This window comes from Roseateles agri (genome assembly GCF_034043675.1).
In the GTDB taxonomy this organism is placed as follows: Bacteria; Pseudomonadota; Gammaproteobacteria; order Burkholderiales; family Burkholderiaceae_C; genus KK5.
Window position 1 is genome coordinate 330,690 of sequence record NZ_JAXCLA010000003.1, and the last position, 55,091, is coordinate 385,780.

At 64.6% G+C, this 55,091-nt stretch carries 55 protein-coding genes and 1 tRNA gene (2 of these 56 cut by a window edge); 29 read left to right on the forward strand and 27 right to left on the reverse strand.

Annotation, left to right across the window (positions count from 1 at the left end; genetic code table 11):
• Positions 1-650, forward strand: the 3' portion of a protein-coding gene (locus tag SNE35_RS09670) for a hypothetical protein (protein ID WP_320422690.1). 256 nt of this gene lie to the left of the window's left edge; only the last 650 of its 906 coding nucleotides appear in the window; the start codon falls outside the window, past its left edge; its stop codon occupies positions 648-650.
• Positions 651-686: 36 nt separating this feature from the next.
• Here SNE35_RS09670 and SNE35_RS09675 read toward each other — a convergent pair whose 3' ends face one another.
• On the reverse strand, positions 687-1,727 hold the full coding sequence (locus SNE35_RS09675; protein WP_320422691.1) for a replication initiation protein: 1,041 nt from the start codon (positions 1,725-1,727) through the stop codon (positions 687-689).
• 151 nt (positions 1,728-1,878) lie between these two features.
• Here SNE35_RS09675 and SNE35_RS09680 point away from each other — a divergent pair, with 151 nt between their 5' ends.
• The 3 genes from SNE35_RS09680 to SNE35_RS32080 all read left to right on the forward strand — a co-directional run bounded on the left by SNE35_RS09680 (position 1,879) and on the right by SNE35_RS32080 (position 8,132).
• Positions 1,879-2,394 (forward strand): hypothetical protein, encoded by a 516-nt coding sequence (locus SNE35_RS09680; protein ID WP_320422692.1) that lies wholly within the window; start codon positions 1,879-1,881, stop codon positions 2,392-2,394.
• A 156-nt stretch (positions 2,395-2,550) separates the two neighbouring features.
• A complete protein-coding gene (locus tag SNE35_RS09685; RefSeq protein WP_320422693.1) occupies positions 2,551-3,645 on the forward strand; it encodes a potassium channel family protein in 1,095 nt (364 codons plus the stop codon).
• A 143-nt stretch (positions 3,646-3,788) separates the two neighbouring features.
• Positions 3,789-8,132: an NACHT domain-containing protein gene (locus tag SNE35_RS32080; RefSeq protein WP_431312729.1), complete on the forward strand. Its 4,344-nt coding sequence runs from the start codon at positions 3,789-3,791 to the stop codon at positions 8,130-8,132.
• 33 nt (positions 8,133-8,165) lie between these two features.
• On the opposite strand, the gene SNE35_RS09695 is transcribed toward SNE35_RS32080, so the two are convergent.
• The 6 genes from SNE35_RS09695 to SNE35_RS09720 all read right to left on the reverse strand — a co-directional run bounded on the left by SNE35_RS09695 (position 8,166) and on the right by SNE35_RS09720 (position 15,448).
• Positions 8,166-8,528, reverse strand: a complete 363-nt coding sequence (locus SNE35_RS09695) for an H-NS histone family protein (protein ID WP_320422694.1) — start codon at positions 8,526-8,528, stop codon at positions 8,166-8,168.
• A 39-nt stretch (positions 8,529-8,567) separates the two neighbouring features.
• Positions 8,568-8,924 (reverse strand): hypothetical protein, encoded by a 357-nt coding sequence (locus tag SNE35_RS09700; protein ID WP_320422695.1) that lies wholly within the window; start codon positions 8,922-8,924, stop codon positions 8,568-8,570.
• Positions 8,921-10,501, reverse strand: a complete 1,581-nt coding sequence (locus tag SNE35_RS09705) for a hypothetical protein (protein WP_320422696.1) — start codon at positions 10,499-10,501, stop codon at positions 8,921-8,923. The genes SNE35_RS09700 and SNE35_RS09705 overlap by 4 nt, the downstream gene beginning before the upstream one ends.
• A 158-nt stretch (positions 10,502-10,659) precedes the next feature.
• Entirely contained in the window at positions 10,660-12,324 is a 1,665-nt protein-coding gene (locus SNE35_RS09710; RefSeq protein WP_320422697.1) for an AAA family ATPase, read from the reverse strand.
• An 11-nt stretch (positions 12,325-12,335) separates the two neighbouring features.
• Entirely contained in the window at positions 12,336-14,591 is a 2,256-nt protein-coding gene (locus SNE35_RS09715; RefSeq protein WP_320422698.1) for a Mu transposase C-terminal domain-containing protein, read from the reverse strand.
• Positions 14,591-15,448, reverse strand: a complete 858-nt coding sequence (locus SNE35_RS09720) for a TnsA endonuclease N-terminal domain-containing protein (RefSeq protein WP_320422699.1) — start codon at positions 15,446-15,448, stop codon at positions 14,591-14,593. The genes SNE35_RS09715 and SNE35_RS09720 overlap by 1 nt, the downstream gene beginning before the upstream one ends.
• A gap of 589 nt (positions 15,449-16,037) precedes the next feature.
• Here SNE35_RS09720 and SNE35_RS09725 point away from each other — a divergent pair.
• Positions 16,038-16,289: a DUF6471 domain-containing protein gene (locus SNE35_RS09725; protein WP_320422700.1), complete on the forward strand. Its 252-nt coding sequence runs from the start codon at positions 16,038-16,040 to the stop codon at positions 16,287-16,289.
• Positions 16,290-16,609: 320 nt separating this feature from the next.
• On the opposite strand, the gene SNE35_RS09730 is transcribed toward SNE35_RS09725, so the two are convergent.
• Both SNE35_RS09730 and SNE35_RS09735 read right to left on the reverse strand, forming a co-directional pair.
• On the reverse strand, positions 16,610-17,329 hold the full coding sequence (locus SNE35_RS09730; RefSeq protein ID WP_320422701.1) for a hypothetical protein: 720 nt from the start codon (positions 17,327-17,329) through the stop codon (positions 16,610-16,612).
• 520 nt (positions 17,330-17,849) lie between these two features.
• Complete coding sequence (locus SNE35_RS09735; RefSeq protein ID WP_320422702.1) at positions 17,850-17,981, reverse strand: hypothetical protein; 132 nt, start codon at positions 17,979-17,981, stop codon at positions 17,850-17,852.
• 453 nt (positions 17,982-18,434) lie between these two features.
• Here SNE35_RS09735 and SNE35_RS09740 point away from each other — a divergent pair, with 453 nt between their 5' ends.
• From SNE35_RS09740 to SNE35_RS09770, 7 genes are all read left to right on the forward strand, one after another.
• The gene (locus SNE35_RS09740) at positions 18,435-19,910 is read left to right on the forward strand and encodes a restriction endonuclease (RefSeq protein WP_320422703.1); all 1,476 of its coding nucleotides are present in this window, start codon (positions 18,435-18,437) and stop codon (positions 19,908-19,910) included.
• Positions 19,911-19,932: 22 nt separating this feature from the next.
• Positions 19,933-21,054 carry a HEPN domain-containing protein gene (locus tag SNE35_RS09745; RefSeq protein WP_320422704.1) on the forward strand — a complete coding sequence of 374 codons (1,122 nt, stop codon included), beginning with the start codon at positions 19,933-19,935 and terminating at the stop codon, positions 21,052-21,054.
• Between the two features lie 128 nt (positions 21,055-21,182).
• Complete coding sequence (locus tag SNE35_RS09750; protein ID WP_320422705.1) at positions 21,183-21,512, forward strand: hypothetical protein; 330 nt, start codon at positions 21,183-21,185, stop codon at positions 21,510-21,512.
• A gap of 25 nt (positions 21,513-21,537) precedes the next feature.
• Complete coding sequence (locus tag SNE35_RS09755) at positions 21,538-22,101, forward strand: hypothetical protein (protein WP_320422706.1); 564 nt, start codon at positions 21,538-21,540, stop codon at positions 22,099-22,101.
• A 263-nt stretch (positions 22,102-22,364) separates the two neighbouring features.
• Entirely contained in the window at positions 22,365-23,525 is a 1,161-nt protein-coding gene (locus SNE35_RS09760; protein WP_320422707.1) for a TnsD family Tn7-like transposition protein, read from the forward strand.
• Positions 23,506-23,727, forward strand: a complete 222-nt coding sequence (locus SNE35_RS09765; protein ID WP_320422708.1) for a hypothetical protein — start codon at positions 23,506-23,508, stop codon at positions 23,725-23,727. Before SNE35_RS09760 ends, SNE35_RS09765 begins: the two co-directional genes overlap by 20 nt.
• A gap of 46 nt (positions 23,728-23,773) precedes the next feature.
• Complete coding sequence (locus SNE35_RS09770; protein ID WP_320422709.1) at positions 23,774-24,283, forward strand: helix-turn-helix transcriptional regulator; 510 nt, start codon at positions 23,774-23,776, stop codon at positions 24,281-24,283.
• 52 nt (positions 24,284-24,335) lie between these two features.
• Here the strand turns inward: SNE35_RS09770 and SNE35_RS09775 are convergent, their stop codons facing one another.
• Positions 24,336-24,557: a hypothetical protein gene (locus tag SNE35_RS09775; protein WP_320422710.1), complete on the reverse strand. Its 222-nt coding sequence runs from the start codon at positions 24,555-24,557 to the stop codon at positions 24,336-24,338.
• Between the two features lie 214 nt (positions 24,558-24,771).
• Between SNE35_RS09775 and SNE35_RS09780 the strand changes: the two genes are divergently transcribed.
• From SNE35_RS09780 to SNE35_RS09790, 3 genes are all read left to right on the forward strand, one after another.
• A complete protein-coding gene (locus tag SNE35_RS09780) occupies positions 24,772-25,530 on the forward strand; it encodes an NIF family HAD-type phosphatase (protein WP_320422711.1) in 759 nt (252 codons plus the stop codon).
• Between the two features lie 555 nt (positions 25,531-26,085).
• Positions 26,086-26,346, forward strand: a complete 261-nt coding sequence (locus tag SNE35_RS09785) for an antitoxin Xre/MbcA/ParS toxin-binding domain-containing protein (RefSeq protein WP_320422712.1) — start codon at positions 26,086-26,088, stop codon at positions 26,344-26,346.
• Between the two features lie 244 nt (positions 26,347-26,590).
• Entirely contained in the window at positions 26,591-26,752 is a 162-nt protein-coding gene (locus tag SNE35_RS09790; protein ID WP_320422713.1) for a hypothetical protein, read from the forward strand.
• A gap of 124 nt (positions 26,753-26,876) precedes the next feature.
• Here the strand turns inward: SNE35_RS09790 and SNE35_RS09795 are convergent, their stop codons facing one another.
• The gene (locus tag SNE35_RS09795) at positions 26,877-27,764 is read right to left on the reverse strand and encodes a hypothetical protein (RefSeq protein WP_320422714.1); all 888 of its coding nucleotides are present in this window, start codon (positions 27,762-27,764) and stop codon (positions 26,877-26,879) included.
• 188 nt (positions 27,765-27,952) lie between these two features.
• Here SNE35_RS09795 and SNE35_RS09800 point away from each other — a divergent pair, with 188 nt between their 5' ends.
• Both SNE35_RS09800 and SNE35_RS09805 read left to right on the forward strand, forming a co-directional pair.
• Positions 27,953-28,597, forward strand: coding sequence for a hypothetical protein (locus SNE35_RS09800; protein ID WP_320422715.1), 645 nt, complete (start codon positions 27,953-27,955; stop codon positions 28,595-28,597).
• 478 nt (positions 28,598-29,075) lie between these two features.
• Positions 29,076-29,597, forward strand: a complete 522-nt coding sequence (locus tag SNE35_RS09805) for a lipocalin family protein (protein WP_320422716.1) — start codon at positions 29,076-29,078, stop codon at positions 29,595-29,597.
• A gap of 49 nt (positions 29,598-29,646) precedes the next feature.
• Here the strand turns inward: SNE35_RS09805 and SNE35_RS09810 are convergent, their stop codons facing one another.
• Positions 29,647-30,768: a hypothetical protein gene (locus SNE35_RS09810; RefSeq protein WP_320422717.1), complete on the reverse strand. Its 1,122-nt coding sequence runs from the start codon at positions 30,766-30,768 to the stop codon at positions 29,647-29,649.
• A 111-nt stretch (positions 30,769-30,879) separates the two neighbouring features.
• On the opposite strand from SNE35_RS09810, the gene SNE35_RS09815 reads away from it, so the two are divergent.
• From SNE35_RS09815 to SNE35_RS09825, 3 genes are all read left to right on the forward strand, one after another.
• A complete protein-coding gene (locus SNE35_RS09815) occupies positions 30,880-31,860 on the forward strand; it encodes an SH3 domain-containing protein (RefSeq protein WP_320422718.1) in 981 nt (326 codons plus the stop codon).
• A gap of 61 nt (positions 31,861-31,921) precedes the next feature.
• Positions 31,922-33,319 carry an RES family NAD+ phosphorylase gene (locus tag SNE35_RS09820; protein ID WP_320422719.1) on the forward strand — a complete coding sequence of 466 codons (1,398 nt, stop codon included), beginning with the start codon at positions 31,922-31,924 and terminating at the stop codon, positions 33,317-33,319.
• A gap of 162 nt (positions 33,320-33,481) precedes the next feature.
• Positions 33,482-33,640 (forward strand): hypothetical protein, encoded by a 159-nt coding sequence (locus tag SNE35_RS09825; RefSeq protein ID WP_320422720.1) that lies wholly within the window; start codon positions 33,482-33,484, stop codon positions 33,638-33,640.
• 83 nt (positions 33,641-33,723) lie between these two features.
• Here SNE35_RS09825 and SNE35_RS09830 read toward each other — a convergent pair whose 3' ends face one another.
• Positions 33,724-34,527 (reverse strand): hypothetical protein, encoded by an 804-nt coding sequence (locus tag SNE35_RS09830; RefSeq protein WP_320422721.1) that lies wholly within the window; start codon positions 34,525-34,527, stop codon positions 33,724-33,726.
• Between the two features lie 719 nt (positions 34,528-35,246).
• Positions 35,247-35,729: an Lrp/AsnC ligand binding domain-containing protein gene (locus SNE35_RS09835; RefSeq protein ID WP_320422722.1), complete on the reverse strand. Its 483-nt coding sequence runs from the start codon at positions 35,727-35,729 to the stop codon at positions 35,247-35,249.
• Between the two features lie 96 nt (positions 35,730-35,825).
• On the opposite strand from SNE35_RS09835, the gene SNE35_RS09840 reads away from it, so the two are divergent.
• From SNE35_RS09840 to SNE35_RS09860, 5 genes are all read left to right on the forward strand, one after another.
• Positions 35,826-39,344 carry an L-glutamate gamma-semialdehyde dehydrogenase gene (locus SNE35_RS09840; protein WP_431312730.1) on the forward strand — a complete coding sequence of 1,173 codons (3,519 nt, stop codon included), beginning with the start codon at positions 35,826-35,828 and terminating at the stop codon, positions 39,342-39,344.
• Between the two features lie 22 nt (positions 39,345-39,366).
• Positions 39,367-40,182 carry a pyrroline-5-carboxylate reductase gene (proC, locus tag SNE35_RS09845; RefSeq protein ID WP_320422723.1) on the forward strand — a complete coding sequence of 272 codons (816 nt, stop codon included), beginning with the start codon at positions 39,367-39,369 and terminating at the stop codon, positions 40,180-40,182.
• A 9-nt stretch (positions 40,183-40,191) separates the two neighbouring features.
• A complete protein-coding gene (locus tag SNE35_RS09850; RefSeq protein ID WP_320422724.1) occupies positions 40,192-40,725 on the forward strand; it encodes a chorismate--pyruvate lyase family protein in 534 nt (177 codons plus the stop codon).
• Between the two features lie 11 nt (positions 40,726-40,736).
• The gene (locus SNE35_RS09855) at positions 40,737-41,927 is read left to right on the forward strand and encodes an HPP family protein (RefSeq protein WP_431312731.1); all 1,191 of its coding nucleotides are present in this window, start codon (positions 40,737-40,739) and stop codon (positions 41,925-41,927) included.
• 93 nt (positions 41,928-42,020) lie between these two features.
• A complete protein-coding gene (locus SNE35_RS09860) occupies positions 42,021-42,560 on the forward strand; it encodes a hypothetical protein (RefSeq protein WP_320422725.1) in 540 nt (179 codons plus the stop codon).
• A 57-nt stretch (positions 42,561-42,617) separates the two neighbouring features.
• Here SNE35_RS09860 and SNE35_RS09865 read toward each other — a convergent pair.
• A tRNA-Arg gene (locus SNE35_RS09865) sits at positions 42,618-42,693 on the reverse strand.
• Positions 42,694-42,877: 184 nt separating this feature from the next.
• Between SNE35_RS09865 and SNE35_RS09870 the strand changes: the two genes are divergently transcribed.
• The gene (locus SNE35_RS09870; protein ID WP_320422726.1) at positions 42,878-43,447 is read left to right on the forward strand and encodes a c-type cytochrome; all 570 of its coding nucleotides are present in this window, start codon (positions 42,878-42,880) and stop codon (positions 43,445-43,447) included.
• Between the two features lie 101 nt (positions 43,448-43,548).
• Positions 43,549-44,337: a hypothetical protein gene (locus tag SNE35_RS09875; protein WP_320422727.1), complete on the forward strand. Its 789-nt coding sequence runs from the start codon at positions 43,549-43,551 to the stop codon at positions 44,335-44,337.
• Here the strand turns inward: SNE35_RS09875 and SNE35_RS09880 are convergent.
• From SNE35_RS09880 to SNE35_RS09920, 9 genes are read right to left on the reverse strand one after another with little or no spacing between them, the layout of a single operon-like run.
• Positions 44,322-44,858 (reverse strand): DUF2946 family protein, encoded by a 537-nt coding sequence (locus SNE35_RS09880; RefSeq protein ID WP_320422728.1) that lies wholly within the window; start codon positions 44,856-44,858, stop codon positions 44,322-44,324. The two genes, SNE35_RS09875 and SNE35_RS09880, sit on opposite strands and share 16 nt — an antisense overlap.
• Before the next feature lie 14 nt (positions 44,859-44,872).
• Positions 44,873-45,841 (reverse strand): YheT family hydrolase, encoded by a 969-nt coding sequence (locus SNE35_RS09885; protein ID WP_320423150.1) that lies wholly within the window; start codon positions 45,839-45,841, stop codon positions 44,873-44,875.
• A gap of 22 nt (positions 45,842-45,863) precedes the next feature.
• Entirely contained in the window at positions 45,864-46,313 is a 450-nt protein-coding gene (locus tag SNE35_RS09890) for a YybH family protein (RefSeq protein WP_320422729.1), read from the reverse strand.
• Positions 46,314-46,330: 17 nt separating this feature from the next.
• Positions 46,331-46,552 carry a zinc-finger domain-containing protein gene (locus SNE35_RS09895; RefSeq protein WP_320422730.1) on the reverse strand — a complete coding sequence of 74 codons (222 nt, stop codon included), beginning with the start codon at positions 46,550-46,552 and terminating at the stop codon, positions 46,331-46,333.
• 20 nt (positions 46,553-46,572) lie between these two features.
• Complete coding sequence (locus SNE35_RS09900; RefSeq protein WP_320422731.1) at positions 46,573-47,496, reverse strand: branched-chain amino acid transaminase; 924 nt, start codon at positions 47,494-47,496, stop codon at positions 46,573-46,575.
• A gap of 42 nt (positions 47,497-47,538) precedes the next feature.
• Positions 47,539-47,922 carry a hypothetical protein gene (locus tag SNE35_RS09905; protein WP_320422732.1) on the reverse strand — a complete coding sequence of 128 codons (384 nt, stop codon included), beginning with the start codon at positions 47,920-47,922 and terminating at the stop codon, positions 47,539-47,541.
• Complete coding sequence (locus SNE35_RS09910; RefSeq protein ID WP_320422733.1) at positions 47,919-48,245, reverse strand: antibiotic biosynthesis monooxygenase family protein; 327 nt, start codon at positions 48,243-48,245, stop codon at positions 47,919-47,921. Before SNE35_RS09910 ends, SNE35_RS09905 begins: the two co-directional genes overlap by 4 nt.
• Positions 48,246-48,253: 8 nt before the next feature.
• Positions 48,254-49,621, reverse strand: coding sequence for a DNA repair protein RadA (gene radA, locus SNE35_RS09915; protein WP_320422734.1), 1,368 nt, complete (start codon positions 49,619-49,621; stop codon positions 48,254-48,256).
• Between the two features lie 25 nt (positions 49,622-49,646).
• Positions 49,647-50,471 carry a substrate-binding periplasmic protein gene (locus SNE35_RS09920; RefSeq protein ID WP_320422735.1) on the reverse strand — a complete coding sequence of 275 codons (825 nt, stop codon included), beginning with the start codon at positions 50,469-50,471 and terminating at the stop codon, positions 49,647-49,649.
• 98 nt (positions 50,472-50,569) lie between these two features.
• On the opposite strand from SNE35_RS09920, the gene SNE35_RS09925 reads away from it, so the two are divergent.
• Both SNE35_RS09925 and SNE35_RS09930 read left to right on the forward strand, forming a co-directional pair.
• Positions 50,570-51,208 carry a LysE family transporter gene (locus tag SNE35_RS09925; protein ID WP_320422736.1) on the forward strand — a complete coding sequence of 213 codons (639 nt, stop codon included), beginning with the start codon at positions 50,570-50,572 and terminating at the stop codon, positions 51,206-51,208.
• Positions 51,205-52,092: a DMT family transporter gene (locus SNE35_RS09930; protein ID WP_320422737.1), complete on the forward strand. Its 888-nt coding sequence runs from the start codon at positions 51,205-51,207 to the stop codon at positions 52,090-52,092. The genes SNE35_RS09925 and SNE35_RS09930 overlap by 4 nt, the downstream gene beginning before the upstream one ends.
• Here SNE35_RS09930 and SNE35_RS09935 read toward each other — a convergent pair.
• The 3 genes in view from SNE35_RS09935 to alr are tightly spaced (at most 6 nt apart) and all read right to left on the reverse strand, a layout consistent with a single transcriptional unit that may run on beyond the window.
• The gene (locus SNE35_RS09935; RefSeq protein ID WP_320422738.1) at positions 52,074-54,128 is read right to left on the reverse strand and encodes a UvrD-helicase domain-containing protein; all 2,055 of its coding nucleotides are present in this window, start codon (positions 54,126-54,128) and stop codon (positions 52,074-52,076) included. The genes SNE35_RS09930 and SNE35_RS09935 overlap by 19 nt on opposite strands.
• Positions 54,125-54,532 carry an alternative ribosome rescue aminoacyl-tRNA hydrolase ArfB gene (gene arfB, locus SNE35_RS09940; RefSeq protein ID WP_320422739.1) on the reverse strand — a complete coding sequence of 136 codons (408 nt, stop codon included), beginning with the start codon at positions 54,530-54,532 and terminating at the stop codon, positions 54,125-54,127. Before arfB ends, SNE35_RS09935 begins: the two co-directional genes overlap by 4 nt.
• A gap of 6 nt (positions 54,533-54,538) precedes the next feature.
• Positions 54,539-55,091, reverse strand: the end of a protein-coding gene (alr, locus tag SNE35_RS09945) for an alanine racemase (RefSeq protein ID WP_320422740.1). 557 nt of this gene lie beyond the right edge of the window; only the last 553 of its 1,110 coding nucleotides appear in the window; the start codon falls outside the window, past its right edge; the stop codon is at positions 54,539-54,541.

Sequence of the window (55,091 nt, forward strand, 5' to 3'; positions counted from 1 at the left end):
TTGCTCATGCAGTCGAAGCGGTTCTTGATGATGCAGATGCTCAAGAGGCCATAAGGCGGATTACCAAGAGCGACATGCACCTGTCCACGCGGCAGCCGTCGCAGGGCAAGGACGCCCTATGGGAGCTCGACCTTCACCTGTTCCTCAAGGTTCGAGAAGTGCCTGTGCGGCTGGCCGAGCCTGACCTTGTTGTGCAACTGCCCGGGTTGTTGGGTCCGTTCGGCCTGGCTTGTAAGAAGGTCTATTCCGAAGACAGCGTGGACAAGCAGCTTCAAAAGGGTTGCCGCCAGCTTCGTGCTGCAGACGTGCCGGGCGTCGTTGCTTTCAATTTGGACGACATGACGCCTGCGGAATCGCTCCTGAATAAGCCAACTCGGCAGGCCGCGATGGACTACCTCTATGCGCTGAACATGGCCTTCGTGGAACGTCACAGGATTGCTTTTCAGGAGGCAATACTCAGGGGCCGTTGCGACGCGATCCTAATTTCGACTGCAGTTCAGGCGGATGTCGAGCAGATGTCGCCGCGCTTCAATCGGTTTACGCAGTTGTCCCTCTGGACGCTGGACAACGCCTCAGCTGGTGCTCGCCTGCGTCAGGCGGCGTTCCACAGGCATATCGAAGGGCGTCCTGGGCCGCGCGAGGGCGCGTAGCAGGTGCTGGCGATGGCGCGACCCTAGCCAGCAGGCTCAGCCCCACTTCGCCAGCTTGATCGTGATGCCATCCTGCCCTTCAGACACTTCGTAGCCGTGTACCCTGAAGGCAATGGGAGTGCGTTCGTCGCAGAGCTCGTCCAGCGCAGCACAAACGCGAGCACGGAAGTCGTTGGGACGGCAATCCAGCCCGCTGATCCGATGGAGCACGGCGAAAGGGAATGTTTGCGGCCAGGTGTGCGTGGCTAGGAAACCGGACAACCATCCGCGCAGCGACTTCATCACCAGCACCGGAGTCGGCACCTCAGACCATGCTGTGGGCCCGTAGAGCTGCGCGACTTCCTCGGGGATTCGGAACTCGAACTTGTCGCTGCTCTTCAGCTCCTCGTCCGGGATCACGAGGTAGTTCTCGGGAAGCCAGACATCGAGCAGCTGAGGAACCACCGCGTCGCCATAGAAGTCCCTGATGCGAAGTGAGGCGTGGGATTGGCGATGCAGGCTGGCACGCAAGGCGACGTGGGTATTGCGCGTGTACGAGTTGCCCATCACTCGGGCCAGCTCGAAGAACGTGGCTTCGATGGCGGCGTCGCCCTGACCACGCGAGAGAGGACGATCAGCGTAGCTGGCCAGGAGCGCGGCGAACACCCGGCGGTCGTACTGGCTCAAGCGCGGGCCGGTGTAGCGCACGCCGATGTCGTCATCAAAGTTCGCAATCAGTGCGTTGTCGAGGTGGCGGTTGGCTGTGGAGCCGGCTGACCAGAGCGAGGACCTGAGTAGCGCGGTCGGCAATCCGGTCGTATCGGCAGACCAGATCGGCAGGTACACGCGGTCGCCGCGTCGAACTGCCCGCCGACTACGAGCCTCCAGGTACTTGCCTGCCGGGGTGTGGACGTCCATCTCAAGGATGGCCGCGTGGTCCCGCTGTATGGCGCGCTGCGGTATTCCCCGGCGTGCGTTGACTTGGGCGAGCGCCGGGCCGGCATCTTCAAACTCAGTTTGGGAATCAAGAACTTCTGGCGAGGCCGGAGCTTCGACGGGGGACGCCAACTCCGGGCCGAACGGATCAATCGAATGCATTGCAGGAGGGTACGAGACGGCGGAGCCACGCCCGGCCGGTAGGGTGCAACTTCGTCACGGCCAATGCCTTGTCGTGCGACAAAACGGCGATGTTCGCGTTGGGCGAACTTGGCCCGCGTAGAGAATGCGCGCCTTCACAGGCCGACCCACGATGCGCGATCCGTTTGAACTCACCTTGGAAGTTGCCAGCGCGGAGTGCGGGAAGCTGCCCGACGACAAGCGACTTGCTCGTGCGCTGGGCCTCCGGCTGCAGATGGACGAGCTGGCGTACTACGAGCTGCTGGGTCGGCATCTCGGTGCTGCGGGCGCCATCTGGCCCATCAAGAACGAGCTGCGCCGCGACCTGTCGACTCGTGACCTAGACAATCTGTTCGTGATGATGACGCCCGAGGAGTTCGGGCGCTGGGAGCAGCTACCGGATCGTTTAACGGTGTACCGCGGCTGCTACTGGGAGAACAAGGACGGCCTCGCATGGTCCTTGGATGAAAAGGAAGCTGTGCGCTTTCCGAACATGGTCCGGTATCGGCGTGAAGCCTCGCCCTTGCTGGTGCGGGGGCAGGTATTGCGCGACCGCTGCGTGTTGAAGCTCTGCGACGGCCGCGCGGACATCTTCGCCGTCGATGTCCAGGCTGGTGAAGCGGTGCAGCTGCCGCCACGACATCATTGATGTGAACCCGGGTGGCCTCGGTCAACGAGCTTCACCAGAATGTGCGGTGATTAGCGGTTCGAACTGCTGGCGCCCGCGCCGCGCGGCATACGCGGTCAAGGAAACCATCACCGCTCTGCGAATGGCACAAAGCAATTGATTCATAGGGAGGCTGAGATGAGAATCGCCGCGGCGTCGAAGGCGGAAGCCGAAGACATGCAATTCGGGTTGAACGATCCGCATCAGAAAGGGCCGCTAACCACGCCCATCGGTCGGATCATCGAGCGCGCTTCGTACAGCGACCTGCTGGTAGGAGCTCTTGTGACCCTTGCCGGCTCCACCGGCTATTTCAGACTTGCGCCGTTTGGTCATTCACTCAGCGTGAGGGACCCTAGCCTATTCGATACGGCCTACTTCAGCGTGGTTACCTTCACCTCGCTTGGCTACGGTGAACTGTCGCCCCAGGGGTTCGGTCGTCTCGTAGCGATGTTCGTCGTGGTGGCAGGCCTTGCCCTCATCGCACTCCTTGTGGGTAAGTTTGCATCGGAGAGACAGCAGGCCATCCTCCAGCTGCTGCATTCCAGCGACTGCCAACGAAGACTCGTCGACTTTGCGGCGCAACTGGAAACTCTGATCTTGAACGTCCAAGCCGCCACGGCTGCAAAGAACATCAGTTTGACGAAGGATTCAATGCGTGAGCTGTCGAGTCGCGTTGCGGCAGTGAGCAACTTTCTTGTATTCAACGCCAATCAGGCCAAGCTCATCGAGTTCGGCAACGAGAGCGCGCTGTTTGCGCTGTACCTTCAGCTGCGGGGCGTCTATCAAATGTGCATTGGCATCCACAAGGCGGAGACCTTGGATGTCGTCATTTCTCGAAGAAGTCGAGCAATTGCCGGCCGCTCTTTAGCTCTGGTCAAGTTGATGAGCATCTTCCACGGCGAGGCGGACCGAAGAACCTCTTACCTGGGCGCGCTATGTCGCCGAGTTCGGAACTTCCGGCACCCAACGCCGTTTGCACCGTCGGCGCTGGCACAGCGCGTGACGAGGCTGTGGGACTTAATGGCCCATGAAGATGGACTCTTCAAGGTCTGGGTTCGCAGTGGACTGACGCCGGCAACCCGAGAGGACGTGTGGTCAGCGGCACCGTCTGGCCTTCCCAATACCTGGCCGGCCGGTGTCCACAAGCAGCTCGCTCAAAAGCTTGGAATCTCCAACACTCTTGCCCAAAAGTGCCTTGGCGTGCTTCTTAAGAACGGTCGGCTACCAAAGTAGCCGGACGCTGCCGCACCGAACTTTGACCTCATCCGGATGAGGATGGCTGGGACGCTTCACGCTCGCGCCGCCTCACGTTTACGGCCTTGAGCCGTCGCTAAACTGCCCTCCGCAAAAAACAGAAACAAGCAGCGGAGGAACAGTTGGCCTACTACGATCTGAATCGGCGCTTCGTCGAGCGTGAGAACTACGACCAGGACGAGCTCATCGCCGCGCAACTGCGTGGCAAGCAGGTGGCCTGGGCCAAGGTGCTCGAGAACCGCAGCAGCGTCATCGTTGCAGCGGCGAACTTCGGGAAGACCACCGAGATGCGCCAGCAAGCGGCGCAACTGCGTGCGAACGGCGAAACCGCCGTGTTCATCGCGCTGCGCCAACTCGTGGATCGCGGCAGTCTCGACAAGGCACTGACCGGCGATGACCGCGACGCCTATCGCGCGTGGAAGGCCGCGCCAGTCAGCCGCATCACGGTGTTTGTCGACTCGTTGGATGAGGCCGCCGCTGGTGGCAAGGAAGAAAGCATCAGCCACCTTGTCGGGGACGTTGCTGACGAACTGAGCTGGCCGAACGAGCATGTCCGGTGGGTGATTTCGACTCGGCCGGCAGTCCTCACCGCAGGCGTTTTCGACAAGCTCTCGGAGCTGCTTTCAAAGCCGGCCCCGAAGCCTATCGGGAGCTCCGGTGGACCGGGTGCTATCGGTACTGGCGGCGCGACCAGCGCGGCACCGGCACCGGCACCAGAGCCGGTGCCGGTTCACCTGTTCTCTATGGCCCATCTTGAAGATGACCAAGCTGCCGTGTACCTCACGGGGCGATACCCGGAACTGAATGCCGAGCAACTGATTGAGATTGCCAGTGAGCGCGGCCTGTCGGGCTTCGTCCGCAGCCCGGGCGGCCTGGACATCCTTGCTCGTATCGACATGGTGGCCAATCCACCGGATTCCCTGACCGAGGTGTTCGAGCGCGTAGTGAACGCCATCGGCACCTTGCGTGTGGCTGACCCGCGGCTCGTTGACGCCGGCAGCCCTGCGCCGGAGGTCCTGACCGGCGCGGCTCAGCGCCTGGCCTCAGCGTCGGTTGTGTGCCAGCTGGTGAACATCGAGATGCCCGAGGCGACTCTGGCTATTCCTGAAACGGCCCTGTCAGCAAGGCTGATTGCATCTCCGATGCTTCACGAGGCAGGCATCAAGGCGTTGTTGAACTCCCAGCTCTTCATTGACGCCGGCTTTCATCAGGTCAAGGTCTATCCCGATGAGCTCGCGCCGTTCCTCGCGGCCAAACGCCTCGCCGGCTTGGTGGCCTCGCCGGACCAGGCGGAGCGGCTCCTCGAGAACTTCACTTGGGCTGCGACCAGCGGCGAGCAAGGCGTGCAGCGTGCCTTCTTGCCCATGTTGGGATGGCTCGCCACGCTGAACGCGCATTGCCGCGAGGTCATCCTGGAGAAGGACCCGCAGGCGTTGGCGTTCTTCGGCGACTTGCGCAATCCGGCCGTCCCGACCAAGGCGGCGCAGGACGCTTTGACGGAGAGCATCAAGCGCTTGGTGGAAAAGGGCGACCACATCGGCCGCACCATGTTCCGGCTGACGTCTGAGAACTTCTGGCAGGCGGGGCCCGACCGACTGGCGGGGACCATCGCCAACCTCTACGACCAGTACCAGGACAACTACTGGGCGCGCGACGTCCTGCTCGACATTGCTACCGCGTGCAAGATCGAGCCTTTGCGGGCAAAGCTTCTCAAGCGTCACGGGTCCAAGTTTGACCGCGTCCTATCTGACAGCAGTGACGTCGGCTACTTCCTCGCATTGCGTCGGCCTGCCGACCTTGCGGCTCTCGCCGCTGCTGCAGTGGCCAGCACCACAGTGCGCGAAAGCGTCGTCAGCCTCCTGTTGCGGGAGCTGGGATGGAGCCATTTCACGCCCCGTGATGTCGCCGTGATGGTGGACAACCAGTTCCTGGCCGGGCCGCGCGGGTTCCAGCTTTCCTATTCCCTAGAGAAGGGACGCATGCTTTCCGACGCAACGGATGGCCAGCTGTACCACCTGGCGCGCGGGCTCGTTGTGCGCATGGTGAAGAGGGAGGTGACGAACAAGCAGAATCGCGAGGATCAGCAGTACGTTGACCTCGTGGCTAAGGTTCTCGAAGCCTTGGTAGTGCGCACGGTTGGCGCCCAGGCGGTCAAGGTCGCTCGCCTGTACCTCGTCGTGGCTCGGGACATCCACGACCGCTACCTGCAGAGCAGCGCAATCCAGGAGCTGAGGTCGGCGGTAGATGCGAATGCCGCCGTTCGCATTGCAGTGCTGCAGTCCACCCTGAAGAGGCGGCTCAGTGACGACGACCTGCTTCACGCGGTTGTTGGTTTCCTCCGCCCCACTACCTACACGCCCGAGGACGTCGTTCAAGTGAACGACGCGCAGCTCACCCGCGTGTACGCAGAGTGGCAGGCTCAACGCGCGCAAGCCATCGCTCAGCAGCCGGCGCCTAAGCCAGTCAAGCCGAAGGCCGAGAAGCTCACCGTCGGCACCACGGCGAAGCGGCAGCTCACCGACCGCTTGAGCGCACTGGCTGACGGGACGGATACCCGGGCGCTCGAGTGGATCGCCGGGTGGCTGCTTCAGACAAATCGCACATCACGGTACGGCGAGGTCGACTTCGAGGCCTTCGAGCAAGCCGCCGGAGCGAGGATTGCTGCCGCTACCCGACAGGGCATGAGCCGACTCTGGCGCGACAAGGCCCCGACCTTCAAGGAGAGCGAGCCGAATTCGAAGTTCCACATCACTGCGGCCGGCCTGCAGGGTCTCAAGCTTGAGCTTGGGGATGGGACGGCGCTTCCAGTTCTCACCGAGGCGGAAGTGCGGCGGGCCCTTCGTTACGCGCTCCTCGAAGCGAATGGCTACCCGAAGTGGTTCTGGCCCCTCGTCGAGGCATATCCGGCCGCCTCGGTTCCTGAGCTGGTTGCAATCGCGGGCGAGGCAGCGAACGGCGCTACGTCTAGGGAGCATGCCGAAGACCTGCTGGCATCCATTCCTGACGCACCTGCACCGGTCCAAGAGGCGCTCGCGGGCCTTGCATGGAACCACCTGGCAAGCGTGAATCCATCGCGCGCCTATGTGGTGAATCGGCTGCTGAAGGCCGCCCTTTCGGTGCCAGGCAAGGTCCCGCAAGATGACTTCGAGCGCCTGACGCTCCAGAAAATGAAGGCCGCCTACTGTTCGCCTCTGGCTGATTCAGTCGACGAGGCCCTGCGCGCGCAGCGCGAACATGCGCTGACCTGGGCTACTCGCTGGTTCATTCAGAGTCCTTTGCGGTGGCGCAATGCCGTCAACGCTTGGGGGCCATCGGACCCGCTGGCCGTCAAGCGCTTCATCTTTGACCTCGCTGCTTCATTCGGCCGCGACCGCGAGGGCATCGCGGCGCGAATTGCCACGGAGAGCGACCACGGCATCATGGCGCTGGAAGACGTGTACCTGTGGACGAGGTGGGCAGTCGACCCGAAGGATGATGTGGACAGGCCGGAGGGCGTTTCCTACAGCCCAGGCCCTCGGGACAACGCAGAACGATTCCGCGGCGTAATCATCAGCGGAATCGCTGCTGCTACGTCGCAAGCGGCGTACAGCGCGCTGGAGCGAATCCGGCTGGCGCTACCGGTGGGCGACTTCACTATCGAGTACATCAAGAAGACGCAGTTTGAACTTCGTGAGCGGCAGCTCACCCGTGAGCCGCTTGCGCAAGTGAACTACCCGAAGTTCGAGGAGAACTTCCGCGGGGATGTCACCGGTACGACCTCGTTCGCGATGGCCGTGGATGCAGACCTTCGAGCCGTCAAGTACGACGTCGAACGCGGTGAGCACAGCCTGCGCAGCTTCTTCAGTGAGCTCGACTTCACGCGAGTCAACAAGAAGGGAGAGGAAGGCGAGAAGGCGGGCATGGCGCTGGAAGCGCACTTCCAGAAGCTCCTCGCCAGCGAGCTGAACCATCATGCGCGCGCGCGGTACTCCGTGACCGTCGAGTCTCATACCGCCGAGTCGAAGCGCCGAGACATCCTGTGCAGCAAGGACGACTGGCGCGCGTCTATCGAGCTGAAGATGTCCGAGCGCTGGACGTTGGACGACTACTTGGTCGCGCTGGAAAAGCAGCTGGTTGGCCAGTACATGCGCCACCGAAAGGCGACCACTGGCTTCCTGGTGCTGGTCTTGCAGACGAAGGGGCGCGAGTGGACTGACCCGAAAACAAGGAAGAAGCTGAACTTCCAACAGGTCCTGGCGATCCTGACGGAAAAGGCGCAGGAGCTTGAGGCCAAGGACCGAACGCGCTACCTGCGCGTCATCGGCATTGATGCGACGACGCCTGGTGACTTCCGGGCGGCCGCCAAGAAGAGCGCGCCGAAGAAGGGCGTGGCCGCCAAGAAGACCCCGGCGAAGAAGGGTGTGGCTGCCAAGAAGACGCCGTCGAAGAAGGCCGCTCCAGCCAAGACCGCGAAGAAGAAGCCCTAGAGAGCGCGCCGGCGGCCGGCGCCTCTCCTGTACTTAGCTGGCCGTAGCTCGGAACTCTTCTCGGCTTCGGCCAGCCGCCTCATAGTCGGCGAGCCAGCGCGCCGGCCGCCCGCGGCCGCTCCAGGTGTTCTGCGGATTCGCGGTGTCCCGGTAGAGAACCGGCGCCACTGCGCCTTGAGCTGCGCGGGATGCGCCCCGTCCGCCGGGCAGGTAGGGTTTCAAGGCGTCGACGCCTTCGGCCACCGTGAACCCAGCGGCCTGCAACTTCTTGGCGAAGCCGTCGGCGAGGACCTTCAGTTCCTCGCTCCTCTTCGCTTCAATCTCGGAGTCCAGCTTCGTCCGCAGTGCGACGAGCTCTGCGAACGACATCTTCCCAACTTCAACTTCACTGCTCATGCGATTCCAGGTTGCGCGCCGGGTAGCCGGCGCGCCATGTTACGGGGTCAGGAAGCCGTTCATCCAGGCGTTGTCCGGAAGATGCGCAGTGCCTTCATGGGTCGTTCCGTGGATGCGCCGAAACCAGTCCTGGAGTTCTTCCTCGCTGACCAGCGCATCGAGGTGGCCGCCGAGGTCTTCGTCAAGCCGGTCATGCCAGGCGTCGAAGTGCACGGACTCCACCGTCAGGAAATGCTGCTCGCGGTATTGCTGGGCGTAGACCTCGTTCAGGTCGTGAAAGCCCGATGCCCTGCATAGGATCAGCTGGGCTCGCATCAGCTTGAGGTCGAAGCGCTTCTTCAGGACCTTGGCGAAATCCTTCATCGGCGTTACTCGCATGTCGACGGCTGTGGTCATACCTCGTCCTCCTCATTGGATTGGTCTGGATGAACTGCGTTGAACCGTGCTCGCAGCGCCATGGCATCCGCCAAGGCATGGTGGCGCCGGAGGCCCTTGGATGCGCCGGCCATCGTCCAAGCCATGAACGCCGCGGTAATGCCTGTCGGGTCCTCGAGCAAATACCCGATATGCGATGGCTGGAGCTCGACGCGCAGTCGGCCCGGGACCAAGGCCAAGAGGTTCTCGAAGAGCGAATAGTCGATGTTGAAGTCGTAGTGGACTTCGACGCGATCTGCATCTAAGCCGTTCAACCAGTCAACCAGTGCGCTGGCGATGTCGCAAATTGCGCCCTGCATACCGACGCCAAGGCCGAGCTGGGGCAATACCTCCTCGTCGATGAACTGGCCTGCGCTGAAGCCGGCTCCAAGCGAACCTGGGACTCGCTCGCCGTAGAACTGGCCTTGCGCGGAATCCAGGCCGATGCTGAGGAACACGACCTCCTTGTTGCGGTCGACGAATTCCGTATCGAGGAAGACCTGGGCCGAGCGGCTTGCCGCTCCTGGATGGCTGCGTTTGTCCATCGCATCGCTGCTGAGTGCCTGCAGTCGTCCGTCGGTCATCGGGAAGACGCCGCGGCGCATGACGTCAAGGCGGTCCAGAAGGCCCTGGAGAGTGGCGCCGTTCGACCAAGTCCGCAGGACACGTCCCGCTTCCGAGACGATGCCGGGCGCTGCGATGTCCCAGTAGCCATTGACCATGCGGCGAAGCATGAGGATGAGGCCAGCGTGGCCACCGAGGAAGCCTTCCGCCCGCAGCCATGGTTCGAGCGCGCACCACTCGGCGTCAGATACGGTCGGGCCGACGCGAGAGGCCCGCCGTTCGACTTCACCGACAGGACTCCGGTGCAGGTAGAACAGCTCCTCCTGCTCGCTGATGTTGTCGGCGGCGCCGACCTTGACACAGTTCACCTCGATGCTCGTGGCGTAGAACGCCTCAGCAGTCCGATGCCCGACGATGGAGAGGTCGAACTCGCCTTCGGGGAGGCGAATGCCCAGCCAGCCCTTGAGCGCGGCCAGTTCGACGCTTTGTGCGGCACGGCGCGCGGACGCAGAGGCCAGCAGCCATTTGAGATAGCGGTCGTTGCCCTCGTCGGGGCGGAGCGACTTCAACGCATACGGACCGCCCTGAACCACGACCATGGGCACTTCGTCTTGGTAGGCGATGTGGGCAAACTGGTCGATGTTCTGGCTTGAGAAGGTGGCAGGAAGCACCTCGTTGCTGGGCCAGAAGAAGGCTCGCATGAAGGCCAAGGCCGGCACATAGACGGTGGTTCCGTCCTCGAGCATGTGGGTGAATAGCTGATGCTTCGGCTCCGCCCAATCGGGCAAGACCAACGACAGACCTCTGCAGTAGGTGTTGAAGTCTGCGCTCGCCCAGCCGTCCAGCTGCCCCTTGTATGCCAGCCTCGACCGCTTTTTCGGCAGCCCCTGCTGAACGATGGCGGTCAGCGGTAGCTCGACACGCTTCTCGCCGGCATCTGCCGCGACGATTCGCATGCCGTCCGCGGTGGTCACCACCCCCAGTGCGACGGTCATTGGCGCCTCCATGCGCGCGCCGTGCGAGCGAACACTTGTGGCTGTGTCCCCGGGATCAGCATGAACGGCCACCAGGGACCGGCGGCGGCAGAGCTACAGATGGCTCCGCATGCCGCCGGCCGCGCATCGCGTCGAGTGCGCTTCATCGCTGCGTCGCCTCAGAGCGCAAAGAGCTCTTCGACCCTGGGGAGCATCGCAAGCAAGCCCAGCGTTTCGAAGACGCTCCTGTTGTCGAACTCGGCGTGGGCGTACGCGCGGCGGTAATCCCGCGGATTCGCGTCGAATCGCGCCGGGTCGTCGGCTGCCGCGGGCTCATCCCCGCCGGCGCCCTTGTTCGCCTTCTTGCGGACGGGCTTCTCCGCCTTGAGGAAGGCGCGGGCAATGTCGAGCGCGGCGTCCATGTCCTGGTTTTTGCATTGCTCTGCAGCATGGTTCGCCGCGAGGTCTGCCTGCTCGGGCGTGCGACCAAGCGAAATGAGCGCCTCGGAGAGCCTGATCTTGAACGCTGCGTCGGTCGGCTTGGTCGAATAAAGGGGGCTCTGCTTGGCCTCGTACTCGAGCTGGAGCTTCTTGAGGTGCTTGTCGAAGTCGAGCGGCCGGATGTCGTCGTACCGCTCCAGCAGCGCCCAGTTGTTCGTGCGGAGCGCGTCCAGCATGTGATGTAGAACCTTGAACTCGCGCTCGTACACCGACTTCAGCAGCTCTATCGAGAGTCTCTCGGTCCCGTCGATCATGGCTCGAATCTGGGCGGACTTGACCATCTTGATGGTCAGGTCGACAACGCCCTGGCAGGCCCAGTAGAGGTAGGAGCGGAACTCGGGTTGCAGCTTGACCGGGTTCTGGACCCACTGGTATTGCCACAGTTCGCCCACGAAATCCTCCCACTCACCCTCGCCACCACGGCTGAGCGGAAGCAGGCGCTCCCACGCGGGAATACCTTCGCCCGAGCTGCGACGACCCTGACGGAAATCAACGCCGAGCAGGCTTGCTGCCTTGTTGGTGCCCACGAAAAGCACTGGCAGCCCAAGGACATTGCAGATGGACGTCAACTGCGTCATCAATACCTGCGCACCCTTGGGCGAATTCGCCAAATTCTGGACCTCATCGACTATCAGCAGGCCGACGCAATGCTTGTGCATCAGCCGGGCTGCGCTGAGGATCATCATCTCCTCGTTCGGTCGACCCTTCGTATACATGCGCACGTAGTCGGAGCCAGGGAACAGGCGTTCAAGGGCTTGGAAAATGGCCGTCGCGAGACCGCGAATCGAAGCGCCATCTGCCGGCAGCTCGATGTGGAGATAGGGAACTTGATAGAGGTTTAGGCTCTCATGGAAGATGACCTTAGGAAGCCGTGCACACCACCTCTTCAGAGTCGTCGTCTTGCCCATCCCACTGACGCCAATAAGCGAGGTGCTGACTTGGACGGCCTGCTGGACGTCTGTTTGGCTGAACGCCTCAAGGTTGTGCTGCTTCTCGTAGATGGCCTGGTTGATCGCGGCGTGGTGAGGTGTGCGTGGCACCCGACCGACGTAGCCCGCGCGAATCATCCGGTCAAGTGCGCCAAACAATTCAACCTGCTGTCGCAACGGCATATTGAAGTTGCTCAGCTCGTCGACCATCAGCATTCGCTCGGACTTGGGCCACGTAAGCTGTTCGGGCTTGTACTTTGGCGGGTCGTCCATTTCCTTCAGCAGCTTGAGCCCGTCGACCATTGGGGGCAACGCTTCAATCAGTTGGTTGCCCATGTGCCGCGGTATCCGACTGGTGGTGTAGACCGCATTGACCGCGTGCTCGTTTTCCTTGTTGGTAGCTAGGGGGTTCATGCTGTGTCCTATCAAGTTTGGTTGTCCACACGCCGCCCTTGACGGAACGCGGCCATCTGCGCGGCGAGCGAATTGACGGGCTCCGCCGGCGTTTCACTGACTGCGTCAGTAGTGGTCTCGGCATCCGCCGTCACCAGGTGAAGCGGGTTGTTGCGAGGGGGGACCGGGGCCTCCGGCAAAGAGGAGCCGCCGTGATCGGAAGGACGCTCCTGCACGAGATTGCGCTGCCGGTGCTCAGCCTCCCGCTCGAGCTCCCAGTCCTGCTTGATGTTCTTGGTGCGCGAGACCCGCGTGCCGCCCTTGGTGGCCTCCTTCATCTCGGCGAACGCCTTGTCTGATACCGGCTTGACGCGGTCCAGGAAGCGTTGCTCCTCCTGGGTGTTTTCGGACCTCGCGATGGCGCGCATGTCCTTGTCGAGGGAACTCAGGAAGTCCATCTCGTCGAGGCTGCGGCCGGCGAAGCGGGCCGACCGCTCGGATAGCCGGGCGACATGGGGCCTTCCGTCACGGCCGTTCCGCGGGAAGACATAGATGGCGTCGATGCTTCTAGGGTCGTGGGAGACCTTGACCTCGAACGACTTCTTGTGGCCTTCAACGAACCACCCTTCCGCGGCAGCTTGCTGCGACCAGTAGGTGGACCCGTTGACGTGAATGCCGTGCTCATTGACGGTGGCTGTTGCTCTCGGCAGTAGGTGTTCAACCAACGTCTGCGCGTCGAACTGTGCCAGGCGCCCTGTCCGACGCAGCCCGTAGTTGAAGAGGTTGATCGGCTTCGGCTTGAGACCCATCTCCAGCATTTCTGGCTCCATCGGCCAGTCGGGATACTGGGTCTTGTTCAGCTTGATGATTGCCTCCAGGGTGAACTTGTGGAGTTCATCCATGTTTGCCGAGGCCAGCTTCTGGTAGTCGGGCTGCTGCCGCTTCATCCGCTGTGCGTCCGGATCGCTTGAGCGTTCAAACCTTCGGTACTCCCGAAGAATCAGCTTCATCGCGTTCTCGACGATGGGTTTCATCTCGGCTCGGCCCGCGGGCAGATTTTCGACGGTGCTTCCGAGGTCATCAACGATGAGCCGGCTGTTCTGTGAAGTCCACTCGGACCCGCGATCTGCCTTGAACAGCTGCGGGAAGTAGGTGTGAGCCGGCCATTCGCCTGGCACGTAGGTGACGCCGTATTTCCGGCAGAGCGCCTCCTTGTCCTCGCTGATGCTCAGGATGGCGAGCAGTGCAGCCATCCAGCTCGGCTTATCAAGCGTCAGACAGTAGCCAACAATTAGCCGCGACCATCGGTCAATCACCAGATAGAGCGTCGGCTTGCGAATGACCCGCCGCCTGTCCGACTTCGTGACGCAGTGGCATTCGATGATGGTCGCATCGACTTCGTACTGGTGGCCAGGTCCGTGGGATTCCGTGATAGCAAGCCCAGTCTGCGGCCGGTAGTTCAGATTGAACTCGCGCTGGGTGACCTTGTGCTTCCGCCTTGCTTCGGCGCTGTAGTTCCGCAGATAGAAGTAGCGGAACTGGTTGAAGGATGGGCACTGTCCTTCTGGCTTGTGATTCGATTCGCCATTGCCGTCGACCTCGGAATAGCATGCCGTGAGCAGCTCGCGCCACGCATCGGGCAGCGTCATCTTCTTGCTGGCGGCGAGCTTCTTCTCAATGGCCCACGCCATGTTCTTCAGGTCGGCGGGCCCAATCTGAAAGCTCTCGAAGCGCGTGCTCTGCCTCCCGCGGCTCGAGGTGATCCCGAATTCCGAGTGCTTCGGGTCCCTCTTCGCGTGCTTGCCCGACTTTACGTAGTCCGGCGTGAGCGCCGCGGGGATCATTCCCCTCTGCCAGTAGCGACGCAACCACTTGTATAGGGTCGGCTCGCTGCAAGTCTCCTTGTGGAGCCCGAGCGTCTTGGCCAACTCGGCCTCCTCGGCGAGCTTGCTCACAAGCTGAGCAATGGCAGCCTTGCGAGAGCTTGCGTGATAGAGGTGATTGCCCGAAAGCGAGCTGTCGTTGACCAGCCTGGCCAGAATGGCCCAGGCTTTGTCCTTGAGCGCCTTCTCCTTGTCAGTGAGGTCCGCACGAATGCTCAGGCCCGTCGGCATCCGCGGAAGAAGCTCAGCATGACTTGTCGAAAATTCGATGGGCCAAGCATCGGGGCTGTCGATGTCGATGCACCAGATCGCATCGTCTAGGAATTCGCCACCCGGCCCCCGAACCGGCGCAAGAACACGGTAGCACCGGTCTTGGTACTCAAAGACGGCTTTAAGCGGGAGCATTACGCCGCCCTCAGGATGCCGAGTTCATCGCCCTTCCTGCCGTCATTGACGACAACAGACCAGGGAGCGTCGAAGAGTGACTTCACTCCGAGATTGACGGGGAGCGCCTTCTCGTGGAACAGGCTGGCAAGCACGCGAATCCCCGTCCCTTCAGGCTGACCGAAGTGTTCGTCGAAGTGACTGCACAGCATGTGCCCAGACATGTCTCGTTGTTTGTCATCGAGCCGCTGAGACCAGCGGAGCATCTGGTCTTTCAAGCTATGCAGCATCACGATGTTTTCGGGCAGTTCCAAGTCCCGAGGAAGCTTCGTGCGAATGAGGTCAAGATTCCAGGCCACGTTGTGCGGAATGCTCGATTCAACGACTAGGTGATGCTGATGAATATTGAGTTCAGCCAGCGTTGCCTGTTGGATTTCCAGCTTGTCGAGCGTGCGTCGATCTTCGACGGCTGAGTCGGCTTTGATGTTCACGGCGCGGTAGTAACGCTCGCCGTCCTGCCGCTGCATCGTAAGCAGGAAGTCGACAGTCATCACCGTGGGGACGTTTGTGCCCCGGTAGAACGGGTGCCTGATCCTCAGCTTGTCAGCGACAGGTTGACTGACCTTGCGCGGAAGTGGGAACTGCTCCTGGATGTCGATAACCTCGGAAGACCATTCAGCGCAGACGAAGAACTTGTACTCGATTTCCGAGAGGAGGAAGTGCGTCCGCGGAATCTTGAGGCCCTTGACGCTCCTGGCCTTGCTATCCGGAGAAAAGTCGGTATGGCCAATCCACGGCTTGTAGCTGGCTCCAATGCCCTTGCCGCGACCTTCCTTCTCAAGACGTTCGATGGTCTTCTCGCTCCACTGTAAGTACATGCTTATCTCCCTGAATCTTGACCCGCGAAATGCGGTGCCTTGAGCTGCGGCCAAGGGGCCGTGGCAGCTCGTCGTTGCTACTGAATGGCCCGCGTCGCGCAGGCTGTTGAATCAAATTTGGTACTGCTCGAGAAGGGCTAGGTCGTGCCTTAACGGGCATAGGCAAAGCAAGTACGCCCGCTCGCGTTCATCGACGATCTGGCGCATCGGGCTGCGGCTGAACTTCGAAAGGCGGCCAGGCTCCGTTTGCACGGCGTCCAACGCGGCCAGAAACCACGGCTGGTAAGTCGCCTCCGCCGGCCGTGCCAGCTTCGGGACGCTCCGCGGTGGCGCATGGGCGAGTCGCCCGTTGCTTCGGCAGGCACTGCGACGGCACCACTGCCGGGGCGAGATGCGGATAGCTTGGACCATGATGGCTCCTCCGGTTTCTGCCCCTACAGCTAGGGATCGCGGATGGGCAGGTCCGCGTGATTTCATCGTAGGTGATGAAAATTCATCGGAAAAGAGGAAACCACACTGCCGGTGTGTGAAGCTTCGCCCGTCGAGGCGTCCGGCCTGCGACGAACTCGAAGCTCACTTATAGGTCGAAATGCATCGCTGGGAAGAACAGGCGCGCAACACGCTGCGGGCGCACATGCGTCAGCAGCACATGTCATTCAAGACGCTGCAAGTCCGCCTTGAAGCTCTTGGCGTGTTCGACTCGCAGGTGAACCTGAGCAACAAGGTTGGCCGCGGCAAGTTCTCTTACGCGTTCTTCCTACAGTGCATGGAAGCGATGAACATCGACCCGACTGTGAAGCTCACGGACGCTGCGTCTGCCGTTAACTCGAAGAAGCCGTAGCTCGACTTGAACTCCGATGCCTCAGTGGTTTGACCAAGCCAGCTTGGTGTCTTGGTGAGCCGTCCTCTCGTTGGTCGCCCTAAGGCGTTGACCAAGGCTCTTGGTTAGTTTGTTCTTGTTCGTTTTCATGCGATGTCGTGAATGTCCGAGCGAAACTGCTAAATGCCCTGACATTCTTACGGCGCGCCGAGGCAGCTCTGCTGGACTTCTCCAACAATCGGCAACAACTTCACGTTATCTGCGCCTATGCATTGCGTGCTGACCGCCTGGATGCGATGACGCGTGAGCCTAGTTAGTTCGGTCGCGGCTGAAAACGGAAACTAGCTATTCGAAATGGCTGTGGGCCAAGTTGCCCAGTTCGCAAGATGCACCTCGACCGTGTTGACGTCGGCGCCCGCATTGCCTGCTATCCGAGCCGCGTCCTCCTCGGGCAGTTCCGCCAGGGCATCAATGGCCTTGTTTAGCTTGATACGAAAGTCGGCGAGGGCGCCCTTGAAGCCAGACAACTCGTGCAGTCGATTTAGCGCGATGGGATAGGGCTTCGCGTGCGACGAGTAGAAGCTCGCGAGCCAGGACTTGATGCCCTTCCCTGCGTCCAGTGCGGCTCGCGGCACCGCTGACCAGAGCGCCCGGCCGTAGAGGTTGGCTACCTGCTCGGGAATGGCAACGCTGAGCACGTCCTTTCCGAGGAGGCGGCCTGTCGTTCTCACGGTACTGTTGACCAGCGTGGGCACGTAGTAGGGCGTGTCCTTCACCGTCACGATCACCGATGAGCTCTTCAGACGGGCCAGACTGGTGAGAACTGCCTGGTGCATGTCGACGCCGTATCCAACGCGCAGAACCTGCATGAATGCATAGACTGTGAGCTGCTTCTCGTTCGATTTTCCGTTTGTCAGAAGCGGGTCGTCACGGAAAAGCTCCAGGCAGGCCGCGAAGACCCTGCGGTCGAAAGCTCCCATCCAGGGGCCGCTGGCCTCGATGTGCGCATCTCCATATCCGACGCTGAATAGCGGGCCTGGCTGGGTGGTCTGGGAAAGCACCTCGGAACTTGCCGGTATGACTCGAGCAGCCCAGAGAGGTGACCGAAGCAGCGCATTCGGCAGCGGAACGTGCCCCTGTGCACAAGAGGGGAGAAAGAGCTGACCACGGAGCTCGACAGCCTGATGCAGTCGAGCGCTTTGCAGCCGCCGAACCGCGGAGCCAGGCGGGAGTCTGAGCACTGGTTCGCTTGCTGCTGCCGCCGCCTTTTGGAGCTTTGCAGCCTCGTCAAGGATTGCTGTTCTCTCTTCGGTCGTGAGGCCTGCGCGTTGGGAGGCTGAAAGTAGGAGGCTTAGTTTTTCAGACCGGATAGGGGACATCAACTACTGCTGCAACTTGAGGTTGAGCGACTTTTACTTGAGGTTGAGCGACCCTCAACTTGAGGTTGGGCGACAAAAGACTTGAGGTTGAGCGACTTTGACCATCGGAAACGGGCCTGCTCAAGTGCGAAATCTTAGTTCGATTAAGCGGAGATTTTGTGGGCGAGCGCCAGCGAGGGGAGCGCTCTAATCAATTAATCATCTAAGAACCGAACCGCGCGCGTTGCGTGAGGCTGGGGAGGCTCTTTGTTGGAATGGAAGAACCGGAGGCAGCCTCGGCTGCCGAACGGTTCTGCCAATCGCCTTCGGCGATGAAGATCGTGAGCTTGCCCATGACGTTGAACTACGCAGGTCTGGGTGATGTGGGTTGAGGCTCTCCTCGAGCTGGTGCTTGCGCCCGCCGGGCGCCCTGGGTGGAAGATTCGGTTGGCGCGCCGCTAGTCCTACGGACCTGTGCTGACCAGGCACGGCGGGTGGGCGGCCTCGAATGCACGTTGTCCGCCGTGGCATCCGCTTGCGTTGTCACGCTGCCCTGCGCGCGTACCGCGCACCGCATCGCCGGCTGGCGGGTGAACTTCAATTGACGGAGACGGCATCCGCGCTTCCAATTTGCCGACAGCCAAAAGGCTGCATACCAATAAGTCAGGGGGATAGCATGGGTCGAAGGTCTGGAGTCGAGGGCTTCTTGCGTGCGGCGGGCCGGGCGATGGCCGCGGCGGAACGAGACCGGCAGCGCTCGATTCGCATGGCAGCCACGCGAGCTAGGCAGGTTGAGCGACAGCAGCGGATGGCATTCAACCAGCAGCGAAAGGCCGACCAAGCTGCCGCGAAGGAAGCCAAGGCGCAATATCTCGCGGATCGCCAGGCGGAGGCTGAGGACCTGAACGCTGAAGTTGACGAGCAGGTCGGCGCGCTTCAAAGCATCCTCGAGCACACCCTGGGCGTGGACGACCGGATCAACTTCGACACGCTCAGGAGCCGAGTCGCCTTCGAGGCGTTCAAAACCCCGTCGACGCTCGCGCCACGCGCCGCGCCAAAGTCCACCGTCGTTGAGCCATTGACCTGGCTGCAAGGCCTGATTCCCGGAGCCTCAGGCCGGCACGCTCGTGCCGTTGAGAAGGCCCGTGCTGAAGATGCTGCGGCGTTGGCCAGCCACGAAAAGGCGGAGGCGGCCAAGGCGGCGCAACTCGCCAAGGCAATGGACGAACACGCACAGCGTAAGGCAGCGTATGACGGTGAACAGCTCCGAAAGAACACCGAAGTGGACGAGTTCGAGGCGGACTATCGCGCCAAGGACGCGGAGGCTGTCGTCGCGTACAACGAGATGGTCCTCACGCGGTCTGAATACCCCGAGGAAGGCTTTCCGCAGAGCTTCCGCCTGGCGTACAACACGTCGTCCAGCGAATTGGTCGTCGAGTACGAGCTCCCGCTGCCGTCCGTCGTTCCTGCCGAAGCCGAGTACAAGTACGTCAAGACCCGCGACGAGATTGAGTCCAAGCCGCGCAAGCCGGCGGAAGTGAAGAAGCTCTACCAGGACCTGGTGGCTGCGGTGACGCTTCGCACACTGCATGAGCTGTTCGAAGCGGACCAGGCCAACGCTCTGAACCTCGTCACCTTCACCGGCGTGCTCGACACCGTCGACCCGGCCAGCGGGCGCGATACCCGCGTTCCAGTGGTCAGCGTACGCGCGCCCAAGGGTGACTTCGAGCAGCTGCGATTGGACAAGGTCGACAAGATCGTCTGCCTCCGTAACCTCGGCGCTCAGGTGTCGAGCCGCCCCGATGAGCTGCAGGCAGTGAAGCCCATCGTCGAGTTCGACATGGTCGATAAGCGCTTCATCGAGCAGGGGGATGTGCTGTCCGGCCTGGAGTCACGTCCGAACTTGATGGATTTGACCCCCAGTGAGTTCGAGGTCTTGGTGTCGAACCTCTTCGGCAAGATGGGCCTTGAGACCAAGCTCACCCGCTCTTCGCGTGACGGTGGCGTGGATGCCGTTGCCTTCGACGCGCGCCCCGTACTTGGCGGTAAGGTGGTGATCCAGGCCAAGCGCTATCGCGACACCGTCGGCGTCAGTGCCGTGCGGGACCTGTACGGCACGATGCTCAATGAAGGGGCCAGCAAGGGCATCCTTGTGTGCACCAGCGGCTTCGGCGTCGACGCATACAACTTCTCAAAGGACAAGCCGCTGGAACTCATCGACGGCGGTGGGCTGCTGTACTTGCTGCGAGAACATGCAGGCACCCATGCTCGCATAGCTTCCTAACCGCCTTCGAGGATTGACTGCTGTGGACGTTCGCGACGGCGACGAGACCAAGGTAGAGCCGATGCACGAGTACGTTGCCGTGCTTCGGTGCCAAACCTGGAATGTCTGGCCGGAGCGGTCCGGCGTAGAGGAGCATCCGTTCCCCGTCGGCGATGGTCGCGGTGGAGTGCTTCACGCTCGGCTGGTGGTCCTGTCCTATGAACAGCGCCCAATCCCTCACTACTTCGACGACAAAGAGACCAAGGCTGGAGGTTTGCTGTGGGACGGGAGGACGCCGGGGCACCTCAACCTGCGCGATGCCATTCTGAAGTGCCCCGAGGATCGAATAGAGCTGAGCTTTCAGCATCGCTACGCCCGTCACGGCGAAGTGGACGTGTGCCTCAATTTCAAGTGCCAAGGCGATCCGTCTCCCGAAACGGTTGATTCACTGCGCGCCACTACCCACGCGGTGATCTCCCTGATTAACCTCAGCCTCCACGAATACTTGGTGCCTGCCGCGCCGTTTCAGTTACTGAAGGTGGAGCCCGATGGCAAAAGCTCCTTGTCGTCATCAATTCAAATACAAGTCACTCGACCACGAAGGGAGTACCCGGAGCAGGAGCTGCAGGCCGCCGTCTCCAGCATCGCCCATGCCTTGCGATCCTCGAGATTTGGTCCGAAGCTGGTCACTGCGTTAGAGCTCTACGCGGCTCACTTTTCCGAGGCGCAGGCGCGAGTTCGATTTCTGCTTCTTGTCGTCGCGATTGAGTCCTTGTGCACCCCCACAAGAAAGCACGAGGTCAGCGTGGACTTGCTGACGCGGTGGCAGGCCGAGCTCGGGGCCGAGATGGAAGCGCTGGAGCGTTCGACCGAGGAGTGGCTTAGCCTCGATGCGCTCAAGCGCGAGCTCGGGTTCCGGTCAGACGATTCCATCCGTAGCCAGTTCCGCAAGTTGTTTGCCAGTCTCCCCGGTGTTCCTGCCGAGGAGTCAAAGGACCTCCAGAGGCGGGCGCTCCATGTCTATGACAAGCGGAGCACCCTTGTTCATGAGGGCGAACTTCCAAGCGAAGAGTTGGTCGGCCTGGAAAAGGAGGCCTGCCTGCTGCTCGAGAAGGTATTTGCGGAGACCCTCGCCAGCACCGCTGAAGTGCCCGGAGGAGGCTGATGGCCGAGTGGCAAGGCCGCGCCTCTGCCGAGGCTCGCAGCGCACCGCCATCTTCCGCGGCAGCCGAGGCTGTGATAGCTTTAAGCCCGCATGGTGCCTCGCCCTGGGGCGCTGAAGGGAGAAGCAGAATGAGCCGAGTATTTGAAGCGATTGCGGCCGCCCCACTGGCCGTCGTCAACGCCATCGAGTTCCTAGGTCGCCGCAGAGGCGACGACGACATCACCGCTGAGTGGCGAGCTCGTTGGCGCGCCGTCGCGGGTTCTAGCCTCGCTGTGCTTCTCGCGTTCGGAGTGGCGATGTTCGCCGCGCCGATGCTGGACATCGTGAGTCCCGGCGCTGCGCCGATCCGCGATGTTCTGGCTTGGCTCTTGATGGCTCCCATGTTGGCGGCGATGACCTGGGCCGCTATCGCAGCCCTGCGAGTTTGGTTGTTCGAGCGCGAACACTTTGCCCAGTAGGTCTTCGTTGCCGTCGCCGTCGCCGTTGCCGGCCCCGCGCCGCCGAAAGCAAGCCGCCTCCTTCGAAGACCAGTTCCATTGCAGCCTCGGACGGTTAGTCCATGAAACCGCGCGTCTGGACTTCCTCGTCGGCCTGCAGCTGAACTGGCTTGGCCAGCATTGCAACGTGTCGGTCGCTCGCTATCTCGATCCGACGAAGTGCAGCTTGGCCATGAGGCTCGCCAAGCTCCATAGCTTGGTCAAACGGGCCTTCAAGCCGGCAGGACCGGCTGCATTGAATGAGTTCGGCGCCTGGTTTGAACAGGCTGGCGCCGCGCGCGCACTTCGCAATAACTACGCGCACGGCCGTTGGGGTGTCCCGGTCCGGCTCGACGAAGACCCTCGAGGACCGGAGTTTCCACGGATTCAGATGCTCGCGTTCGTCGCGCTCGATTGGGATATGACCCCAAATCAGCCGGATCGCAGTGTCTACATGAGCCTGGAGTCTTTCCAGCAGCAGGTTGCGGATGCGGTGAAGGTCTTCAACTCGTACTTCAAGCTTTCTGAGAAGCATCTGCCTCACGTTGGCGTACCTGGTCGAAGGTCCTGAGAAGCGTCGACCTTTCGCAAGTTCACAGACGGAGTTCGGCCATCAAACTATGAAGGCTCTTTGCCTTCGAACCTTCACACTACGTCAGTAGTGCTTCTGCCGCCGTTGCAGCCTGCCGCGCCTACTATCCGCGCGACTGAGTCGACGGAGGATGCGATGAGGCAGACGCTGCACACGAGGCTGGATGGCTGCTTGAGAGCCTGCCCGCGGGGCGTCGGCAAGGCCGCCCCTTGTAGGGCCGCGTCCCAATGCACGGGTGGCCAATGAAGCTCTTCCGGCCGTACCCGAGCGAACTCGTTGGCAGCATGCTGTCGCGGGCGATCCGCGATTCGGGGTTGTGCGTACCGGCACTTATGCAGGCACTGACAGGCCGGCCGCTCTTTTCCCATTCCTTCGTCGTTGCCCGGCACCCGGGCATCGCTGCAGCCTTCGGTATGGATGTCGAGGAATTCATCAAGCGGCACACGTCGACTGCCTACTCCTTGGCATTCATGCCTGCTGAGCAACGGCACCGGCTGTGGGCTTCGGCAATCTCCGCAGAACCCAGGGCAAGCTACATGGCGGGCATCGCCAGCAACCTGACAAGCACGACGCCAAACCTGAGGTTCTGCCCGAGCTGCGTTGAGGAGGACCTTGCGACGTTTGGGGAAAGCTACTGGCGTCGAGAGCACCAGCTCCCAGCAGTCGGTGTGTGCCATCTCCATGGGCGCAGCCTGCTCGTGTCGACGATAGCGATGAGGGCCAGGCTACCTGCGCCGCCGCCGCATGAATGCGACGGAACGGACCCGTGCTGCTGCCTGCCTCTCCCCGTGCAGCTCGAAGTTGCCATGTGGTCGCACCGCACCTTGAACCTCGAGCTGCAGCATGAACAGGCGTGGCCGGATTGGTTTAGAGAACGTGCGCGGGAAGCCAGCTACGAATTCGTTCAGGGGACGAACTCTGGCGACAGGTTGTCGCGAGACCTCAAGCGGTTCTATTCCCCGGGCTTCCTCCAAGACCATGGCTGTGCAGTTGATCGGCAGGTAGGGCTTCAATGGCCCGCCCGCCTTCTCAGGTCCTGCGCAAAGGGCATCGAGCCTCTCAAGCACGTACTGATGGGAGTCTTCCTGGAATCCGGAGAGAGGGCTACCGCAGCAAAGCGGAAAGGGTTCATTGCGCGCGGACCGCGTCGTGACCGCTCGCTAGAAGACGCAGCCGCCGTCCGTCGGGTTGCCGCGGTTGCGGACCGCGTGCGTAAACAAGGTGGACAGGCGAACCTCGCGATTCTGATGCGCCGGGCGGGCGTTCATACCCTTTGGAGGCATAGCTATCCACGGCTGCCGCAGCTGCAGGCGTGGGTCGCGGAATTCAAGGCGACCGAGGAGTACCGACGCTGGGTGAAAGAGCCGAAGGGAGACATGCGACATGTCGGGCATGGGGAATGAAAGGGTCGTCGAGGCGGTGGTGACCGTCATCATCGAAGAGTTTGAACTCGTTCATCTCGAGGCGCCTGGCGATCTAACGCTGTCGATAGGTGAGCTGACGCCGGGCGTTCAATGGCAAGACCTCCGAGTTGGTCAGCGGCTGCGCTGCCGGATTGAGGGTGTCCATGCAACCAGGGTGTTACACGCGGAGGTCATCAGCTGATAGGTCTGAGCAAGGATTGATAGAGCTCCGAGTGCACAATCGGCGCATGCCAAATATCGCTTCCGTACTCAAAGACGAAATCGCACGCCTGGCTCGGAAAGAACTGCGCGCTGAGACGGTAAATCTACAGAAGGCTGCATCGACAGCACGCTCTGAGATTGCTTCGCTCAAGCGCCGCGTTGCCGAGTTGGAGAAGGCGCTCAAGGCGGTTCAAAAGAGTTCAACCAAGGCGGCAGCCAAGGCAGCCGCAGCTGCTCCCGAAAGTGAAACGGACGACAGTGCTCACCGGTTCCGTGCTTCCGGCTTGGCAAACAATCGCGCCAGGCTCGGGCTTTCTGCTGCCGATTTCGGTCTCCTAGTCGGAACCACTGGCCAGTCGATCTACGCCTGGGAGCTAGGCCGGTCGAAGCCCCGCGCCAAGAACCTCGTCGCTATTGCGGCTCTCCGCGGCCTTGGCAAGAGGGAAGTCGCGGCCAAGCTCGCTGCGCTCAAGGAAGCTGCAGCTGAGACGCCGGCGGACAAGCCAGTTCGGCGCCGTCGGCAGGCCACCGACTGAGCTGGGCAAATGAGCGGAGCGACGGGTCTAGCGCCGCTCCGCCCTACTGCCCTTAGCCTGCTCGGGCGTTCAGGAACAACACCCCGACGCCCGTGATTCGCGGATAGAGGTAGCCGTCGCCGCAGTCGGCGCTAACATCAACCGCGTCAATCAGGCCAAGGTCGATCAGCATCCGTAGGTCTGAGATTGACAGGCCACAGGTGGCGTCAATTTCCCTGGGCAGCTGGTTATCCCTGGCCTGTTCAAGCAGGCGGTATTGGGAACTGGAAAGCATGGTCATCTCCGTAGGTCGACGGCGAACTTGCACGTCAATTCAGAAATCCTAGGAAGACCAAAAAACCGGGCGCAATCGCCGCCAGCCGGACACCCGCGCGCCGTATGCCGTGGGCGGACCGGGCGCGCGGTTGGCTCACTCCATGAGCTACCGGCGACCTAACCTCCGACTATGACCAGGCCCAAGTCGGGCCCGATGCTCGTTCGGAGGGCCTATGGATGCCAAGAGAATCAGCGACCAGCTGCGGCTGGCTTTCAAGGACAGCGGCCTGACCATCTGGGAGGTCGCCCGGCGAGCCGAGTTGCCGGTTGCTGAGGTCGCGAAAGTGCTCGGGCACGCCAAGTGGCCGCCGGTCGATCTGGTGGAAGCTGTGGGCCACGCTCTGGGCCTGGAGCTAGCCTTTGTAGAAGCGCAGACCCGGCACCTGGTCAGTGCGCCACGTACGGTCATTGACGAGGCCGTAGCGTGCGTTGCGCCAGAGGCCCTCGTTCACCCGGTCGGTGGTGGCGTGAAGGTCTTGGCGTTGGACTTAGAAGCCACGCTCATTTCCGACCCGGCGTCTGCGCGCGCGCGGCCAGGGTTGTACGAGTTCCTGGAGGCCATTCACGGCTTGTTCGAGAGTGTCGTGCTCTTCACCACCCTGCCGGAGTTGAAGTTCCGCGAGTTGGCGCTGGCGTTGATGCAAGAGCAGTCGGTGCCGCCTTGGTTTGTCGCCGCGACGTTCGTGCGCTGGAGCGGCCTCACGAAGGACCTGAACTTCATCCCCTTCATCACAGCCGAAGAGGCGCTGCTCGTAGACGACATGGCCCAGGTGGTTCACCCTGGCCAAGAACAGCAGTGGGTTCGCGTCCGCAGCTATGTGCCGCCATTTGACGAACACGACGATGAGCTTCAGCGTGTGCTTGAGGAGCTCGTAGATCGTGTTGTGGGCCGGGCGCCGGTTGGCGTCCATCAACACGCACCGCACGATTGACCTGCTCTCTTGTCGGGCGGTATGAAAGTGCGGCGCGGTGACCGAAACCGAGACCTCGCGCGCGCCCGCGTAAATCTTCAGTTTGAAGTCTCCTTATTGAATTCCTCCAGTTTCAGAGCGCTTTTGAAGCGTTGTCTCCCTTGAGGGTTGCTTGTCTGCGTCGTGGTGGGGTTGAGCCTAGCCACCCTTGGACAGACGGACTCTGCCCAAGGTGCCTTCAGACTCAACCCCAAGCGCAGTTACCTGCGTCGCGGAGCCGGCGTCGCCCGCCAGACGTTCGCTTTGGGGCTCTGGCTTCGCCACCCCTTCCAGTATTTCAAAGCTTCCCTCCCGGTCCTGGATGCTGTGCACGCCGCCGGCGTCATGGTGTCTTCCCAACATGCACAGCAGCACGACGGACGTGCTGCAGGGGGTATAGGGTTGTTGGACCTCCATGATTCGCAAATTCCCGCGGATCGGGGCAAAAAAAGTTTGAAAGAGCTGCCTGGGCTCATCTCATGAGCCACCTTGTCCCTACGCTGAACCCGTGGTCGATTGAATCGCAGGAGGCGAACCATGATTGAGGCGTTCCTTGCCGAACAGCGCGCTCTGTTGGATCGCCTGGAGGCGTTCGCGGAAACCCCGGGCTTTGAACGACTGCAGGCGGCGCTGCGCCAAGCGTGCGCAGATGGTTCGGATGCTTGGCTCGCCGGCTGGCTGATTCAGCCTGCCTTTGGGCTCGGCCAGGTTCCCCTCGAGGTCATCCAGGCGCCCGACGGTATCGACCGAGTGGAGCGACACCTGCTCCAGGCGCTCACCAACCCTAGCGCGTGCTGAGGTCAGTGAGATGCGCCACATCGCAATCGTCAGGACCAGGTCTCGCATAACCTTACCCAAGGAGCTGCGCGCTCAGCCGGCCTGAAACCTGGCGACAAGGTGACATTCATCAGGACGAACGACGGCAAGGTGGTGATGAAAGTCGTTCCACGCCGGACCGAGACCTGATGCTCTGGATTGACCTTGCGGCGTGCCCACGTTGGGTAGCTCACGCTGTGAGCCGTCGCGACGCAAACATCTAGCCATGAGCCAAACATCCACGCATCCTTCCTCGACCGACGCGCCCGCCGACAACGGCATACTTGCGAAAGTCCCTGGTCAGTACGTCGGCCAAGCCTGCGTGGCGTTGCCGGACCCCGTCACCTTTGCAGCCGAAGAGGTGACCGCCGAAGTTGACGCCGGCTAGGTGGGCCGCGTGAAGCTGACCTTCATGAAGCATCGCCACCGTCGGCCGAAGGCCAAGACATCCTCGGTGAGCTGGATATGCCGTCGTGCCGACGCCGTGGAAACGCCCGGCGAATAGGTGTCAGTTACTTCTTCGCCAGAGCCGAACTCACCAGCGCTGCTGTCGTGCCGAGCAGCATCTGTGCGGCGTTGCGGTCGAACAGTTCATCCTGCGCCACGCTCGTCGGGTGATGGGCGAGGCTGGCGAAGTCCATTGCGGCCTGGCGCATGGCCAACTCGCGCTGTTCGCGAGTGCGGGTGTGCTTAGGCGCGGCGGTGGCTGCTCTGAGTTCAGCATCCTGGCCGAGGCTTGCCGTTAGGCCTTCGATCACCATCCGGCACTTGGCGACGGCGTCCGGATAGTGCCCGCGGCTGAAAAGCTGGCGAGCGGCCTCCAGCAGCTCAACCGCTGCACCAGCAGACGCTGGTGTCGACGGGATCGGTACTTCGAAGAGCATCGAGCGTCCGTAGCCGGCCTGTTCCAACGCGGCCAACCACTGCACGACGTTCAATTCGCCGCGAACCTCGTCTTGGATGAGGTGCACAGCGCCGGCCCGACGAATCTCGCCCTGAAGCTGGATGGACAACGGCACACCCCGGCCATCACGATGCTTCTCGAGCACATCCATGGCCTGAGGCGTAAGGAATAGATCGAACATGGCCGCGCGAGGCCCACCATAGTTCGAGACGGTAAACGGCTGGAGCGTCTCGGGAGACGCCTGGCCCAGCAGCAGGCCATGCATCTCCTGCAGGTGCACGCGCGCGGGTGCGAATACGACCACGGGAATGTCCGGCAGTTCCCAACCCATGACGTTGAAGTCGATGGTCAGCCGAAGCAAGAAACCGCCGGCCAACTTGGCGCCGGAGATGCCGGCGAGTCGCGTGTCCGCAATGATGCGGCTGTTCAGATTGATTCCCACCCGATGTCCCCCTGGGTTTTGAAGCCTTCCCTTCTGGGCGGCGGGCTCGCCCATAGGCGTTCTGTTACGAATGAGCTGAATGCTATCGCGGCAAGAACTGCGGCTCACCCCTCGGTCGGATTCACTTTGGCTAGCGACGGGTCCGATGGCGAGGTTCACTTATCCTTCCGCACGCAGGTCGCTGGATCGCGACTTGGGAGCCAATTCGAGGGTCGCCAACGTGAAGCCTAAAGGAGCCAGAAGTGTCTAAGCCTTCCGCCATAGTGGTGGCCCTTGAAGAACATCTGGATGGGGTCAGGCAGATCGCGGCCGGACTCGCACTTCTCGAAGCCTCTCACCTCATCCACTATGACCATGCCGGGCAGAAGTTTCAGCATGTCTCCGAGTCGGACTTTGAGCATGCCGCCCATGCCATGCATCCGATCTTTGGGCGAATCATGCTGTGGCTTCTGTTCTCGACAGGCTCGGAGTTCCTTCTAAAGGGCGCCCTGATCCTGACCGGAAAATTGGTGCCTTCAATGAAGGACAAGCTCGCAATTCCACCCAAGGAAGTTGCGTCCACGAGCGCTTGGATGGATAGCGTAGTGGGGGGATCGGCAGCAAAAGTATCGGCCCGCAACTACGGGACGATTGGGGGCATGGCCGCGTCCTTGAAATCGCTCTGCGATGAGCATCCTGGCGCTGGAGCTCAGCAGGTTATTGTGACCTTCAAGCTGCTAGGAGACGCAATTCGAAACCGGGACTCCCATGCCTACGTGCAGGGCGTCCGGGCGGCGCACTTCCATATGACCTCCGAGTTCTCAGCCGCATACTCAACGCTGCTGAGCTGGTTGCCTCCGGAGGCGATTTCAGAGGCGCAAGAGCTGAAGGAATCCGGGGCCGCTTGAAGCCGCTGTGTGCCGGCGTCGGTCACCCGTAGAGCGGTCGCGCGACCAGCCATTGCCGCTCAAGGTGCCTTCACACGGCCGCGGCGTTCGGATTCGACGGGTTATCCGGATTTGACTCCGGCGGCTTCGGCCATGGTTGAAACAGGCCTCGGAGTGGCCCTGATGATGGATGTCGCCGCCGAACGGGCGGCCGCCACACGGAACGTCAAGTGCGTGCCCCTTACAGCAGATTGCGAGGGATGCGAACTGGTCATTAGCACCATGAGGCAGAGCTGCCCACCGCTCCCGTCACCAAGGTGGTCCATGCCTTGCTGGCTCACAGTGGACCGCCAACCGCAGCCAGCAGGAACGCTCTCCAGCATCCGCGGTTTTGGACTACAGCCGGAGCTTCGGTTGCCCTGTAGCCTGCCAGGACGCCGTGTCGGCGCTTGCGATCATGACGACGGCGTTGGCCGGTTTGTCTCAATGGGAGAACTCTATGAAAGTCTTGCTGGCTGCTTTGCTCGCCTCGCCCCTGATGGCTGTCGCTGCGCCTGCGCCAATGCCTACCGTGCCAAGCGTCGACCTGGCGCGATATGCCGGTACCTGGTACGAGGTGGCGGTCATCCCCAACCGATTTCAGAAGCAGTGCGTGGCCGACACGCAGGCCCGCTACACCCCTGACAACGGCTCCGTGAAGGTGGAGAACCGGTGTCGCAAGGCGGATGGCGAGGTAGACAGCATCCAGGGCAAGGCCAAGCCGGTTGAGGGCAGCCAGAACGCCAAGCTCAAGGTGACGTTCTTCTGGCCTTTCAAGGGCGACTACTGGGTGCTCGACATTGACCCAGAGTACCGTTACGTCCTCGTCGGTGAGCCAGCTCGCAAGTACGGCTGGGTGCTATCGCGCACGCCACAACTGGACGAGGCCACGCTGAGCAAGCTGTTGGACCGTGCTGCTGAGCTGGGGTACGACAAGACAGCCTTCCATCGCACGGCGCAGACGAAGCCGCTGGAGCCTTGAACGGTCGTCGTAGCCGCAGCTTCCGCGCCCGATCCCGAAGCCGCATTTACTAGACCTTCAGTCCTTGTGTGACCTTGGAGAAATCTACCCAAAGTTCGTCCATGAGCTGGTGAAGCTTCGCCCGAGGGATGCCAAGAATCGGGTTGGTCATTGAGGCGTACGGAGCGAAGGGCTCATGCAACGTCGTGACGGTGTGTCCGTCGATGAGCGCTTGCTCGAGTCCGGCTCCAAGCCACCCGTCTGGCAGGGGATGGAGCGCCTTCGGGTTCTTGATGAGGACGGTTCCTTGGCGCCAACTCTCGACGAACTCGGGAGCTCCAACCTCATACATGAACATGCCCGGCATGGACGAGTTCGGGTCGTCCTTGTAGCAGGTCCCGAAGCGGATCACGCTCAACGCAGGAAGCCGATATGGGCCTTGATGCCCCATGCGCAGGAACTTGGGGATCGTTCCCGTGTTGGTGAACAGCACCGCCGAGACGTTCTCGGCATCGGGCTGATTGAAGTAGCCAGAGGGAATCTGCTTGACTGCATTCTTGTGAAACTCGAGCTTGTGCTCGGAGATGATGAGCTTGCCGTCCGCGTCGTGAAACCACTGCTGCTCCTGACCGAATAGGTAGTTCGCCAGGGGTGTGGACGAGGTGGACAAGGAGCCGGCTTCGTGGAAGTCCTCTATCGCAATAACGAAGGGCTTGCCCGCTACGTGCGGCTCTTCCCAGTATTTGGCCTTCAGCTTCTTGTACAGCGGGCTGCCTAGTCGGATAGGGACGCTGTGCTTGATGTAGGCCTCAAGTTCCTCCGGGGTCTTTTCCTTTGGCAGTGCCATGTATTGCTGCAGGCCGGCGTTGGACGGCTCGCCAGCAGTGACTGCTTCCACGGCTGCGGTGATGCGGTCGCGCGAGATGAGGAAGTCGGGACGCTGGTGGCTACGGTCGACGGCGTGTCCGCTCTCCTTGAACATCGCAAAGAGGAAGAGCTCGAGCGTCCTGGAATCGAACCCCATCGTCTGGAACTGCTCGACGAAGTTGCCGTCCGGGTCATCGAAGTGCTGCTGGAGTTCTTGCAGCATCTGGCGCGCAGGCTCGTATCCGGCTAGATCGCGTAGTGCAACGAACTGCGGATGGAGCTTCTTGGCGGGCTTGCCAATGTCTGCGAACAGGTTGATGGCCACTCGTCGTCCTTGGGGCGGATTGCGTTGGATGGGGAAGCCTACCGCGGACGACCCGCCTCAGCTGCCAATTTCGCGGCAAGGTGCCCCCGCGCCAAGTGGACAATCGGCGGCATGTCCAGCAAATCGCGTCTCCCTGTTGACGGTTTTTCACCTGAGATGTTCTCGACCGGGCGCTACACGGAAGACCCCTTCAAGTCGATCAGAGTGGCGCACAAGGCCTTGAACGACCAGATTACGAGGTCCTTGCAGGGCATCTTGAACCCGCGTGTGAGCATGCCCGTATGGCAGGACCAGTTGAAGGCTCAGATGGAAGCCTTGAACAAGCAGATGCGCGCCGTCGACACGATGTTCAAGGAGTCGCTGGAGCGACTGCGACTGCCCGACGTCGAAGCGCAGTTCGAGCGTGCACATCGCGCCCGGTACGACCAGATTGCGGAAGCGTTCAAGAAGGTCCAGGAAGGTGTCGCCGTCCCTCCTTCGCTCCTCCAGCTTCTGGAGACCATGGATGCGGCGAGCTTGTCCGTAGATGCCGCCGCCGCGGAGCTCATGTTCGCCGGGGGATCAAACGATGAGGAGCAGCAGCAGGCGGCAGCGGCCTTTGGACAACTTGTGCAGGACGCCGACGGTGAAGCCACCATCGTTGCCTTGCTGACCAAAATCCTGGCGGCGATCCAGTCGCAGAAGGACTCCAGGCTTCAAAAATGGTGGTGGTTGTTCATTTACCCGCTCTTGCTGGCGCTGTTGATGTCGGCCATCAATCCGCTCAACGACTTCTACGTGAAGCGGCGCCTTGAGCAAACGAGTTCCCCCCAGGAAGCCACGAAAGTGGTGAAGGAGGAAGCACGCAAGGCGGTCGAAGATTTCCACCAGCTGAGCGACTATCGTTTCGTGAGCCTTGGCTCGGGCAAGTTGCTAATGGTGCGCGCGGCCCCAGGAGCCAGGGCGCCCGTCGTCGGTTATCTCAGCTTCGGCCAGGCCGTCCATGTCGTCGACAAAGGGACGGACTTCACCCTGGTCGAGTGGCGCAATGAAGATGGGACTGCCATGCTCCGAGGCTGGGTGTTCTCGCGCTACCTGAAGCGGTTCAGTTGAGAGGCTGGCAAGCACCTCTCGTGAGGAATTGACCACATCGGCATTGCCGCATCATTGGGATATGAGTTTCATCTGCTGCCATTGCATCCTGGATTCGCACGTCCGTGAAGCGCCCTACGACGATCCGCGCAAATGTGACTATTGCGGCGTCGAGGACCTAGGCATGGAAGTGCTTGACGTGGCGTACGACTGTTTGCGCGTTCTTCGTGAGCACTTCGAAACCACTCACACCTCGCCTTACGTGATCCTTCAGCATCGCCCACCGGAAGGGCTCAGCCTCATGGACACGCTACGGCAGCTGAACGTGGTTCAAGACGCTGCCTTGCCGGACCTCGTCGCAGAGACTCTGCAATGCTGGCGATACGAGGTCTCCCAAGATGCATCAAAGCATGTGGAGGACTCCGCAGACCCATGGTTCCGACTCCATTCCGGTCAGCACTTTGAGGTTAGCCGCAAGTGGCGGGAGATGGAGCTTAGCCTGCGCCAGGAAGCTCGCTATGTAAACCGCAAAGCGATTGCGGTCCTTGATGACGTCTTCGCCGACTTGCATTCGTCGTCGACGGACGGGGGAACTCCTCTCATCGTCTACGCGGGGCCCGGTAAGGCCATATCAAGTTTGACTCGCGCGCGCGTATTTCAAACCGAACAGGCACTACAGAGCGCGCTTGCGCACCCAGCAAGAAATCTCGGCACGCCGCCGGCTGGTGTGAGCCAGGCCGGTCGTATGAATGCGAAGGGGCAGCCGGCGTTCTATGGTGCAACTGCAGTAGAGGTTGCCGTCGCGGAGGTTCGCCCGCCAGTCGGTTCGTGGGTGGTCACGGCTGAGTTTGAGCTGACGCGCATAGTGAGTCTGCTCGACTTGAGCGCACTGGCCGAAATTCAGCTGGGCCCTCAGCAGAGCCTTTTCAATCCTGACTCCATTGCGCAAGTGGGGCGCCGGGACTTTCTTCGGACGCTGGCGAAGCGGCTAATTCAGCCGGTTATGCCGGAGCTCCAGGAGCACGACTACTTGGTCACTCAGGTGATCGCCGACTATCTTTCGGACCGCGATGACGGGCCTATCGGCGGCATCCTTTACCCGTCCGCTCAGGTACACGGTGCGGAGACCGGGCACGGGCGCAATGTGGTGCTGTTTCCGAGGGCTGCCCAGGTGGAGGGCGCTGACGAACCATTCGAAGCCGAGGTAGTGATCTGGGACCTCGAAATTCAACAGAACGTCGCGACGCTAGGCTTTCACCCGGGAATCAGGCTCCCAGACCCGCCACCGCCGGAGTCATCTCACGATGGCCACTTCTCGGCAGAACCTCCCCTGCCACAGTTGCTTCCTTCGCTTCGCATCGACCTTGCCTCCATGTGCGTTCATGAAGTTAAGGGAGTTGTCGTTGCGACCAAGGCCGTGCCGGTAGACGTCTTGCCCAAGGCCGGCGAGGGAATATCGCTGACTAGCTTGTTGGTGTAGCGCGCGTGAGGCCGCCGGCGGGTACTCAGCACGGCAAGTTTGCGGTCGCGCTGAGGTTCGCACACAAGTAGCGGCGGCCAGGGGCGGCCTTGCCGCCTGGTTGTTGACGCTGGGAGCTGGCGGCCCCACACTCAGTGCCCCACTTTCAAACGCAGCAACATCATGGGTTATCTCAGTACGACCGCACGCGATGAGCTCATCCGCGAGTACCTAGCAAAGCACGGCATCTACAGCCTCGAGGAAGCCCCGGACGAGTTGGTCGATGGCGCACAGGAGTACGCGGACGAATCTCTCGGCAAGGGCAACGCAAACCCGAAGTAGTTCGCAACCTGACCGCGGGCGCCCACTCAGCACGGCAAGTTCATGGCCGTGCTGAGTAGGCCGTTCGGTTTAGGGCCCGCGGCCTAAGCCAGCTCTTGGCGCCGCAGCTTCTGCCGCAGCGACTTGACGTAGTCGGCGTCGAACGGCTCGTCCGGCCCACGGTCGAGAACGCAAGTTCCCAAGGTCGCCAAGGTTCGGTCAGTGAGCGAGAAGCCAGTGGGCAGAAAGCCGCCATACCGCCTCGTCGACTCGTCCAAATTCTCGAGGAGCGCGCTGAAGAAGTCCTTCGGCGAAGCCCGCTTACCTGTGGTCGCGGCAGCGGCTGCGGCATCCATCGCCACAGGCGTGGCGCGCTCAGCGTCCTCCGCGAGTTCCAGGGCAAAGTCACCAATCGACGGCCAATACTTCAGGTCGAATTGGTACGAGAGGCGTCCCAGGGGTTCCTTCACCCAGCTCTCGAAGAGCGGAATCCTCTCAGCTGCGGCCTCGATGACGCCGCACACGGAGTAGTGGGTGTCGGAGTGGAAGTCAGTGGTGTTGTGGATTTCTGAACGCCGCTCGATCAGGGTGGCCAGCTCTCGGGCGACCTCGGCAATCTGGGCGTTGACCCGCACCAGCTCGGCCCGATCAGCGCGCGACTGTGCCGTGGCTACCGGGTTCCGCAGGTAGGTGGCCCCCAGCAGCACGTCGAAGAACACGTTGAGCCCCTTGTGCCGCGCGTCAAGCTTCTCCGCCAGCTCTTCGTAGGCATCGGTCAGCTCAGTGCTGCGCGCCAGCATGCGTGCGGCGATGGCGTTCAGGCTCGGCCAGATGTTGTGCGTGATGTTGTATTCGATACCCTCTCTGAGGACGTCTTCGCAGAGTTGGGTGGAGGTCGGTTTGGTCATTCCCTGTCCTGGCTGTTCATGATGAACGGAGCGTAGTGCTGGGGGCGCTGGCTGTCGGTATCCGAAAACTCGAGATTGCGGGCGGTTCGGATACCCGGCGCTTTGTGGCTTATCGGACCGCCCGGCCGTGTTGGGAAGGATCGAGGGCGTACTTCCAGGCCTGGGATGACATGAGCGCCATAAAGAGCGCTTTTCGAGTCGGCTTGAGCACGGCGTTCAACTCTGAGGACAGCGGAGGCCGTTCCGCTAGTCGAAAGGCTGGCGGCGAAGCTGCAAATGGGGCAGAGTTAGCGATGGCGAGTCGCTGACCGGGACGTCCGATTTGGCGCTTTTGCTGGCGCTGGTTTTGAGAAAGAACCAGTTTGACCGATGCGCGGAATTGCCGTTTTGGGGTTTCCGCGGCAAGGTCGGCGAAGCGACGTAAAGCGTTGATCCGAAAGGGAGGCGCTGAGCGGAGTAGTGGGACGTGCCGGAGATTGAGGCTGGGGACGGCCGAAATGGGCTGGTTGGCGGCGATGAGGGTGCCGTGCCGTGCCGGGCAGGGGGGGTTTGGTGCCTGTCATAAGAGGAAAGAACCTCTTTGACTCGCCAAGTTCGGGGGATTTGGGGGTCGAGTTAAGAACCGCTCGATTTTTTGACCTGCCGTGACCCTGGTTAAGAACGTTTTGACTCGGTTAAGTACGTTTTTGACCTGAACCATCGCGAGCGCACTTAAGGCCTCAAATCGCCAACGCCGTCGTACTCTTCACCTCCTCCATCACCGCATACGTCCGCGTCTCGCGCACGCCCGGCAGGGTCCAGATCACGCTGCCGATGAACTCGCGGTAGGCGGTCATGCTGGCGACGCGGGTCTTCAGCAGGTAGTCGAAGCCGCCGGCGACCAGGTGGCACTCGAGGATTTCGGGGCGGGCCTGCACGGCGGCCTTGAAGTTGTCCATCACATCGTGCACCGTGCGGTCCAGCAGGATCTCGATGAAGACGAGCATCGACTGGCCGAGCTTCTCGGGATTCAGCCGCGCCTCGTAGCCGAGGATGTAGCCTTCGCGGGTGAGGCGCTTGACGCGCTCGAGCACGGCCGTCGGCGATAGGTGCACCGCCTCGGCCAGTTTCAGGTTGGAGATGCGCCCGTCGGCCTGCAGCACGCGCAGGATGCGGGCGTCGATCGTGTCGATGCCGTTGTCATATCGGGAATCGCTGCTCATGCCGAATTTTCCACTACAGGTGCCGCCATGATCTGAATTTAATTCATCGACAGCGCTCCTACAGTCCCGCTCATCACTAAATCGGACGCCTTCGCCATGACCGCCTTCGCCCTGTTGCCCGAAATCCCCCGTCTGCCGGATCCGTACCGTGAGGAGATCGGCGTCGTGAGCACGCTGGCCGATGGCGTGCGCGCCTCGCTGGACTGGCCGGCCGTGATCGCCCAGGCCGCGCCCTGGGTGGAGCAGGTGCGTGCCAACCCGGCTCCGTTCTGGGCGATGGAGTCGCTGTTGCGCGAGTACCCGATCACTTCGTCCGAAGGCCTCGCGCTGATGCGCCTGGCCGAGGCGCTGCTGCGCGTGCCCGATGCGCCGACCGCCATCGCGCTGACCGCCGACCAGCTGGGCCGTGCCGATTTCGAAGGCGCGTCTGAAGGCCCGCACAAGATGCTCGCCAGCATCTCCGCCACGGCCATCTCGCTGTCGAAGAAGTTCCTGCCGGGCTCGGAGGAAGAGGGTGGCCTGCTGAAGCGCCTGGGCGCGCAGACGGTGGTGGCCGCCACGGTGCGGGCGATCCAGTTGCTGGGCCGCCAGTTCGTGCTGGGCCGCAACATCCGCGAGGCGATGGATGAAGCTGCGTCGGCGCGCCGCGTGCAGGGCATGCTGCGCTTCAGCTACGACATGCTGGGCGAGGGCGCCCGCACCGAGCACGATGCCCAGCGCTACCAGGCGGCCTACATCGGCGCGATCAAGGCGATCGCCGGCGGCCGCAAGGCAGAGTCGCCGGAAGGCGCCGACGGCATCTCGATCAAGCTCTCGGCGCTGTTCTCGCGCTACGAGGTGCTGCAGCGCGACCGCGTGTTCGTCGAGCTGCTGCCGCGCGTCTGGGAGCTGATCGAACTGGCCGCCGCCGCCAACATCAACCTGACGATTGACGCCGAGGAGGTCGACCGGCTGGAGCTGAGCCTGGACGTGCTGGACGCGCTGGCCGCCCGCATCGCCGGCGCCTACCCGCAGTGGCGCGGCTTCGGCCTGGCCGTGCAGGCCTACCAGACGCGCGCGCTGCAGGTGGTCGACGAGGTGGCCGCCATCGCACGCAAGCACGGCCTGCGCTTCATGGTGCGCCTGGTCAAGGGCGCCTACTGGGACGGCGAGATCAAGCGCGCCCAGGAGCTGGGCCTGGCCGGCTACCCGGTCTTCACGCACAAGCAGCACACCGACGTCTCCTACCTCGCCTGCGCCAAGCGCCTGATCGAGCACGCGGATGTGATCTACCCGCAGTTCGCCAGCCACAACGCCGGCACCATCGCCGCCATCGTGCAGATGGCGCGCGATGCGAAGGCGCCGTTCGAGATGCAGCGCCTGCACGGCATGGGCGAGGGCGTCTACCGCGAGGTGCTGAAGGACGGCACGATCCCTTGCCGCGTCTACGCGCCGGTGGGCGAGCATCGCGATCTGCTGGCCTACCTGGTGCGGCGCCTGTTGGAGAACGGCGCCAATTCGTCCTTCGTCCACCAGCTGGCCGACGTGAACGTGCAGGTGCCCGAGCTGCTCGGCTCGCCGCTGGACGAGATCCAGCGCAGCGGCTCGCAGCCGCTCCCGCGCGAGCTGTACGGCGCCGGCCGCGCCAACTCCACCGGCGCGGACCTCACCGTGCCGGCCCAGCGCGTGGCGATCCACGAAGCGCTGAAAACGACCCAGGTGCCGCCGATGGCTGAGGCCAGCGCCGGCGAGGTCGATGCCGCGATGCAGCGCCTGGCCGCCGGCTTCCCGGCCTGGAACGCCACGCCGGTCAGCCAGCGCGCCGCCATCCTGCGCCGCGCCGCCGATGCGCTGGACGCGCGCCTGGCCGAGTTCTGCGCAGTGCTGGTCAAGGAAGCGTTCAAGACCCAGGCCGACTGCGTGGCCGAGGTCCGCGAAGCCGTCGACTTTCTGCGTTACTACGCCAACCAGGCCGAGGCGGATGCGGCCGGTATGAACGGCCGCGGCGTCTTCGTCTGCATCAGCCCCTGGAACTTCCCGCTGGCGATCTTCGCCGGCCAGGTGGTCGCCGCGCTGGTGGCCGGCAACACGGTGGCGGCCAAGCCCGCGGAACAGACCCCGTTCGTGGCGCTGAAGATGGTCGAGCTGCTGCACACGGCCGGCGTTCCGCAAGACGCGCTGGCGCTGCTGCACGGCGCGGGCGAGACGGTCGGCGCCGGCCTGGTGGCCCATGCGGAGACTGCGGGCGTCTGCTTCACCGGCTCCACCGCCGTGGCGCAGATCATCAACCGCGCGCTGGCGGCGAAGTGCGAGGGCCAGGTCTTGCCCCTGATCGCCGAGACCGGCGGCTTGAACGCGATGGTGGTGGACTCCACCGCGCTGCCCGAGCAGGTGATCGATGCCGTGGTGCAGAGCGCTTTCCGCTCGGCCGGCCAGCGCTGCTCGGCGCTGCGCCTGCTGTGCGTGCAGGACGAGATTGCCGACGGCGTGATCGAGATGCTGCGCGGCGCGCTGCAACAGCTGTGGGTGGGCCTGCCCGCAGACCTGGCAACCGACGTTGGCCCGGTCATCGACGACGAGGCCTTCGCCAACGTCGGCGCCCATGTGCAGCGCCTGAAGCGCGAGGCCACGCTGATCGCCGAGGCACCGGTGCACGACACGATGCCGCGCCAGATCCGCCCGGTCGCGTTCGAGATCCGGGCCGTCGAACAGCTGGGTGCCGAGATCTTCGGCCCGGTGCTGCACGTCGTGCGCTTCAAGGACGACGTGGATGCCGTCGTCGAGCGCATCAACGCGCTGGGCTACGGCCTGACCCTGGGCATTCAGACCCGCATCGACAGCCGCGCCCAGCGCCTGGCCGACAAGGCCCGTATTGGCAATGTCTACGTCAATCGCAACATCATCGGCGCGGTCGTCGGCGTGCAGCCCTTCGGCGGCGAAGGCATGTCCGGCACCGGCCCGAAGGCCGGCGGCCCGAATTACCTGAAGCGCTTCTGCGCGGAGCCAGTGCTGGACGGTGCGCCGCTGGCCGACGTGGCGACGGCTAGCGTCAGCACCGCCCGCCTGCCCGCGGCCGACGCCGGCTGGGCCGCCACCCCGCTGGCCGAGCGCGCCGCTGCGATCCGCCGTGCCGGCCTGGCCCCGATCGCCGATGCCGCCGAGCGCCAGTTCGCCGAGCAGGAGCTGCCGGGCCCGACCGGCGAGAGCAACACGCTGCGCCAGCACGCCCGCGGCCTCATCGCCGTGCTGGCCGACGGCGCCGGCCTGCCGGCCGTGGCTTCGGCTCTGCTGGCCGGCAACAGCGTGGCCTGGCTGACCGACATGAGCGCGGAGGCGCAGCGCCAGGTCCTGCTGAAGGCCGGCTTGCCGGCGGCGGCGCTGACCTTGCTGCCGCAGTCCGCGCTGGACGGCGTGCTGGACGACGCGGGCCTCGCCGGCCTGGCCGTTCCTGCCGCAGCGCCGGAACTGCTGCACCAACTGCAGCAGCGCCTGGCCGCGCGGCCCGGTGCGATCCTGCCGCTGATCGTGGCGGCCGGCCATCCGCGCCAGCTCTACCGTTTCGCGGCCGAGCAGACTTTGACGATCAACACGGCGGCGGCCGGCGGCAATGCGGCCTTGCTCGCAGGTACCCACTGACGCTCAACCTACACTGACCGCCATGGCACTTCCTCGCATTGCATTCATCGGCGGCGGCAACATGGCCTCCGCGATCATCGGCGGCCTGCTGCGCGCCGGTCACCCCCGCGCCTCGCTGGCCGTCGTCGAGCCCTTCGAGCCGCAACGCCAGAAGCTCTGCGCCGATTTCGGCATCGATGCGCTGGCCGCCGCCGACGCGAGCCTGGCGGACGCCGGCCTGCTGGTCTGGGCCGTCAAGCCGCAGATGTTCGCCGCAGCTGCCGGGCCCTGCGCCGGCGTGATCGGTGGCGCTCTGCAGCTGTCGGTCATGGCCGGCATCCGCAGCGATGCGATCGCCCGCGCCACCGGCAGCGAGCGCGTCGTCCGCGCGATGCCCAACACGCCGGCGCTGATCGGCGAAGGCATCGCCGGGCTGTTCGCGCGCACGGCCGTGTCGGCCGAGGACAAGGCGCTGGTCGAGCAGGTGCTGGCGCCGACCGGCACGAGCCTGTGGGTCGGGCAAGAAGCCGATCTCGACGCGGTGACGGCGCTGTCGGGCTCGGGCCCGGCCTACTTCTTCTACATCGTCGAGGCCATGATGGCCGCCGCCGTCGAGATGGGCCTGACGGCCGAGCAGGGCCGGCAGCTCGCGCTCGCCACCTGCGGCGGCGCCGCCGCGCTGGGTCTGCAGTCGAGCGAATCGCCGACGGTGCTGCGCGAGCGCGTCACGTCCAAGGGCGGCACCACCTATGCAGCGATCACCAGCCTGCAGGCCGATGGTGTCGGCGAGGCCGTCCAGCGCGCCGTCAAAGCCGCGCAAGTCCGCGCCCGCGAACTCGGCGACGAGTTCGGCGGCTGACATCCACGCATGGGACGAGCAAGCCGCGACAGCTTGCGCGACTGGCTGCGCGCACCGGGTTCGCTGAGCAAGCGCCTGGCGGCATTGGGCGAGCGCTACGAGGTCCAGGTCTTGCGGCAACGGCTGACCCCGTTCCGCAAGCCGGAGCGCGACGCGCTGGGCCTGCCGGGCCGCGGCTGCACGGTCGTGCGCGAGGTGATCCTGTGGGTGGACGGCCGGCCGCTGGTCTGGGCTCGCTCATCGCTGCACCAGCGCTCGCTGGCCGGCCCGTGGAAGGCGGTGCGGGGCCTGGGCGCCAAGCCGCTGGGCCATCTGCTCTACGACGATCCGCGCGTCACCCGCAGCGAGCTGCAGCCGCGCCGCCTGGCGCGCTACGGCCACACGCGTCGGCAGATGTGCCGGCAGTGGCTGGCCGCCACCGGTGAGCCCGCGTCGCCGCAGATGCTGTGGTCGCGCAACTCGGTGTTCTGCCGCCGGGGTGCGGAGCTGCGGGTGATGGAGTTGTTCGCGCCCGGGTTGGAGCGGGTGCCCAGACTCCGCTGAAAATCAGCGTCATGTCGACGCCCACATCTTCATCGCCGCCATCCGAGGCGACGTCCCCCATCCCGATTATTCTGCTGTGGCGCGCGCTGCGCCCGGCGCGGATGCAGGTCGACGGCCGCGAGCGCTTGCGGGCCGCCGTCGGCGCCGGCATCGGCATGCTGCTGACGGCGCTGCTCGCGCAGCTCTGCATCGCCACGCACCTGATGCCCAGTGCCGTCTGGCTGGTGGCGCCGCTGGGCGCCAGCGCGGTGCTGGTGTTCTGCGTGCCGGCCAGCCCGCTGGCGCAGCCCTGGTCCGTCGTTGGTGGCGACACCTTGTCGGCGCTGGTGGGCATCGCCTGCTGCGTGCTACTGGGCAGCAACCCGGTCTCGGCGGCGCTTGCCGTCGCGCTCGCGATCATGGTGATGTTCGCGCTGCGCTGCCTGCATCCGCCGGGCGGCGCGGCGGCGCTGCTGATGGTGATGGCCAACATCCAGGACTGGCGCTTCGCACTGTTCCCGGTGCTCGTCAACACGCTGGTGCTGGTGACGGCCGGCATGGCCTACAACAACCTCACCGGGCGCCGCTACCCGCACGTGCCGCGGCCGCCCGCGCCGGCCGGCCAGCCCGTCGCGGCGCGCTTCGAGGAACAGGACCTCGACGCCGTGCTGGCCCGCTACAACCAGGTGCTGGATGTCCCCCGCGATCAGCTGAGCGAGCTGCTGCATGCGGCCGAGCTGCGCGCCTACCAGCGCGAGTTCGGCACCCTGCGCTGCGCCGACATCATGTCTGCCGAGCCGAAGACCGTTCAGTTCGGCACGCCGCTGCAGGAAGCCTGGGAGATGCTGCGTCGCTACAACATCAAGGCGCTGCCGGTGATCGATCGCGCCAATCGCGTCGTCGGCATCGTGACCCTGGCCGACTTCATGCGCGCCGCGCCGCTGGACCAGCATGAAGGCTTCGCCAGCCGGCTACGCGGCTTTCTGCAGGCAACACCTGGCCCCAATTCCGACAAGGCCGAAGTCGTCGGCCAGATCATGACCCGCCAGGTGCGTGTGCTCAGCGCCGATCGGCCGGTGTCGGAACTGGTGCCGCTGTTCGCCTCGACGGGGCACCATCACATCCCGATCGTGGGACAGGAAGCGCGGCTCGTCGGCATCCTGACGCAGTCCGATCTGGTGGCCGCGATCAGCCGTCGATCCTCGACGTTAGGCCCCCCCTAATTCCCAGTTCCGACGGAGTGTCGCAAGCCCGGGATGCGCCCCTAAACTGGCCGCTCGAGGGAGGTTCCATACAGCAGTAGACACAGGAATCTCATGAAGACACGCCAGGTCACCATCTTCAATGGCGAGCGCTTCGAAGTGCCGCAGTGCATTCAGCGCATCGACCACCAGTCCACCCACGGCTGGCAAGTCCGCTACAACGGCACCAAGCTTTTTTCGGATCATTCGCAAGACGGTAGCGGCGCCGCCGTAGCGCTGGCCGCTGCCGTCAAGGCCCTGCAGGCCCGCATCGCCAAGGCGCCCGCACCGTCCCGGCTGCAGCGCCGCCCCAGCGGCACCAAGACCAGCGGCCTGCCGGTCGGCATCTCCGGCCCGGTCGTGCGCCAGCGCGCCGGCAGCCGCGTGCGCGACTGCAGCTTCGCCGTCTCCCTGCCCTGCTACGGCTCCCCGCCGCGCGGCCGCAGCGTCTACATCGGCACCGAGAACACCTACACCCCCGAGAAGTACCACGCCGCCCTCGCCAAGGCCGTGGCCCTGCGCGGCGAAGCCGAAGCCGCCTACCAGCGCGCCGCCACCCGCGCCCGCCGGGCCGGCAGCAAGGCGCTGGTGAAGGATGGGGTGGAGGGGGCGTAAGGCGCTCAGCGGCCAACAAAAAAGCCACCCTTGGGTGGCTTTTGCGCTTGATCTTTGTGGTGCGCCCGGTTGGGATCGAACCAACAACCCCTGCCTTCGGAGGGCAGTACTCTATCCATTGAGCTACGGGCGCAGCAACAGCGCGCATTCTAGCAGTGCCCCGGGGTGTGGCCGGGCGACCCACAGATATAATCCGCTGGTTTTGCGCCTTGCGGAGGCCCTGTCGTCGAACGGGGCTCCGGCAGTGTGCGTTCACGAGCAGTTCCAAAGCCAGACATACAGACAGACAACCTGCCGACGCCAGCCAAGAGGATTTCATGAGCGGAACCCACGATCACGCGCACTCTCACGACAGCTTGCATGAAGACCATGAAGGGGGCCATGAGGGTCCGATCCGCACGCCGAAGCAGCTGGCGTGGGCCGTGGGTCTTGCGATCATCGTGCCGGTGATCGTGATCGTGATGCTGGCGAGTTATGTGTCCTCGGAGACCAAGCCCTCGGCCGGCAGCGATGCGCTGGAAGGCCAGGCCGTGGCGGCCCGCATCCAGCCGGTCGGCGCGATCGAGGTGAAGGACGTCAACGACGTCGCGTCGATGAAGACCGGCGAGCAGGTGTTCCAGGCCCAGTGCTCGGCCTGCCACGCCACCGGCGCCGTCGGTGCTCCGAAGTTCGGCGATGCCGCGGCCTGGGGCCCGCGCATCAAGAGCGGTTTCGACGAACTGCTGCACTCGGCCCTGAAGGGCAAGGGCAACATGACGCCGCAGGGCGGCGGCGACTTCAGCGATTTCGAGATCGCCCGCGCGGTGGTCTACATGGCGAATCATGGCGGCGCGAGCTTCGAGGAGCCGAAGGCTCCGGCCGCTGCAGCGTCGGCAGCGTCGAACTGATCGACCGAGCCAACTCAGCAAGCCGACCCACCGGGTCGGCTTTTTTGTTTCCGCCCGGCAAGCTTGGAGACCGTTGAGGCAGGACGTTATGCTCCGCCCACATGGGCCGTCTCGTCCGGATGATCGCGCGCGCTTTGCCGATGCTGGTGGTCGCCACAGCAGCTGCGGCACAGCCGGCTCACGAACCGTCGGCCCGCACCTGGCGGGTCTGCGTCACCGATCTCCTGTTGCCGCCCTACCTGAATGCCGACCCGGTGCGGCTGGGCGTCGCCGAGCGGATGCTGGTGGACGCCGGGCGCCAGGTGGGGCTCAGCGTGCAACTGCTGCGCTATCCGATGAAGCGCTGCGGTGCCATGATGGACAGCGACAGCGCGGATGCGCTGCTGGCCAGCCCGACACCCGGCAACCTGGCGCGCTTCGAGTTCCCGATGAAGGCAGGCGCGGTCGACGCCGGCAGGCGTCTGGCGCGCATCAACCTGGTGTGGGTCGCGCGGGCGGACGCCGCCTTCGACTGGAACGGCCATGCGCTGGCTGGCAGCAAGGCGCCGGACAGCGTCCTCGTCGGCACGCACCTGGGCATGCCCGCTGCGTACGAGCGGCTGCAGGCGCAGGGCTTCAAGGTCGATGCCACCTCGTCGACGATCGCCCAGCTGATGCAGAAGGTGATGGCCGGGCGCATCGACCTGGCGGTGAGCCTGCAGGAGGAGGTCGAGCTCGCCTTGCACGACCCGGCGCTGGCGCCGCTGGTGATGCTGCCGCGCGCTTTCCTCACGAGCGACTTCTACACGGTCGTCCGCAAGCCGCTGGCGCCGGAGATGCGCGAGATCGTCGAGGCCTGGTGGACGGCGATCGGCCGCCTGCGCGAACTGCCCGACTATCGGCCGCGCTGAATAGGTTCCAGCACCACGCGATACCGCGCCAGCAGCTCGGCGAACATCGCGGGCTCCGGCGTCCACCAGCCCTGGTCTACCGCCTGCGCGGCCCACAGCATGTCGACCGTGTGGACCAATCCCAGGCCCAGTGGGGTCGAGAGGAAGAGCCGATCCTGCTCGTCGAGCCAGCAGCCGTCGACGGTCGTGCTCAGGCCCGTGTGGCTCTGCACGCGCCGTTCGGCCAGCCTTTGCTGGTCAAGCCGCCAGATCCACGGCGCGGCCTCCAGCTGCAGGTAGACGCGCTGCGGCCCGTTCTGGAAGAACCAGCAGCCGTCTTCGTCGTGGTCGTAGTTGCGCTCGATGAACTCGCGCAGCTTCTCGTGGTTGATGCGGCTGCCCTTGACCTGCGGAAACGGGCCGGCGTGCTGGATGCGCTCGTCGCGCATGTACCAGTCGCCGCGCGCGTCCAGCGCCAGCCAGCCGTAGCAGTGCGGCACGTTGGGCCATTTCTTCAGCGCGGCCTTGACGATGTCATCCATCGGCGGATTGTTGATCAGAGCGCCTGCGCGAGCCAGTCGCACACCTGCGTGGGCATGCTGAACACGTGGCCGGGCGGCCGGCCGGCCGGGAAGCCGACGTGGCCGCCCTGCGCCGGCTGCCACAGCGTGACGAAGCGCCCCACGTCGTCGTGCAGACGAGGCAGGCTCCACGAGGGCACGAAGGGGTCGTTGCGCGCGTTCAGCACCAGCGCCGGGATGCGCAGCGCCTGCAGATGCGGCTTGGCCGAGGCGCGGGACCAGTAGTCGTCCGTGCCGCGGAAGCCGTGCAGCGGTGCGGTGAACAGGTCGTCGAACTCGTACAGGTCGCGCACCTGGCGCAGCCGCTCGCCGTCGAACAGGCCCGGGTGCTGCGCCAGCTTGGCGAGCGCCTTGGGCACCATCGTCTTCAGGAACATGCGGGTGTAGACGAGCCGGTTGAAGCCCTTGCCGATCGCGTGGCCGGCGGCCGTCAGGTCCACCGGCGAGCAGATCGAGCAGACGGCCCGCGCCGTGGCTGCCGCGCTGTCGCCGGCCTCCTGCGCCCAGCGCAACAGCGCATTGCCGCCCAGCGAGACGCCGGCCGCGACGATGGGCCCGGCATGCGTCGCCTTCAGGCGCGACAGCATCCAGCCGATCTCCTCGAAATCGCCCGAGTGGTAGGCGCGCGGCGCCAGGTTCAGCTCGCCCGAGCAGCCGCGGAAGTAGGGCATCGCGAAGGCCCAGCCGCGCGAGCGCGCGACGGTGCCGAAGGCCTGCACGTACTGGCTCTCGGCCGTACCTTCCAGGCCGTGGAACAGCACCAGCAGCGGCGCGTCGGGCGTGGCGCTGTCGAGCCGGTCGGTGTCGACGAAATCGCCGTCCGGCGTGGTCCAGCGCTCGCGGCGCAGGGTCAGCGGAGTGTCGTCGTTGCGTCGGGCGTAGAGCGCGGGCCAGATGGTCTGCGCGTGGCCGCCGGGAAGCCAGAGCGGCGCGTGGTACTGCATGGAGGACGGGAAGGGCACGGGCTCAGTGCAGGGTCGTCGGTTCCTCGAGCATGTCCTGCATGTCGGCCGGCGTGCCGGGGCTGGCGTGGTGGGCGGCGAGGCGCCAGCCCAGCGCTGTCTTCAGGTAGACGTTGGTGGCGATGACCCAGGCGCTCTGCATCGTGCCTTCGGGGCCGGCGACGTTGACGCGCTCCAGCACCTGGTGGATGGCCGTGTCCTGCGTCTGCAGCTTGCGCACGCGCTCCGGCGCCGCGGCCACCGGGCCGCGCGCGAACAGGGCCTCGAAGGCGCTGCGGATCGCGGCCACGCCGACCAGGCGCTGGCCGCCGGGGTGCACGCAGGAGATCTCGTCCTCGTCGGCCCAGACCTCCATCAGCCGCTCCAGGTCGGCGCTCTGCAGCGCCTCGTAGAACTGCTGTTCGGTGTCGCCGGGCGAGGCCAGCAGGGCGGCGGTCTGGGCTTTGGGGCGCATCGTCGCGAGCCCTGCGTTCAGTGGCCGACGCTGATGTGCTCGCCGGCCGCCAGCTTGTACAGCGTGCCGCAGTACGGGCACTTGCCCTGGCCGCCGTGCGTCAGGTCGATGAAGACCTTCGGGTGGGTGCTCCACAGCGCCATCTTCGGGTTCGGGCAGAACACGCTGCCGTTTTCCTGCACGTCGGCCGCCTTCACTTCGACGGTGGCCGGGGCCTTGCTGTTTTGGTTCTCGCTCATGGTGTTCTTTGGATTCGGGTTCAGACCAGGGTCAGCCACTCGGCGTACTTCGCGTTGCGGCCGTTGACGATGTCGAAGAAGGCGGACTGGATCTTCTCGGTGATCGGGCCGCGCGAGCCGCTGCCGATCTCGATGCGGTCCAGCTCGCGGATCGGCGTCACTTCCGCCGCGGTGCCGGTGAAGAAGGCCTCGTCGGCGATGTAGACCTCGTCACGCGTGATGCGCTTCTCCACCAGCTTCAGGCCCAGGTCCTGGCAGATGTGGAAGATCGTGTTGCGGGTGATGCCGTTGAGCGCGCCGGCCGACAGGTCGGGCGTGTAGACGACGCCGTTCTTGATGATGAAGATGTTCTCGCCCGCGCCTTCGGAGACGAAGCCGGAGGCGTCCAGCAGCAGCGCCTCGTCGTAGCCGTCCTCGGTGGCCTCCATGTTCGCCAGGATCGAGTTGGAGTAGTTGCTGACCGCCTTGGCCTGCGTCATCGTGATGTTGACGTGGTGGCGGGTGTAGCTGCTGGTCTTGACGCGGATGCCGCGCTTCAGGCCTTCCTCGCCCAGGTAGGCGCCCCAGGCCCAGGCCGCGACCATCAGGTGGATGGTGTTGCCCTTGGGGCTGACGCCCAGCTTCTCGGAGCCGATCCAGGTGAGTGGGCGCAGGTAGCAGCTCTCCAGCTTGTTCTCGCGCACGACGGCCTTCTGCGCTTCCTCGACCTGCTCGATCGAGAAGGGGATCTTCATGCGCAGGATCTTGGCGCTGTTGAACAGGCGCTCGGTGTGCTCGCGCAGGCGGAAGATGGCGGTGCCCTGGGCGGTGTTGTAGGCGCGCACGCCTTCGAAGGCGCCGCAGCCGTAGTGCAGCGTGTGCGTGAGCACGTGGATCTTGGCGTCGCGCCAGTCCACCAGCTCGCCGTCCTTCCAGATCTTGCCGTCGCGATCATCCATGCCCATCGGGGTGCTCCAGTCTGCGCTATGCCAGGAAAGCTGGCGATTTTAGTGGGCGTCGGCGGGAATCAGGGTCCAGCGCTGCACGCGGCCGTCGCCGCCCAGCTCCACCTCGACGCGCGCACCGCCCGCATCGGTCCAGCCATAGCGCTGCACCGTGCCCGGCAGCTTCTCGCCCAGGCTGCCGGCCAGCGGCAGCAGGTCCACCATCTTCATGCCGGCACGCAGCTGGCCGTCCAACGCCGCGGCGCTGGCCACGCGGCCCACCGGGCCCTTCGAGGCCATGCCCATCAGCTTCATCAGCCGGGCGAACTGCAGCAGCAGCCAGGCGATCAGCACCGTCATTACCAGCACGACGCCCTGCCAGCCGAACAACGCGCCCGCGGCGAACAGCGCCACCAGCGCCGCCGCGATGCCGAGCAGGCGCTTCATTGAGACTTGTCCCAGCTGTAGGCCCGCTCGACCTTGGCGATGCGTAGCTCGTAGTGCGCATACCACTCGGCACGGCCGCGCTCGCGCGCCAGCGTGTGCTCGGCATGGGCGCGCCAGGCGGCGATGTCTTCCAGCGTGGCCCAGTAGGAGACGGTGATGCCCAGGCCACCGGCGTCGCGGGCGCTCTCCACGCCCAGGTAGCCAGGCTGGGCGGCGGCCAGCTCCAGCATGCGGTCGGCGGTGTCGTCGTAGCCGTCGACCTCGGCGGTGCGTTGGCTGGTGAAGATGACGGCGTAGTACGGTGGCTTCATGGCGGGATTCATGCCCGGAATCATAGGGACCGCGCCAGCTCCATCGCCTCCTCAATTCTTTCCACGCCGTGCACGGTCAGGCCCTCGATCGGCTTCTTCGGCGCATTCGCCTTGGGCACGACGGCGACGCTGAAGCCCAGCTTCGCGGCCTCCTTCAGCCGCTCCTGGCCGCGCGGCGCGGGCCGCACCTCGCCGGCCAGGCCCACCTCGCCGAAGGCAATGAAGCCGCGCGGCAGCGGCCGGCCGCGCAGCGAACTCTGGATCGCCAGCAGCGCGGCCAGGTCGGCCGCCGGCTCGCCGATGCGCACGCCGCCGACGGCGTTGACGAACACGTCCTGGTCCATCGTCGCCACGCCGGCATGCCGGTGCAGTACGGCCAGCAGCATCGCCAGCCGGTCGCGGTCCAGGCCGACGGAGAGCCGCCGGGCGCCGGGGCCGCCGCTGTCCACCAGCGCCTGGATCTCCACCAGCATCGGCCGGGTGCCCTCCAAGGTGACCAGCACACAACTGCCCGGCACCGGCTCGCCGTGCGTGGACAGGAAGATCGCGCTCGGGTTGGCCACGCCCTTCAGGCCCTTCTCGGTCATCGCGAACACGCCGATCTCGTTGACCGCGCCGAAGCGGTTCTTGATCGCGCGCACCAGCCGGAAGCTCGAATGCGTGTCGCCCTCGAAGTACAGCACCGTGTCGACGATGTGCTCCAGCACGCGCGGGCCGGCCAGCGCGCCTTCCTTGGTGACGTGGCCCACCAGCACCATCGAGCAGCCGGTGGCCTTGGCCGTGCGCGTCAGGTGCGCCGCGCATTCGCGCACCTGGGCGACCGAACCGGGCGCCGAAGTGAGCTGCTCCGAGTAGATCGTCTGGATCGAGTCGATCACGCAGAAGCCCGGCCGCTCGGCCTCCAGCGTGGCCAGGATCTTCTCCAGGTTGATCTCGGCCAGCACACGCACCTGCGCGCCGGACAGGCTCAGGCGGCGCGAGCGCATCGCGATCTGCGCGCCGGATTCCTCGCCGGTGACGTAGAGCACCTTGATCTTGCGCGAGAGATCGTCGATCGCCTGCAGCAGCAAGGTCGACTTGCCGATGCCCGGGTCGCCGCCGATCAGCACCACGCCACCGGCCACGATGCCGCCGCCCAGCACGCGATCCAGCTCCTCCTGCCCGGTGGACGTGCGCTCGAAGTCGGTCGCCTCGATCTCGCTGAGCGTGGCCACCGGCTGGCTCTTGGCCAGCGCCTGATAGCGGTTCTTGCTGGCGCCGCCGGCGGGCTCCGCCGGCCCTTCGACCAGCGTGTTCCAGGCGCCGCAGCCGGCGCAGCGGCCGAGCCATTTGGAGCTGATCGCGCCGCAGTCGGAGCAGGTGAAGACGGTCTTGGATTCCTTGGCCATGGGGCCGATTGTCGAGCCGTCGCGCTCAGTCGACTTTGATTTGCTGGCGTGTCACGCCGAAGTGCTTGTAGTAGTGCTGTTCGTAGATCGCCGCCAGCGTGCCGTCGCGGCGGATCGCCTGCATCGCCGTTTCCAGCTTCTGCAGCAGTTCGGCCCCCAGCGGCGAGGCGTGGGCGACGGCGATCGAGCGCGGGGTCGGGTCTTGCACGCGGAACTTCGCGGGCTCGACCTGGCCGCCCAGCTTCAGCCGGTGGATCAGGACCAGGGCCTGGTCCTCGGGCAGCGGCACGGCGTCGATGCGGCCCAGCACCAGCTTGCGCAGGTTCGCCTCGCTGCTCGGTGCCGATTCCTTGATGAGCCGCGGGTCGGCATCGAAGGTGGGGAAATAGCTGCTGCCGCCGACCACGCCGATGCGCGGGCCGAGCAGGTCTTCGTAGCGCTCGATCCTGCCGGCCTCGCCGGTCCGCACCATGAACACCCGGTCCGAGGCCGAGAGTCGGTAGGGCGTGTGCAGGAAGTCCAGGTAGGCGGCGCGCGCGGGCGTGCGGTTGAGGCCGATCGTCAGGTCCGCCTGGCCCTGTTCGAGCATCGCGAGGCAGCGTCGCACGGGACAGTCGTGGATCTCGAGCCGGCGCCCGACCCGCCGCGCCAGCTCGCGCACGATCTCGGTGTACGCGCCGGTGAAGGCCGGGCCCTCGCGGGTGAGCCAGGGGGACAGCTCGGCGAAGGCCATCACCAGCGGCTTGTCCGGCGCTGAAGCCGCACCCGCGCAGGCCAGCGGCCCGGCCAGGAAGGCCAGGCAGGCCGCCGCATGGGCGGTGACGCGGAAGAGGAGGCGGAGTCGAGGCACGGAAGGGCCAGTCTAAGCGCCGCCCATGTCTTCGGCATCACGGGTCCGCGGCCACTGTGCTAAAACGCCGGGCTGCAGTTTTTTCGTTCGTCCCGATCATGGAATTCTCGACCTGGCTGGCCTTCTTCGCCGCCGCATGGGCCATCAGCCTCTCTCCCGGTGCCGGCGCCATCGCGGCGATGACCTCCGGCCTGAACCACGGCTTCCGCCGCGGCTACTTCACGACCTTCGGCCTGGTGCTGGGCATCATGACGCAGATCATCGTCGTGGGCGCCGGCCTCGGCGCGCTGATCGCCGCCTCCTCGCTGGCCTTCATGCTGGTCAAGTGGGGCGGTGTTGCCTACCTGGTCTGGCTGGGCATCCAGCAGTGGCGCGCGCCGGCCGTGCCGATGGTGGCCGCGGCCAACCCGGCCGACGCGCCAAAGACCGTGACCCGCCGCCAACTGGTGATGCGCGGCTGGCTGATCAATGCGGTGAACCCCAAGGGCACGGTCTTCCTGCTGGCCGTGGTGCCGCAGTTCCTCGATCTGCATGCCGCGCTGCCGAAGCAGTACGCGGTGATCGCCGCCACCCTGGCCTTCACCGACTCGGTCGTGATGGCCGGCTACACGGTGCTGGCCGCGCGGGTGCTGACGGTGCTGCGCTCGGCGCGCCAGATCATGCTGATGAACCGCACCTTCGGCAGCCTCTTCATCGCCGCGGGCATGCTGCTCGCCACCTTCAAGCGCGTCGCTTGAGCGCGCCCGCCACCGCCTCCTCCCGCTGGTTGTTCTGGGGCCCGACGCTGATCTGGGCCAGCACCTGGCATGTGATCCTGTTCCAGCTCGACAGCGGCGTGCCGGTGCTCAATTCCGTGGCCTGGCGCTTCGGCCTGGCGGCGCTGCTGCTCGCGGGCCTGGCACGCTGGCGGGGTGAATCGCTGCGGCTGCCCGGGGCGGCACATGCGCTGGCGCTGGCCACCGGCATCGTCCAGTACAGCGGCAACTACTGGTCGGTCTACGAGGCCGAGCGCCACATCCCGAGCGGCCTGGTGGCCGTGCTGTTCTGCCTGATGGTGTTCGGCAACGCGCTGTCGGGCCGGGTCTTCTTCGGCCAGCCGGTCACGCGCCGCTTCCTCGCCGCGGCCTGCGGCGGCGTGCTGGGCGTCGTGCTGATCTTCTGGCCTGAGATCGCCGCCACCGGCGCGCGTCCCACGGCCGGCTACGGCCTGGCGATCGGCCTGTTCGCCGTCCTCGCCGCCTGCGTCGGCAATGTGCTGACCTTGACCCTGACCCGCAAGCGCGGCCTGCCGCTGATCCCGGTGCTGGCCTGGAGCATGGCCTATGGCTCGCTGTTCCTGATGGCCCTGTCGCTGGCCACCGGCGCGGGCCTGCACTTCGCCTGGACGGCGCCCTACCTGCTTTCGCTGCTGTACCTGGCCGTGCTCGGCTCGGTCGTGGCCTTCGTGCTGTATTTCAAGCTGGCGCAGAAGAAGGGCCCGGCCGGCGCGGCGCTGACCAGCGTCGTGATCCCGGTGATCGCGCTGGCGATCTCGGCCGCTTTCGAAGGCTGGCGGCCGACGCTGCTGGCGATCGCCGGCATGGCGATCTGCCTGTCGAGCATCTACGCGGCGACGCGCTGAACCAGCTCCGGCGGCACGAACTCGCTCGGCCGGCTCGCGTCGACCATCACCGTCAGCCGGCTGCGCGCCCGCGTCGCCGCCACGTAGAACAGGTTGCGCTCGTCCGCGGCATCGGCGCCGGCATCCGGGAACACGCCCTGCTTCAGATAGGGCAGCAGCACGTGCTCGAACTCCAGGCCCTTGACGTGGCTGGCGCTGGCCAGCGTGATCGCCGGCACGTGGATGCGGTTTGAGCGGGTGCGGCCGGCGGCCAGGCCGGCCAGGCGCTGTTCGTCCTCCTCGTCCAGCTGCCGCAGGAAGCCGAAGAAGGCCAGCGCGCCGGCGTGGCTGTGGGACGCGGAGGCGAGGCCTGCCATGTGGCGCTGCACCTCCTGGCGGCGCTCGCGGTCCACGTAGGCGTCCATCGCGAAGCGCGGCATGTCCAGCGCGGCGAGGAAGTCCTCGAAGGCGCAGTCGCCCGACGATGAGCCCCGAGCCACCGCCATCGCGCGCCGCAGCCGCTGCTGCACCGGCTTGGGCGCCCAGTTCATGATGTGCTCGTTGAAGATCGCGGCGACCACCACCTCGCTGTCCGCCGCCTGCTTGGACGCCTCGCGCAGGAAGGTCTCGGCGCTACGGTAGTCGGGGTCGCCGTCGCGCAGCACGGGCGTCTGCGTCATCTCGAACAGAGCCGCCGGGATCAGCGCGCGGGTGCGTGCGCCGCCCAGGGTGTCCAGCCGCTCGCTCGCCACCGCGAAGGCGCAGCGCACGAACAGCACCTCCGGCCGCAGCAGGTAGGTCGTGAAGCCGTCGCAGCGGTAGGCGATGCGCTCGCGGTGCAGCGCGTTCTCGATCAGCATCGATTGCGAGGGATGGCGCAGCAGCACCGCGCAGTCCTCGTAGACCTTGTCCTTGCGCTGCTCGCTGCGCCAGGCCTTCAATGTCGCGACGACGGCTTCTTCCGTGCTGGCCAGGCCGGCGGCGTCGCAGGCGATGCCGGCCAGCCGGGTCTCGGCCTTCGCGTCGCCGGCGATGGTCTTGCCGGCGTGGCGGCCCATCCAGCGCGCCAGCGGCGGGCCGTAGCGGAAGCTCAGACTCAGCGGCAGGCGCTTCAGCCTGCGGCCGAGGCCGGCGTCCAGCTCGCGGCTCATGAAGCGGGCGTCGGCGCCATTCATTTGATGGATCACCTGGTGCCGGTCGCCCACGGCGCAGAAGTGCACGGCCGGGTTCGCCAGCAGCGCCTGCAGGATCGTGAACATCGCGGCGTTGCAGTCATGCAGCTCGTCGACGAAGACACCGCGCCAGCGGCCCAGCGGGAGCGACTGCGGATCGATCCGGTCCTCGCCTTCGTCCTCGGCCGGCAGCAGCAGCCGTGCGAGGTCGTAGGTGGCGTCCAGCGGCATGCGGAAGTTCGCGTGGCCCCGACCGCTCTCGATCCGGTGCGCCTCGTAGCGGCGCAGCACGCGCAGCAGCGTGTAGTCCAGGCCGAGGTCCTCGACCGCATGGTCCGGCGTGTCGCGGCCGCCCTCCGCCGGGTTCAGCTCCAGCAGCAGCCGGCCCTTGACCCCGGCCGTGCGGCGCAGGAACTCGCCAACGTAGCTGTCCGAGCCGTGCGAGGGCAGCTGCAGCTCGTCCGGCCAGGGCTCGCGCGGGTTCGCGCCGACCTGCTCGATCGCCGCCCAGACGAAGGGCGCCGCCTGCTCGGCATGGCGGAAGTGCTCGACCGGATCTTCGCCATCCAAGGTCTCGGCCTCGCGCAGCACGCCGGCGGCGAAACTGTCGAAGGTCTCGATGCGCAGCAGCTTCAGCGCCTGCGGGTCGCAGCCGATGAAGCGCAGCGCCTGGCGCAACGCGGTGCAGGCCGTGTCGGTGAAGGTTAGCGCCAGCAGGCCGCGCGGATCGGCGCCCAGTGCCAGCGCCTGGCAGATGCGCAGGGCCAGGGTCGTCGTCTTGGCCGCGCCGGCGGCCGCCTCGATCAGCAGCGAGCGCTCGGGGTAGCGCTGGATCGCCAGCTGTTCGGCGGTCGGCGTGATCGCCTCGGTGATGAACTCATTCATTCAGGATTGATCTTTCCGCGGCCGGCCTTGATGCCGCCGCGCAGGGCCTTGCCTTCCAGCCGCCGCTGCTGCGAGCCCCAGGTCGGCTTGGTCGCCCGGCGCGCCTTGGGCACATGGGCCACGCTCTGCACCAGCGCGACGAGCCGGGCCACCGCGTCGGCCCGGTTCATCTCCTGGCTGCGGTGTTCCTGGGCCTTGATGACGACGATGCCCTCGCCGGTGATGCGCTGGTCGCTCAGGCGCAGCAGGCGTTCCTTGATGGCGGCGGGCAGGGTGCTGCGGGCGATGTCGAAGCGCAGGTGGACGGCGCTGGACACCTTGTTGACGTTCTGCCCGCCCGGCCCGCCGGCGCGGATGAAGCTGAAATCCAGCTCCCAGTCCGCCGGGTGCCAGTCGAGCAGCATCGCGGACTAACTCAAATGTTCTACGGTGACCGGCACGCGCCGGGCGAGGGCACACATCAGCTCGTAGCCGATCGTGCCGGCGGCGTGGGCGATCTCGTCGATCGGCAGGGCGGAGCCGTTCGGGCCCTTGCCCCACAGCGTCACCTCCGAGCCGAAGCCGGCCTGCGGCAGGGCGCTCAGGTCCACGGCGATCATGTCCATCGACACGCGGCCGACGGTGGCCGTGCGCTGGCCATCCACCAGCACCGGCGTGCCGCTGCCGGCGTGGCGCGGGTAGCCGTCCGCATAGCCGCAGGCGACGATGCCGATGCGCATGGCCCGCTCGGCGGTGAAGCGGCTGCCGTAGCCGACCGTGTCGCCGGGTTGCAGCTCCTGGACGCCGATGATCTTGGAGCGCAGTGTCATCGCCGGCTGCAGGTTCCAGTGGGCGGCGTCGTGCTCCGGGAAATCCGGCACGCCGCCATAGCCCATGATGCCGACGCGCACCCAGTCGCCCCCGACACGGGTGGCGTGCCGCAAGGTGGCCGCGCTGTTGCACAGGCTGCGCTCGCCGGGCAGG

What these genes read in the sequence shown, in the direction of transcription:
- SNE35_RS09675 (WP_320422691.1), bottom strand. Translation starts at nt 1,727, where the DNA reads ATGCATTCGATTGATCCGTTCGGCCCGGAGTTGGCGTCCCCCGTCGAA.
- SNE35_RS09680 (WP_320422692.1), top strand. Translation starts at nt 1,879, where the DNA reads ATGCGCGATCCGTTTGAACTCACCTTGGAAGTTGCCAGCGCGGAGTGC.
- SNE35_RS09685 (WP_320422693.1), top strand. Translation starts at nt 2,551, where the DNA reads ATGAGAATCGCCGCGGCGTCGAAGGCGGAAGCCGAAGACATGCAATTC.
- SNE35_RS09695 (WP_320422694.1), bottom strand. Translation starts at nt 8,528, where the DNA reads ATGAGCAGTGAAGTTGAAGTTGGGAAGATGTCGTTCGCAGAGCTCGTC.
- SNE35_RS09700 (WP_320422695.1), bottom strand. Translation starts at nt 8,924, where the DNA reads ATGACCACAGCCGTCGACATGCGAGTAACGCCGATGAAGGATTTCGCC.
- SNE35_RS09705 (WP_320422696.1), bottom strand. Translation starts at nt 10,501, where the DNA reads ATGACCGTCGCACTGGGGGTGGTGACCACCGCGGACGGCATGCGAATC.
- SNE35_RS09710 (WP_320422697.1), bottom strand. Translation starts at nt 12,324, where the DNA reads ATGAACCCCCTAGCTACCAACAAGGAAAACGAGCACGCGGTCAATGCG.
- SNE35_RS09715 (WP_320422698.1), bottom strand. Translation starts at nt 14,591, where the DNA reads ATGCTCCCGCTTAAAGCCGTCTTTGAGTACCAAGACCGGTGCTACCGT.
- SNE35_RS09720 (WP_320422699.1), bottom strand. Translation starts at nt 15,448, where the DNA reads ATGTACTTACAGTGGAGCGAGAAGACCATCGAACGTCTTGAGAAGGAA.
- SNE35_RS09725 (WP_320422700.1), top strand. Translation starts at nt 16,038, where the DNA reads ATGCATCGCTGGGAAGAACAGGCGCGCAACACGCTGCGGGCGCACATG.
- SNE35_RS09735 (WP_320422702.1), bottom strand. Translation starts at nt 17,981, where the DNA reads ATGGGCAAGCTCACGATCTTCATCGCCGAAGGCGATTGGCAGAACCGT.
- SNE35_RS09740 (WP_320422703.1), top strand. Translation starts at nt 18,435, where the DNA reads ATGGCATTCAACCAGCAGCGAAAGGCCGACCAAGCTGCCGCGAAGGAA.
- SNE35_RS09750 (WP_320422705.1), top strand. Translation starts at nt 21,183, where the DNA reads ATGAGCCGAGTATTTGAAGCGATTGCGGCCGCCCCACTGGCCGTCGTC.
- SNE35_RS09760 (WP_320422707.1), top strand. Translation starts at nt 22,365, where the DNA reads ATGAAGCTCTTCCGGCCGTACCCGAGCGAACTCGTTGGCAGCATGCTG.
- SNE35_RS09765 (WP_320422708.1), top strand. Translation starts at nt 23,506, where the DNA reads ATGTCGGGCATGGGGAATGAAAGGGTCGTCGAGGCGGTGGTGACCGTC.
- SNE35_RS09770 (WP_320422709.1), top strand. Translation starts at nt 23,774, where the DNA reads ATGCCAAATATCGCTTCCGTACTCAAAGACGAAATCGCACGCCTGGCT.
- SNE35_RS09775 (WP_320422710.1), bottom strand. Translation starts at nt 24,557, where the DNA reads ATGCTTTCCAGTTCCCAATACCGCCTGCTTGAACAGGCCAGGGATAAC.
- SNE35_RS09780 (WP_320422711.1), top strand. Translation starts at nt 24,772, where the DNA reads ATGGATGCCAAGAGAATCAGCGACCAGCTGCGGCTGGCTTTCAAGGAC.
- SNE35_RS09785 (WP_320422712.1), top strand. Translation starts at nt 26,086, where the DNA reads ATGATTGAGGCGTTCCTTGCCGAACAGCGCGCTCTGTTGGATCGCCTG.
- SNE35_RS09790 (WP_320422713.1), top strand. Translation starts at nt 26,591, where the DNA reads ATGAGCCAAACATCCACGCATCCTTCCTCGACCGACGCGCCCGCCGAC.
- SNE35_RS09795 (WP_320422714.1), bottom strand. Translation starts at nt 27,764, where the DNA reads ATGGGCGAGCCCGCCGCCCAGAAGGGAAGGCTTCAAAACCCAGGGGGA.
- SNE35_RS09805 (WP_320422716.1), top strand. Translation starts at nt 29,076, where the DNA reads ATGAAAGTCTTGCTGGCTGCTTTGCTCGCCTCGCCCCTGATGGCTGTC.
- SNE35_RS09815 (WP_320422718.1), top strand. Translation starts at nt 30,880, where the DNA reads ATGTCCAGCAAATCGCGTCTCCCTGTTGACGGTTTTTCACCTGAGATG.
- SNE35_RS09820 (WP_320422719.1), top strand. Translation starts at nt 31,922, where the DNA reads ATGAGTTTCATCTGCTGCCATTGCATCCTGGATTCGCACGTCCGTGAA.
- SNE35_RS09825 (WP_320422720.1), top strand. Translation starts at nt 33,482, where the DNA reads ATGGGTTATCTCAGTACGACCGCACGCGATGAGCTCATCCGCGAGTAC.
- SNE35_RS09830 (WP_320422721.1), bottom strand. Translation starts at nt 34,527, where the DNA reads ATGACCAAACCGACCTCCACCCAACTCTGCGAAGACGTCCTCAGAGAG.
- SNE35_RS09835 (WP_320422722.1), bottom strand. Translation starts at nt 35,729, where the DNA reads ATGAGCAGCGATTCCCGATATGACAACGGCATCGACACGATCGACGCC.
- SNE35_RS09840 (WP_431312730.1), top strand. Translation starts at nt 35,826, where the DNA reads ATGACCGCCTTCGCCCTGTTGCCCGAAATCCCCCGTCTGCCGGATCCG.
- proC (WP_320422723.1), top strand. Translation starts at nt 39,367, where the DNA reads ATGGCACTTCCTCGCATTGCATTCATCGGCGGCGGCAACATGGCCTCC.
- SNE35_RS09850 (WP_320422724.1), top strand. Translation starts at nt 40,192, where the DNA reads ATGGGACGAGCAAGCCGCGACAGCTTGCGCGACTGGCTGCGCGCACCG.
- SNE35_RS09855 (WP_431312731.1), top strand. Translation starts at nt 40,737, where the DNA reads ATGTCGACGCCCACATCTTCATCGCCGCCATCCGAGGCGACGTCCCCC.
- SNE35_RS09860 (WP_320422725.1), top strand. Translation starts at nt 42,021, where the DNA reads ATGAAGACACGCCAGGTCACCATCTTCAATGGCGAGCGCTTCGAAGTG.
- SNE35_RS09870 (WP_320422726.1), top strand. Translation starts at nt 42,878, where the DNA reads ATGAGCGGAACCCACGATCACGCGCACTCTCACGACAGCTTGCATGAA.
- SNE35_RS09875 (WP_320422727.1), top strand. Translation starts at nt 43,549, where the DNA reads ATGGGCCGTCTCGTCCGGATGATCGCGCGCGCTTTGCCGATGCTGGTG.
- SNE35_RS09880 (WP_320422728.1), bottom strand. Translation starts at nt 44,858, where the DNA reads ATGGATGACATCGTCAAGGCCGCGCTGAAGAAATGGCCCAACGTGCCG.
- SNE35_RS09885 (WP_320423150.1), bottom strand. Translation starts at nt 45,841, where the DNA reads ATGCAGTACCACGCGCCGCTCTGGCTTCCCGGCGGCCACGCGCAGACC.
- SNE35_RS09890 (WP_320422729.1), bottom strand. Translation starts at nt 46,313, where the DNA reads ATGCGCCCCAAAGCCCAGACCGCCGCCCTGCTGGCCTCGCCCGGCGAC.
- SNE35_RS09895 (WP_320422730.1), bottom strand. Translation starts at nt 46,552, where the DNA reads ATGAGCGAGAACCAAAACAGCAAGGCCCCGGCCACCGTCGAAGTGAAG.
- SNE35_RS09900 (WP_320422731.1), bottom strand. Translation starts at nt 47,496, where the DNA reads ATGGGCATGGATGATCGCGACGGCAAGATCTGGAAGGACGGCGAGCTG.
- SNE35_RS09905 (WP_320422732.1), bottom strand. Translation starts at nt 47,922, where the DNA reads ATGAAGCGCCTGCTCGGCATCGCGGCGGCGCTGGTGGCGCTGTTCGCC.
- SNE35_RS09910 (WP_320422733.1), bottom strand. Translation starts at nt 48,245, where the DNA reads ATGAATCCCGCCATGAAGCCACCGTACTACGCCGTCATCTTCACCAGC.
- radA (WP_320422734.1), bottom strand. Translation starts at nt 49,621, where the DNA reads ATGGCCAAGGAATCCAAGACCGTCTTCACCTGCTCCGACTGCGGCGCG.
- SNE35_RS09925 (WP_320422736.1), top strand. Translation starts at nt 50,570, where the DNA reads ATGGAATTCTCGACCTGGCTGGCCTTCTTCGCCGCCGCATGGGCCATC.
- SNE35_RS09935 (WP_320422738.1), bottom strand. Translation starts at nt 54,128, where the DNA reads ATGAATGAGTTCATCACCGAGGCGATCACGCCGACCGCCGAACAGCTG.
- arfB (WP_320422739.1), bottom strand. Translation starts at nt 54,532, where the DNA reads ATGCTGCTCGACTGGCACCCGGCGGACTGGGAGCTGGATTTCAGCTTC.